Origin of the sequence: Niveibacterium sp. 24ML (genome assembly GCF_026586805.1) — a bacterium.
Lineage (GTDB): Bacteria > Pseudomonadota > Gammaproteobacteria > Burkholderiales > Rhodocyclaceae > Niveibacterium.
The window spans coordinates 1-57,153 of record NZ_JAPFHA010000015.1 but is presented as its reverse complement, the minus strand read 5'-3'; the positions used below and the strand labels follow the sequence as shown (position 1 = coordinate 57,153).

Genomic DNA, 57,153 nt, shown 5'->3' with positions numbered 1-57,153 from the left:
CCATTCGAAGCGGCGGGCGCCAGTTCGGCGCCCTGGCGGCCATCGGCGGCTTTGCCGTGGCGAGCGCGATTGCCGTGCCCCTGAGCCTGCTCACCCTGATTACGGCACTCGCTTTCGGCCCCGCCCTGGGCATTGCATACAGCCTTGCGGGGGCCACGCTGGGGGGCGCAATCAGCTTCCAGTGCGGGCGTTTGCTCGGTTACGACGTCATCCGGCGACTGGCCGGCCCCCGCGTGCAGCACGTGAGCAAGCGGCTCGGCGAACGCGGGCTGGTCAGTGCCATCGCACTGCGGATGGTGCCGGTGGCACCGTTTGCGGCGGTGAACATGGTGGCCGGCGCGAGCGCCATCCGCTTGCGGCACTTCCTGCTCGGCAGCGCAATCGGCATGCTGCCGCTGGTGTTCTTCAGTGCGCTGTTTGCCGAACAGATCGTCCGCGCGGCCACGCAGCCGAACTGGCTGACATGGGGCTTCATCGGCCTGACCCTGGCCCTGCTTGCGGTTGGATCAAGCGTCTTGCGGCGCTGGTGGAAAGAAGCGGAATGAGCGCACCGGGGGGGGGGGGGGGGGGGGCCGCAGCCCCCGCGCCGGGCACCGATCAGACGAGGGCCTCGAAGGCGCGCGCGGTAATCGCGTCGACGCTGCCCTGCCCAGAGATCATGCGGTACTTGGGAGCCTTGGCATCGCCCGTGCTCGCCCAGTCGCTGTAGTACTTGACCAGCGGAGCGGTTTGCGAGTGGTAGACCTCAAGACGCTTCTTGACGGTTTCCTCGCGGTCGTCGTCGCGCTGCACCAGCGGCTCGCCGGTGACATCGTCGACGCCCTCGACCTTGGGCGGGTTGAAGACCACGTGATACGTGCGGCCAGAGGCCAGGTGGGCACGACGGCCGCTCATGCGGGTGACGATGTCGGAATCCGGCACGTCGATCTGCAGCACGAAGTCGAGCGCCACGCCGGAGCTCTTGAGTGCGTCCGCCTGCGGCAGCGTGCGCGGGAAGCCGTCAAAGAGGTAGCCGTTGGCGCAGTCCGGCTGCGACAGACGCTCTTTCACCAAGCCGATGATGAGGTCGTCGGACACCAGTTGGCCGGCATCCATGACCTGCTTCGCGGCCAGCCCCAGTGGCGTGCCTTCCTTGATCGCCGCACGCAGCATGTCGCCGGTGGAAATCTGCGGAATGCCGAATTTCTCGGTGATGAACTTGGCTTGAGTACCCTTGCCCGCGCCCGGCGGACCCAACAGAATCAGACGCATCTCCCCTTCTCCTGATATGTGTGGCGGCAGCGCAAGGATCGCGCTGCGCCCTTACCCTGAACTTACCGCTCGTTACCGGCGGCTTCGAAATGGGCCCGCACCCGGGCCAGATCCTCTGGCGTATCCACGCCCGCTGGCGGTGCCGATTCAAGCGCAATCACCCGAATCCGGTAACCGTGCCAAAGCGCCCGCAATTGCTCCAGCATTTCGATGGACTCAAGCGGCGACGGCGACAACTCGGCATAGCGGCGCAGAAACGAAACACGGTAGGCGTAGAGCCCGACGTGGCGCAGCGCACCCAAGTCGGGCGGCAGTGCATCACGCCCGCTCGCAAACGCGTCGCGCGCCCACGGCATCGGCGCGCGCGAAAAATACATGGCATTGCCCGCCGCGTCGCAGACCACCTTGACGACCGCCGGATTGAAAAACTCGGCGGCATCCTGAATTGGATGCGCGGCGGTCGCGATTGCGGCTTGCGGGTCGTCCGCCAGCGCTTGCGCCACGGCCGCCACCACGGCGGGGTCGATCAGGGGCTCATCACCCTGCACGTTGACCACGATCGTTTCATCCGTCCAGCCGAGCGTTTCAACCACTTCGGCCAGTCGATCGGTGCCGCTCGGATGATCTGGCCGCGTCATGATGGCGCGGCCGCCACATGCGGTGACCGCGGCATGGACATCCTGATGATCGGTGGCAACCCAGACCGACTGCGCACCCGACGCCGCGGCCCGCTCCATCACCCGGACCACCATCGGCTTGCCAGCAATATCGGCGAGCGGCTTGCCCGGCAGGCGGGTGGACGCAAAGCGCGCCGGCACAACCGCGTGAAACGACGCCGCCATGCTCAGGCGCCCGCCTCGTCGTCGCGCAGCGCGCGCGCCTCGTCCTCAAGCATCACCGGGATGCCGTCGCGCACCGGAAACGCAAGCCGGCACGGCTTGCACACCAGTTCGCCGGCCGTCTTGCGGAAGTCCAAAGGCCCCTTGCACAGGGGGCAGACCAGAATCTCAAGCAGTTTTGGGTCCATGCAGATGCTCCAGTACGCGATCGAGCGCCCCCGCGCGGATTTCTGCATCCACCGGCAGGACCCAGGTTTCCGAGGGCGCGAAAGCCTTCAATTTTATCGCATCCTTCTCTGTCACCACGAGCGTGTCTGCGTCTCGCAGCGCCACGTCCTCGGCCGTGAAGGGGTGATGGTCGGGGTAAGCCTCTTCGGCGACCGGGCGCAAACCAAAATCATGCAAGGTCGCGAAGAAGCGCTCGGGTCGGCCGATTCCGGCTAGCGCGCGAAGGCGCCGGTCAGCAAATTCATGCGGCGATCGCCGCTGACGCGGGTTCGACAAACGATAGAACGCGGTTGGCCACAGCCGCATGGAGAACACCGGCGCCGGCGGGCACTTGGCGCGCACCGCTGGCGGCAGATCGCCGTGCGCGAGCACCAGCTGGCATTCGGCCAGGCGAGAGACAGGCTCACGCAAGGGCCCGGCGGGCAACATCAAACGATTGCCCATCTGATGGGCGTCGACAACCACCACTTCCACCGTGCGGCGCAGGCGATAGTGCTGCAGCCCGTCGTCGGTGACGATGACATCGACTTCCGGATGCACGGCACGCATGGCTTGCACGGCCGCCACCCGATCGCGCCCGATCCAGATCGGGCAAGCGCAGCGCTGCGCCAGCAGCACCGGCTCATCGCCACTCAAAGCGGGGTCCGTGTCGCGCTCAACAGCCAGGCTACCCTCTGCCCGGCCACCGTAGCCACGGCTGACAACACCCGGGTGGTAACCCGCTGCGCGAAGCGCCTCGACCAGCCAGATGACGACGGGCGTCTTGCCGCTCCCGCCCACCGCAATATTACCCACCACCACGACCGGCACGCCCACATCAAAACTGCGCAGCCAGCCCTGGCGAAACGCAACACGGCGCAGCGCAACCAGCCCACGAAACAGCAGCGAGAGCGGAAACAGAAACGCCGCGATCAGACCGCGGCGTTTCCAGAATCGAGGCGCGGATCGCACTATCAGTTCTGCGAAGCCTGCGTCGCGAAGGTGATTTGCGGCAAGCCAGCCGTCTGAGCCGCCTGCATCACGTCGATCACGGCCTGATGCGGCGTCTTGGCATCGGCGTTGATGATCACGACCGGCTCCTTGTCGCTTTCAGGACGCGCCCGGCGCAGTGCTTCGGCAATGCTTGCCGGGTCACGCGCGCCAACCGGCACACGGTTGACCGTCACATCGCCGTTGGCGCTGACGATCACGTCAATCTCGTTCGGCACGCTGGGTGTCGCCGGCGAGGCGGCAGTCGGCAGGTTGATCTCAAGCCCGGAGTACTTCGAGTAGGTGGTCGTGAGCATCAGGAAGATGATGATCACGAGCATCACGTCGATCAGCGGGATCAGGTTGATCTCGACTTCTTCGGTACGGCGACCGCGGCGGAAATTCATCAGGCGACTCCGGGCCGGTCAGCGACGTTCGCCGTGCAGCACTTCGACCAGCTTGATGGCCTGCTGCTCCATTTCGACGACAAAATCATCAACCTGGGCGCGGAAGTGGCGGTAGGCGATCAAGGACGGGATTGCGATCATCAAGCCAAAGCCGGTGTTGTAGAGCGCCACCGAGATACCGTGCGCGAGTTGCTGCGGATTCGTTCCGGTTGGCGATGTTGCGCCAAAGATCTCGATCATGCCGATCACGGTGCCGAACAGGCCAAGCAGCGGCGTCACGGTGGAGATTGTCCCCAAGGTCGTGAGGAAGCGGCCCATTTCATGCGCCACGGCGCCACCAGCCTCTTCGATCGACTCTTTCATCACGTCACGCGAGGACTTTGCGTTCTTGAGGCCAGCAGCAAGCACGCGCCCGAGCGGCGAGTGATTGGCGACGCGCAAGACGAGATCATCCGAAATGCCACCCTGCCGCAGCTCGCCGATGATCTTGTCCACCAGCCCTGCCGGGACGATTTTGCTGCGACGCAACGCAACGACACGCTCAATGATCAGCGCAAGGGCAATGACCGAAGCCACGATCAGAAAGTAGATCGGCCAACCGGCAGCCTGAATGATCGCCAACACTGTGCAACTCCTGTAGATGCGGGTAAATCGCGAAGCCTGAGACTTTAGCGCGGCGGCATGGTAAGCGGCAAGTTTGCTGACGGACGGCACAATCCACAAAATCTGTGGATAAGTCGGTGGATTGCTTCTTCAGCGGCGCGCTAAGTGGCCGTCCCGAAAGGGATTTTTTTGCTGCGATCAAAAATGAAGCTGTGATTAAAGACCATATTTTTCAGCAACTTACAAGCCCCAGACACAATTAATTCGAAAACTCGCCCAATCTCCCCTGGCGCGGTGGCGGGTGTGGATTCCGCTAGAATGAAGCCAATGTTTACGCGCCCTGAGACCGAGAATCGCCCTGCAGAGCAGGCCGTGGCTGTGTCGGAGTTTGTCCGACAAGCGCGCGCACTGCTTGAGCGCTCGTTTCCGCTCGGATGGGTCGCCGGCGAGGTCGCCAGCCTGACCCGGGCCGCGTCAGGACACTGCTACTTCACACTCCGCGACAGTGCCGCGCAAGTGCGCTGCGTCATGTACCGATCGCGCGCCCAATTGCTGCCATTCCAGTTGCGCGAGGGCCAGCAGGTCGAGGTGCGCGCACTCACCACGCTTTACGAGGCGCGCGGCGAGTTCCAGTTGCAGGTCGAAAACATCCGCCAGGCCGGCCAGGGCAACTTGTTCGAAGCCTTCTTGCGACTCAAGGAACGCCTCAATGCTGAAGGCTTGTTCGATGAGGCCCGCAAACGCCCGCTGCCGCCACTGCCGGGCAGAATCGGCATCGTGACATCAACGGCCGGCGCAGCGCTGCATGACGTTCTGGTTGCACTGCAACGGCGCGCGCCGCACCTCCCGCTCGTGATCTACCCCAGTCCGGTGCAGGGCGCTGACGCAGGGCGGCGACTTACCGAGGCGGTGAGTACGGCAGGCAGGCGTGCCAAGCTCGATGGTGTGGATCTGCTGCTCCTCTGCCGCGGCGGCGGGAGCCTGGAGGATCTTTGGGCATTCAACGATGAAGCGCTGGTCCGGGCGATCGCGGCCTGCCCGATTCCGGTGATAGCGGGCATCGGCCACGAGACCGACTTCACGCTGAGCGACTTTGTTGCCGATCTGCGTGCCGCAACCCCCACTGCGGCGGCCGAACTGGCAAGTGCAGGCACGCTCCGCGCAAGCCAGACGCTGGCCCAGCTGTCCGAATCGCTGCGGGACGCGATGCAGCACAGGCTGGACAGCGCGTTCGAGCGACTTGACCGAAGCAACCTGCGGCTACGTCATCCGCGTGAACGCCTGGCGCGGCAGCAAGTACAGATCGCGGATCTTGCGGCGCGCATGAAACGCGCGTCCGCCACACGGCTTGAAAGGCTGCAGATGCGGCAAGAGATGCTGAGCCGGCAACTCGGCTCAGCCTTGCCATCGATCACACACTTGCGACTTCGACTCGACCAGTCCGCACTGCGCCTTGGCGCCGCACAAAGGCATCGCCTGCAAGCGCTGCACCAAGGCCTTGACGCGCTTGCGGCCCAGCTCGGAAGCCTGAACCCGGAATCGGTCCTTGCACGAGGCTTTGCGATTGTGCGCGATGGCGACGGCCGCATCCTCCGCACAGCGAGCGGCCTTGGCCCTGGCGACCCGATCAGCGTGCAGATGCACGATGCAAGCCTGCTCGCCCGCATTGAAACCCTGCAAGCGAAAGGGTCGAACGCCGACCCCCTGCAAGGCTAGAATTGCACTTCCAACCCACAGGAGCCAACAAAAATGGAACATACGCTGCCCGCTCTCCCTTACGCGAAAGACGCGCTGGTCCCGCACATCTCGGTCGAGACCTTCGACTACCACTACGCCAAGCACCACCAGGCCTACGTGACCAACCTGAACAACCTGATCAAGGGCACCGAGTTCGAAGCCCTCGATCTGGAAGCCATCGTGAAGAAGGCACCGGCCGGCGGCGTCTATAACAACGCGGCCCAGGTCTGGAACCACACGTTCTTCTGGAATTCGATGAAGCCCAATGGCGGCGGCGCCCCGAGCGGCAAGCTGGCCGACGCCATCAACGCCAAGTTCGGTAGCTTCGATGCATTCAAGGAAGCCTTCACCAAGAGCGCAGTCGGCAACTTCGGATCCGGCTGGACCTGGCTGGTCAAGAAGGCGGACGGCTCCGTCGATATCGTGAACATGGGCCCGGCTGGCACCCCGCTGACCACGGGCGACACCGCGCTGCTGACGATCGACGTATGGGAGCACGCCTACTACATCGACTACCGCAACGCACGCCCGAAGTTCGTCGAAGTCTTCCTCAACCAGCTTGCAAACTGGGATTTCGCAGCGGCCAACTTCGGTAGCTGATATCCGTCGGGCCGCGCCTCGCGGCCCTTCATCGCCGCGGCGTCCAAGTGACGCCGCGGTAGTTTTGGGCGCACAATCCCGCGAAACACGGGCAGCGGCATGCAGATAGCGGGAATCAGACCCTTTGCTGCACGGCCCCTTCAGTTCCCGACAGTCTGGCCGTAAATAGACCCATCAAGTTGTTGTTTGCGCCTCATCAGCAACACGCCACGCGAAGTTAAAACGACGGGAGATCAGGGTGAGCGAGGCTCAGAATCATCCAGACGACGAGCTGGAATTCATTGACGATGAGCCCGAAGCGGAATCCGGTGGCGACGCTACGAATCGAAAGGTCTGGCGCGTACTGATCGTTGACGACGATCCGGACGTCCACCACACCACCTTGCTGGCGATGCGGAACCAGACGATCCTGCACCGCCAGATCCAGTTTCTGCACACCTATTCAGCCCTGCAAACCCGCGAGTTGCTGCTGCATGAGCGCGACATCGCGGTGATCCTGCTCGATGTGGTGATGGAGAACGAAGATGCCGGCCTGCGGCTGGTGAAGACCATTCGCGAAGATCTCTCGATGCCGGAGACCCGGATCATCCTGCGCACCGGCCAACCCGGTTACGCGCCGGAAATCGACGCGATCCGCGATTACGACATCAACGACTACAAGACCAAGTCTGAGCTGACCCGCAACAAGCTCTACACCACGCTGACTGCCGCAATTCGCAGCTACGAGCAAATCCGCACCATCAATGCCGGGCGACGCGGGCTCGACATGATCGTGCGGGCCAGCGCCGATCTCATGCAACGGCACGGTGTTCGCAATTTCGCGGCTGGCGTGATTACCCAGATCGCGGGGCTGCTGGGCCTCGCGCCCGAAGGGCTGGTTTGTGCGCACGACACCAGCGGTGGCATCAACCTAGGCAGCAACGACGTCACCGTGATCGCGGCCGCAGGTCGCTACGCCGACCTCATCAACCGCCCGGTGGATTCGATCAGTGATGCGCAGGTTCGCCAGGCGCTCGAGCGCTGCCTGCAAAGCCAGCGCAACCTCTACGATGGGCCGGGAACCACGCTCTTCTTCCATAATCGTCATGGCGACGTGGCTGCCTATCTGGACACCCGTGAGAGCCTTGACGACATCGACCGCCGCCTCCTCGAAGTGTTCTGCGTCAACATCGCCGTCGGGTTCGACAACGCAGCGCTGTTCTCGCGGCTGAATTCCTTCGCCTACTTTGACCAGCTCTCGCGCCTGCCCAACCGCGCTCACTTCATTCAGCACATCGATCGCCTGCTCGCGGCCCCCGATCACGGCAAGCAGATTCTGGCGCTGGTTGATCTAGACCACTTCGCTGAGACCAACGATGCCTTGGGTCACCGCTTCGGTGATCGACTGTTGCAAGAGGTCGCCAGCCGCTTGAAACAATCGGTCAGCCCGCGCGTGATTGTCGCGCGTATCTCGGGGGACACCTTTGGCCTGCTGGGCGCGAGCGATGACCTGTCGCCAACGCAGCTCATGGGCCTATTCAACACGCCATTCACCGTGGATGGGCAGGAGTTGATGGTGTCAATCACCTGTGGCGTGCTGAATCTGGCCGATGCGGGCAACAGCGGGGCCGAAGCGCTCAAGGACGCGAACATCGCGCTCAAGCGCGCCAAGCAGGGCAATCGCGGCGAGGTCAATTACTTCACCCGCGAGATGAGCATCGAAATCCAGGAGCGGGTGAAGCTGCTTCAAGCGCTGCGGCACGCTTTCGACAATGAGCGCCTGTTCATGGTGTACCAGCCGCAGGTCAATCTGGTCACCCGCAAGGCGATCGGACTGGAAGCACTGATCCGCTGGCGCGACGACGATGGAAAGATGGTGCCGCCCGATCGCTTCATCCCCCTGGCCGAGCACTCGGGGCTGATCGTGAATATCGGCGAATGGATTACCCGCGTGGCCTGCCACCAGCAGGCGCGGCTGGCGCGGGCAGGCTACGGGCACCTGCGCATGGCAATCAACGTATCGGTAAGCCAGTTCCGCCACCCGCGCTTCCCCTTCATGCTCAAGCGTGCAATTGAAGACAGCGGTTGCGACCCGGCCTGCATCGAGCTCGAAATCACCGAATCGATGGCGATGGTGGAAGCGGACTTCCTGCTGCACACGCTCGACAAGCTCAAGGAGTCGGGCATCACGGTTGCGGTTGATGATTTCGGCACCGGCTTTTCATCGCTGTCTTACCTGCAACGGCTCAATGTCGATCGGCTCAAGATCGACCGTGCATTCGTCAAGGAAATCACCGACTCAGGACGTGGCTCGCGCATCCCGGAGATGGTGATCCAGCTCAGCCACAAACTTGGGCTAGAGGTCATTGCCGAAGGGGTTGAAGACCTGGCGCAAGCCGACGCGCTGGAGAAACTCGGTTGCCACGAAGCACAAGGCTACTATTTTGGCCGCCCGATGGAGCCCGGCCCACTGATGGACTGGCTCTCCAATCAGGCGGTTTGACGACACATCAGTCGATGCGCTGCGCCCCGTCGCGGCGCCGGTGAACCCGCGGGCCCTTGCAGCAACCGCGGGCAAGAAAAAGCGCTCCCTCAGTCTTCGAGTTCTGCCTTCGCGGCCTCAACATCCAGCCGCTCCATCGCCTCGGCCGCTTCACATTCGGCGGCCTGAGCGTAGAGTTCCTCGGCCTTCTTCATGCGACTCTTGCCAAAAAGCAGCACGAGGCCATTGGCCATTTCCATGCGTGCGATGGCCGAAAACGGGATCAGCTCAAGGGCAGTCTCGAAGTGCTCAAGCGCACTGTCTTTCTTGGCGCCGTAAGTGAGCCCGCCGACGAGCGAACCAACCTTGTCGATCACCTCTGACTGGAAGGCCGCCAGCGCGATATGCGCCTCGGCATGGTCCGGCGCCAGTTCGAGCGTCTTCTCAAGGCTTGCGCGGATCTTGCCCCCCAAGCCCTTGGTCAGCGCTTCGCCCACTGAAATCTGCTGGCTGTATCGCCCCAGCGCGTAAGCATGAAAGTACCAGGCGTTTACGGCCTCGGGCATGTCCTTCTGCTGTGCTTCGGCGCGCGCGATGATCTGCTGGAAGATCTCGGTCTTCGCATCGTCGTCATCCACCATGTAGGTTGCCTGAATCATCGCGGCCTTGTTTGCCGCCGAGATGCCAGCGCCGCCGGCCTTGATGCCGGCCTCGAATGCGCCCGCAAAATCGCCGGCGTGATAGGCGCGCCAGGCATCCTGCACCGCGGCAGATTCGGGCCAGGGCTCGCAGTCGCCCTTGTGCAGACGGGCCCAGTTCTTCTTCAGGGCGTCGCCGGCATAATCGTATTGCTTTTCGGGATAGGGAAACTTCTTCCAGCCTTTGGTGCTCATGCGGGTCTCCTCCTCAGCGTTTCAGGTATTCGCGAGACAGTGCCTCGAAATGCTCGCGTGACTTGCCCTTCAGATACGGCGCCACCAGCGCCATGACCTGGTAGGCACCGCGAGTGAATCCCTCCCCTTCGATCTTCCCGCGCGGATCACGTGCGTACTCAAAACTGAGCCAGAAGGTGGATAGCACAACCATGTTCACCGCCAAGGTCTGGATCTGCGCGGTGCTCGCTTCCATCTCGCCATTGCTCACCAAGCCCTCGCACAGCGCCGCTGCGGTGCGCCCCTTGTGGGCGAGGATTGCGCGCAGATGGGTTTCCAGCAGCCGGTTGCGCGACAGCAGATCCGACAGATCACGGTAAAGGAATCGGTACTTCCAGATCAGCTCGAACAAGAGATGCAGAAACAGCCAGATGTCTTCGACATTGCTGCTTCGGCCAGCCGGGGCGGTCAACGTGAGGGTGATCTCACGTTCGAAGGCACCGAAGAGCTCTTCGAGCAGCTCATCCTTGCTGTGAAAGTGGTAGTAGAGATTGCCAGGCGAGATATCGAGTTCGTCAGCGATCGTGGTGGTGCTGACGTTGTGCTCGCCAAAATCATTGAAGAGCCGCAGGCTGGCTTCAAGAATCCGTTCGCGAGTCCGCCTCTTCGGCTTGTGCTCCATACCCCTCCTCCCCCAAGTCAGGCCCTCAAGCGTATCACCGCGTGCCGATCACCGGGATCAGCCAATAGCAAAAGGCCGCGCGTAAAGCGCGGCCTGCGTGGATGCGAGATCTTTACTTTGCGTGCGCACGCAACCAGCCTTCGAGCTCGTCTAGCGTATGGCGCAAAGACACCGATACCCTCGCGAGCCCCCGCGCCGGCTCAAGGCCCGGCAGGCTCTCATCGAGCAAGGTGCGGTGCGGGTCTCGCAACACATCAACCCGCAGCTTCACGCCGTGCCTTGCAAGAACCGGCTTGAGCATGTGACGGCGCCGCCAGAGATCGCGACGCGTCGTCTGATAGGCATGCTCACACAAGGTGTGGCGGTCGCGATAGCTGAACACATTGGCAAAGAACATCGCCGCATCATCGGCATGGGGCTCAAACAGAACGACATCCGCACCGGGGTACTGATGCTGGTAGCGATCCATACCGGTTCGCATCCGCGAGTGGATGATCGCGCGGAAGGTCTGTGACAACACAACCGGCAGACCGCCCTCAACCAGCTTGTGGCGCTCCTTGGCGCCCCGCTTTTCGGCCAGATTCGAATCGAATGGCACCAATGGATTGATACAGAAAACCAGGTTGGCGCCTTCCTTGAGCGCCACCGAGGCATGCAGCGTCTTGATCAAGGCGCCGTCAACAAAGTAGCGGCCGCGCACCTTCACCGGCGGAAAGAGCCCAGGCAGCGCCGAACTGGCCTGCACCGCGCGGGATATCGGCACATCATCCCAATCCTTGCCGCCGAAGGGCACCGATTCACCGGAATCAAGATCGGTAGCAACGATGAAGAGGCGATTGCTCAGCTTGCGAAAGTCATTGGTGCGGCCTGGCGCGCGGAACAGCCGTCCGAGGAACCGACCGATTCCGGCGTTGTTGAACACCCCCGTGGGCAAGGCTTGGCCAAGGCGGGCAAACGATTCGAACAAGCCGCGATCAAGCGGATCGAACACGAACTGCTTGAGCGACTTCCAGAACAATGGCGGCACACTGCTCGCACGCTGCCAGTACTCGCGAAACGCCGGCTTGAGCAGCACTTCCGGATCGAAAACCTCGTCCGATTTACCGTTGTCGATCAGCATGTGGGTCAAGCGCATCGGCGATATGCCGTTCGCCAGGGCGGCGGCAATGAAACTGCCCGAGCTCACACCCACGTAGATGTCCGCCTCGTTGAAATCGATCCCCTCGATTGCCTCGGCCAGCGCGGCAATCGCACCCACTTCATAGATGCCGCCCAAGGGGCCGCCACCCGCGAGCGCGACGCCGAACTTGCGGGGCGGCTTGCTATCTTCAGGGCTCATGATGTTTCCTCCGCTGCGCTATGCGCAAACTCGGCAAGCCAGTCGCACAAAATCCATGCGCACGGCTCGCCGGGCCCGAACGTGACGAGGCCGTGGCTCCGTCACGGCAGCCACGGCCTCGGCCAGAACCGCTTGCGACTCTGCCGCGAGCAGCCTCCGGCGGGAGCCGCGCCAGCTGCGGCTCCGAACCTGCTCCGGATTACTCGGCCTTGGCAGTTGCGCGACGACGCGCCGGCTTCTCTTCACCCGCCACTTCAACCGCAGCATCCGCCTCTTCAGTCAACTTCTGAACCAGCGCGGTCAGCTCGGCAACGCGCTTGGTGAGCTTGTCGATGTCTTTCTTGGTGGGAACGCCAAGGCTCGACAGGGCACGCGAAACGCGCTCTTCGAACACGTTCTCAAGCTTGTCCCATGCGCCAGCCATCTTGCCCGCAGCGTCAGCGATTTTCGCGTCGGCTTCTTTCTTGGTGCGCGACTGGATCACTTCGCCTTCCTTGACCAGCGCTTCAAAAACCTTGTTGCCTTCTTCCTGGGCCTTGGCGAACGCGCCGAGGCCGGCAAGCCAGATCTGGCTTGCGGAATCCTTGATGGTTTGCGCGAGTTGGTTGTCAGCGCCGGAGAGCGATTTGAGTTTCTTGACCATGGTGTACTCCTTCTGGATCGGTTTGCCTGTTACGCCGCTCCGTTGTTCCAAAGGTACGAGCTGAGCGGCTCGTTCTTGCTACGGTTCCCAGTCTATGCAGTTGCTCTAGAGGGCACACACTAATCCCCTAGGCGGTTGACCCTAGGCTTTGGCCTGGCAGGCCATTGCAAAGCACGCTCAGGCAACCAGAACAAAAGCCGCTGCCGTGACACCGATTACGAATCAACATGCGCCGACGCGCGTGCAAGCACACATCTCTCGGTTAGCATCATGGGATGCCGATCGTCGGGGGATTGTTCGGCAATCAAATCTAAAACAGCGGAGGAAACCATGAATTACTTCATCACCGGCGCGACGGGCTTCATCGGACGACGCCTGGTCCGCAAGCTGCTCGAACGCCCGGAAGGCACGATCTTCTTCCTGGCGCGCAAAGAAGAAATCGAGCTGGTCGAAACCCTCCGCGTTGAATACTGGGCCAAGGGGGCCGAACGCGTCGTTCCGGTTTTTGGCGACCTGCGTGAAGAAGGCCTGGGCGTCACGAAAACTGATCTGCGCAAACTCAAAAGCAAAGTCACCCACTTCTTCCACCTTGCGGCAATCTACGATCTCAAGGCCAGCGCAGAGATCCAGCAAAAGGTTAACGTCGAAGGCTCGCGCCGCGTCGTGCAGTTCGCCGAGGCCGTTGGCGCCAAGCACTTCCACATGTTCAGTTCGATCGCTTCGGCCGGCATGTTCGAAGGCCTGTTCCGCGAAGACATGTTTGAAGAAGCCGAAGGGCTGGATCACCCTTACTTCTCGACCAAGCACGAGTCCGAACGGATCGTGCGCGAGGAATGCAAGATCCCGTTCCGCATCTACCGCCCGGGCATCGTGGTGGGCGACTCGCGCACCGGCGAAATGGACAAGATCGACGGTCCTTACTACTTCTTCAAACTGATCCAGCGCCTGCGCAACATGCTGCCGCCGTGGATGCCGGCCGTCGGCCTTGAAGGCGGCCGGATCAACATCGTGCCGGTGAACTTCATCGTCGATGCGGTGGATCACATCTCCCACGCCAAGGGCGAAGACGGCAAGTGCTTCCACCTGGTCGACCCGACGCCCTACCGCGTCGGCGACATCCTCAACATCTTCGCGCGCGCGGGCCATGCGCCGCAGATGTCGATCCGCATCAACGCGGCGCTGTTCTATTTCATCCCGAAGGGCATCCGCAAGGCGATCCTGTCGCTCACGCCGGTCAAGCGCGTGATCAACGCGGTGATGAAGGATCTGGGCCTGCCCGACGAGGTGTTCACCTTCGTCAATTACCCGACCCGCTTCGACGCACGCGAAACCCAGCGCGTGCTGCGCGGCAGCGGCATCGAAGTGCCACGCCTGGAAGACTATGCGTGGCGCCTGTGGGATTACTGGGAACGCCACCTCGACCCGGATCTCTTCGTCGATCGCACCCTGCGCGGCAACGTGAAGAACAAGGTCGTGCTGGTTACCGGCGGTTCGTCGGGCATCGGCAAAGCCACGGCGTACAAGCTGGCCGAAGCGGGCGCCACCACCGCGATCTGTGGCCGCGATGTCGAAAAACTCGAAGAAACGCGCAAGGAGTTCGAAGCGGCGGGCCTGACCGTACACACCTTCCAGGCCGACGTGTCGGACGAAGCGTCCTGTGCCGAGTTCGTAGCGAAACTCAATGAACAGTTCGGCGGCGTCGACATCCTCGTCAACAACGCCGGCCGCTCGATCCGTCGCGCCATCGAGAACAGCTTCGATCGCTTCCACGATTTCGAACGCACGATGCAGACGAATTACTTCGGCGCACTGCGCATTACGATGGGGCTGCTGCCCAAGATGATCGAGAAGCGCCGCGGTCACGTGATCAACATTTCCTCGATCGGCGTGCTGACGAACGCGCCGCGCTTCTCGGCCTACGTGGCATCAAAGTCGGCACTTGATTCCTGGACCCGCTGCGCCGCGTCAGAGTTTGCCGATCGGGGCATCGAGTTCACCACCATCAACATGCCGCTGGTACGCACCCCGATGATTGCGCCGACCGAGATGTACAAGGACGTCCCGACCCTGGCGCCGGAAGATGCAGCGGATCTGATCGTGGAAGCGATCATCCACAAGCCGGTGCGCATCGCCACCCGCCTGGGTATCTTCGGGCAGGTTATCCACGCCCTGCTGCCGAAAGCCGCGCAAGCAATCATGAATACCACCTTCCGCATGTTCCCGGACTCGACCGCCGCACAGGGAGGCTCCGGCAGTGGCGAAAAGAAGGCCTTGTCCGGCCCATCGGCCGACCAAGTGGCGTTCAGTCAGTTGATGCGCGGCATCCACTTCTGAATTCGCCCACCGCAAAAGCAGAACGGCCACCCTCGGGTGGCCGTTTTTCTTGATCGCTCGCGCTCAGACGCCGGCAAGTTCCCGCAAAACATGGTTGGCAACCCGTTGCGACAAGACCATGTGGATATGGCCAACGCCGGCTATCGCAACGTTGCGCGCGCCGGATACGCGGCAAGGCCCTTGCGGCATGATGAAGTTGTCGTGGGCGCTGTAAATCGAAATCAGCGGAACCGGCGTCGAAAGCGGCAACTTGGCAAGAAAGGCGCTCCCCGGCTCCATGTCGCGCGCGCACTGGCCCAAACCCAGCCGGGCAATACGGGTGCCATGGTGCGGCGACCCCAACGAGATGATCGCGCGCACCGCCGTATCCCCGTAGCGGGCAACATACTGGCGTGCGACCAGCCCCCCCATCGAATGCCCGAGCAGAATCACCTGGTCGGCACCCGTCTCAAGCAAGACCTGATCGATACGCTTGGCGAGCTGTGCCGCGAACTGGTCGATGCTGCTGCCGGCGGGCTCCAGGTTCACCGTGGCGACCGGCCAACCGCGCCGCCGCAGCGCGCGCGCCATGCGGCCCCAGGTACCCCGGTTGCAGCCATAGCCATGCACCAGCAACACCGGCGTGCGCCCCGGCGCACCACGATCAAGCCGGTCCGATCGCATCCAGTAGCGTTCGAAGGGCTGCAGCACGCAGAACATCAAAAGGAAGGCAGACACTTCCTTGACCAGCAATCGCACACTCGCGAAGAACCCCAAGCGCAGATCAGCCGGCGGGGCCGCCCCCCAGGCGATCGAGAAGGCAAAGGTGCCTCCCACAATCAACACACGCAGCCCAAGCATGCCGCCGAGCACGATCGCCAGCATTGTGATCGGCGGCCAGTCCAGCAAGGTCACGCCGCACAGACCCAGCGCAAGCCAGATCAGCACCTCCAGCACCAAGCCAAGCTTGAGTTGGCGAGCAAGCATCAGACACACCTTTCCGTGACAACGCGAGGATGGTAACGCCGCACGGCCGGGGCAGTTAGGGCCGGGGCTCTACTCCCGGCAAAACCGGTTGCTATGATCCAAGGCATGGATGCAGAAAAACACGAGATCGCCGAGCGGCTCTCGAATCACATGCATGTGGCCAAAGCCTTCCGCCTGCGCGAACTCGATGACGAGGACTGGAAGCGCGACCGCCACGCGCTGCGTGCATGGCAGTCCGCGCGCCTGGCACGAACCCACGCCGATCTGCTCGAGAGCGAACGCTACCGCCCTGCCGCCGAGTTCTTCCTGAACGAACTCTACGGCCCGAAAGACTTCGCCGACCGCGATGCCGCGCTCGCGCGCGTTCAACCCATGCTGAGCCGTTTCTTGCCCCGTAGCGCGCTTGAAACGATCTGCCGGGCAATTGAACTCGACGCCCTGTCCGAAACCCTGGACGCTGCAATGGTCGACGCCCTCCGTGCGATGAGCGTCGAACAGGACATCGATGACGCGGCCTACGCCACGGCCTATCGCCGCGTCGGCCGCCGCAGCGACCGCAATCGCCAGATCCGTCTGATCCGTGAAGTCGGCGAACCCCTCGACGAACTGACCCACCACCCCATGATCCGGGGCATGCTGCGCCTGATGGGCGGCCCGGCAAGAGCTACCGGCCTCGGCGCACTCCACACCTTCCTTGTCAGTGGCTTCGAAGCCTTCGCCCACATGCACGGGGCCGAGGTTTTTCTGGACTGTATCGTCGAGCGCGAACAGTCACTGTCTGACCAACTCTTCAGTGGCGGCGACGGCCGTGGCAACTGACTTGGCCGAAGCTACTCTGCCTCATACGAATCGGCTGGCCGAGGCGGCATAGCTCGACTTCAGATAGTCAACGAGCAAGCGAACACGAAGTGACAGGTGACGCCGCTGCGGAAACAGGGCGTAAATGCCCATCGGCGCAGTCGCGTAGTCGGCAAGCACTTCAACCAGCGCCCCGCTTCGCACATCGTCACCCACTTCCCATAGCGACCGCCACGCAATGCCTGCGCCGGCGAGCGCCCACTCGCGCAGCACCGCACCATCGTTGCAGGAGAACGCGCCCCGTACCTTGACGGTTGTCGCCGTATCACTGCTGCCCGTTTTCAGGGCCCAGCCGCGTTGCTGCGAGAGCACAAGGCAGTTGTGTTCGGCAAGATCGTCAGGGGTTTGGGGCACGCCACAGCGCTCAAGGTACTGCGGGCTTGCCACCACCACGCGCCGCACCGCGCCCAGGCGAATCGAGACCAGCGAGGAGTCCGGCAAATCGCCAATGCGGACACCGAAATCGAAGCCTTCGTTCACCAGATCAACCACGCGGTCAGACAAGTCCAGCGACACCGACACGTCTTCATGGTCGTTGAGATACTCACGAATCAGCGGGGCTACATGCCGACGCCCGAAGCCGGCCGGCGCCGTCATGCGGATGTGCCCGCTCGCTTTCACGCCACCAAGGCTCACCGAGGCCTCGGCATTTGCCAGATCGCCCAGAACCCGCTGCGCATCTTCAAGGAATGCCATGCCCTCGAACGTCAACGTGACACGCCGCGTCGTACGCAGCAGCAACTTGACGCCCAGGCGCGCTTCCAGCGCGTCCAGCCGGCGGCTAACCACCGCGGCCGTTACGCCCTCTTGCGCGGCTGCGGCAGTCAGGCTGCCGCGCTGCGCCACGTTTACGAAGCAAACCAGCTCTTTGAATCGATCCATTTTTTACCAAAACACAAAGATCATTTGACTCCCTCACGCATTCTATTCCCGCCTGAGCAAGAATAGACTGCAGTCTGCAGCTTGCGCATTGACCTGCGCAGCGCCGCCTCTCGCCGGGGGGACGGGAGGCGGCGGCTGCTTTTTCGGGGGAAGCATGCGGTACTCAGCCGTTCTGTTCGACGCCTACGGCACCTTGTTCGACGTGCACTCGGTGGCGGCCATGGCGGAACAACTCGCGCCCGGTCGCGGATCTGAGTTGTCGGCCCTGTGGCGGCAAAAGCAGATCGAGTACACCCAGCTGCGAACACTGGGCGGGCGCTACAAGCCTTTCTGGGAAGTGACCCGCGATGCGCTCGACTACGCCAATGCCCGGCTCGGGCTCGGGCTGGACGAAGCCCAGCGTGATCGATTGATGAATCAGTACGCCTGCCTTGCCGCTTTTCCCGATGTGAAGCCCGCGCTCAAAGCCCTGCGGGCACGCGGGATGGCGCTGGGGATTCTGTCGAACGGCACGCCGCAGATGCTCGACATTGCGGTCAAGAGTGCCGGCCTCACCCCGTTGCTGGACCATGTGATCTCGATCGACGCTGTGCGCGCGTACAAGACTTCGCCCACGGCCTACGCGCTGGGGCCGAAAACCCTGGGTTGCCGCGCCGGCGAGATCCTGTTCGTTTCCGGCAACGGCTGGGACGTCGCGGGGGCCGGCTGGTTCGGCTTTGGCACCTTCTGGTGCAACCGTGGCGGACACCCGCGCGAGCAACTCGATATCGCGCCAAGCGCTGAAGGCAGCTCACTTGGCGAAGTCGCAGAATTTCTGGCAGGGCACATCCGTTAGCCCGCCGAGCAACGAAACTCAAACCGAGGAGTTTTCTCATGGCCATCAAGCTGCCCGCCGGCGTTCAGATCAACGCGCCGATCACGCCCGAATTCGAAGCGATCCTCACGCCCGAGGCACTCGCCTTCGTCGCAAAGCTGCACCGCGCATCCGAAGACCGCAGGCAAACCCTGCTGGCCGCGCGCGTCGCACGAACCCAGCGGCTGGATGCCGGCGAGCGCCCCGACTTTCTGCCCGAAACCAGGCACATCCGCGAAGGCGACTGGAAGATTGCGCCGCTGCCGACGGCGCTCGAATGCCGCCGGGTGGAAATTACCGGCCCGGTCGAACGCAAGATGATCATCAACGCATTGAATTCGGGCGCCGACAGTTACATGACGGACTTCGAAGACTCGAACTCGCCGGTCTGGGAAAACCAGATCCAGGGCCAGATCAATCTCTTCGACGCAATCCGCCGCCAGATCGACTTCGATTCAAACGGCAAGCGCTATGCGCTCAAGGAGAAGGTCGCAACACTGGTGGTGCGGCCACGGGGCTGGCATCTGGATGAGAAGCACGTGCTGGTGGATGGACAACGCATGTCCGGCGGCGTGTTCGACTTTGGCCTGTTCTTCTTCCACAACGCCAGGGAGCAACTTGCTCGCGGGGCCGGCCCCTACTTCTACTTGCCGAAGATGGAATCGCACCTGGAAGCGCGGCTGTGGAACGACATCTTCTGCCTTGCGCAGGATGAACTGGGCATTCCGCGCGGGACGATCAAGGCCACCGTGCTGATCGAGACGATTCTCGCCTCGTTCGAAATGGACGAGATCCTCTACGAGTTGCGCGAACACTCCGCGGGGCTCAATGCCGGCCGCTGGGATTACATCTTTTCCTGCATCAAGAAGTTCAAGGTCGACAGCAGCTTCTGCCTTGCCGAACGCAGCAAGATCACGATGACCACGCCGTTCATGCGTGCCTACGCCCTGCTCTTGCTGAAAACCTGCCACAAGCGCAACGCGCCAGCGATCGGCGGCATGTCAGCCCTGATCCCGATCAAGAACGACCCCGAGAAGAATGCCATCGCAATGCAAGGCATCATCGGCGACAAGCGGCGTGACGCCACGGATGGTTACGACGGCGGCTGGGTCGCGCACCCGGGCCTGGTTGAGACCGCGATGGCCGAGTTCAAGGCAGTGCTCGGCGACAAGCCCAATCAAATCAGCAAACAACGCGACGACGTCAGCGTGAGCGGGGCCGATCTGATGAACTTCCAGCCCGAAGCGCCCATCACCGAAGCAGGCCTGCGCAACAACATCAACGTTGGCATCCACTACCTCGGCAGCTGGCTGGCTGGCAATGGTTGCGTACCGATCCACAACCTGATGGAAGACGCCGCCACCGCCGAGATCTCGCGCTCGCAAGTCTGGCAATGGATTCGTTCGCCGAAGGGTGTGCTCGAGGATGGCCGCAAAGTTACGGCTGAACTCGTGCGCAGCCTCACCAGCGACGAACTCGGGAAAGTGTGCAAGGCCGTCAGCGCGCTTGGCGAAAACACCGCCACCTACGAGCGCGCCGCGCAGATCTTCGAAGACATGAGCACCCGCGCAGACTTCACCGAGTTCCTGACCTTGCCGCTTTACGAAGAGATGGATTGATTTCGTGAAGTCGCCTAGATCGAGCGCCAATTCGTTCGCGCATTGACGCTGCACGCTGCCCTGGCCTCGGCCGGGGCAGAGAAGAGTCGCCTTGAACTTCTTGCGGGCGCCGCGCAGCTAGTCACATCGAGAGCAAATTCGAGAAGCCCGCGCAAAAAACCACGTGTCATGATGCCAACTCCTAAGCACCCCCCGGAGTTTTGCATGTCATTCACCAAGCGCGCTCTTGCCATCGCCGTCGCCGCCTGCTGCTCTTCCGTTGCCCACGCGGCAACGTCTTCCGGTACTGACCTTTGGCTCCAAGAGATCAACGGGCACCAGTTCTACCATGCCAGCTACGCAGTCTGGGCTACCGATGGCGGCACTTTCGACCTCGATAGCGCAACCGTCACAACGCCTTGGCCATGGACCGGCTCTGCGCCGCAACCCGGCGACGAAAACTACGACCTCTACGCTCATCAGTACTTCTACGTCACAGCATGGGCAAAAGGCAGCGCAGCCAACGAGTACGATCTCCGCAAGGAATACGTAATCAACTGGGATGCCGCTACGCCCTTCAACTTCAACATCAAGAACGTGGATCTGGTGACGTTCTACCCTAACGCCTTCAGTGACGGCGCAGGCATGTCCGTCACCAACCTGGCGGGCGCAGGCATCACCCCGGCCGTACCCGAACCGGAAACTTACGCAATGATGCTCGCTGGCTTGGGCATTACTGCGATGGCCGCGCGTCGTCGCCGTGCAAAGGTCTGACCCGCAGCCACGAACAAAAAAGGCGCCAATCGGCGCCTTTTTCTTTGGTGATCAACCCCTCGCCTCAGAAGCGCGCCGAGAAGGCCACTGCCACCGTCGGCGCTGTCTTGACATCGTCTTCGGCGATGTCGTTCTCGCCCTGGCTATCCATGACCTTCAAGGATCCGCTGGTCATGGCACCGCCATAGAGATCAAAGCGCCATCCCGTCTGGCCACGATAAGTCGCTTGGGCAAAGACCGGGATGTAACTTGCTTCACCGACACCGTTCTTGGCAATCGGGTTGTCTTCCGCCAGGCGGAAGCGATAAGTTCGATATGCTGCACCGGCGCCGATTTCCCACTGCGGGGCAATCTGGTACGAGAGCATCAATCCAGCGGGCCCCGACGGACCGACCTGCAAGGGGTTGGAGACTCGCCAGTCTTCGGCGATCTTCCAGTCAATGATCAGGAAAGGGAAAGCCGTCGTCTTTTCGATGTTGCTGAAGACGCCGACCCCCACGCCGAGCAGCTTGTCGCGCGCAAAGGCCTTGATCGCGAGCGCGGTGAGGCCATAGCCGAGGGACTCGGAGGCGTCTGCGCCCTCTTCGCCCGTCAGCTCAACGCTTGGGCTCAAGGACATGTTCCAGCCATCGCCGAGCGAAAATCCGACTGGCACGGCAAGCGAAAAGCGGTTGGTGCCCTGCCAGGGTGTCTGCCCACCAAACGCTGCCGGTTTGTCGAACTTCCAGTTGTCGATATCCACCCGCGCTTGTATGCCGAGCGTGGTGGTCTGGGACACCGGCCAGTTCCCCCCACCGGTCAATGTGACGGCCGACAGGCCAACGGTGCCGCCACTTTCCATGTCGGTATCAAACACGTTGGTGACGGCAGCGGAAACACTCGCCGGTGGCGGGCGTTGAGCGACAGCGGGCGCAGACAAGACCGCCGTTGCAAGGCTACAAATGGCAAGTGCGGAACGCATAGGATGAAAACTCCGGAGTCGTTGAGAATGCTTGCAGCGAGGCAGGATATCACCCTGCTCCGCATGCCTGCAGCAGCAGCTATTGACCACAAGCGAGTCTGCAGGTTCCATGAGCGCGTCAGAATCTCGGCGGCGCGTTGCCGGGCTGCCACGCGTGCGCGCGCTCGGCTATGCTCTGTGAAGATCAGACTTGCCTGAATCCAAGTTCATGAGCCTAAGCGACCACCTCGGGACGCTCGCCGCCGCAACACACATCGTCATTACTGCTGCCTTCGCCACGCGGGCGCTGATGCAACGTCACCCGCCGTCCACGACGCTGGCCTGGCTGCTTCTGATCGTGGGCGTACCGTATTTCGGTGCCGTGCTCTATCTGTTCATTGGCGAGCGCCAACTGGGCAGGCGGCGGGGGCGACACGCAAGCAGGCTGCTCCCGCTGCTGGTGGATTGGGTGCGATCATTGCCAGCGGAAATCCTCAGCACACCGAACAGCGAAGCGCGCTGGTTCACGATCCGCCGCACCGCACAGGGCGCCGCGGGCTTGCCGTCGACGATCGGCAATCACCTGTCGCTGCGAAGCGATTCTGGCCGCATCCTCGCCGACATTGCCGCCGACATCGACGCCGCACGGCACACCATCCTGATCGAGTTCTACATCTGGCATCCAGGCGGCCAGGCTGACGACGTTGCTGCGGCCTTGATCCGGGCCGCGCAGCGCGGGGTAGTTTGCCGCGTTCTGCTGGATGCTGCCGGCAGCCGCGACTTCTTCCGCAGCGACTGGCCTGCCCGCCTTCGCGAAGGCGGCGTGTCGGTCGTCGAAGCCCTGCCAGTCGGCCTGCTGCGGGCGGCCTTCGTACGGTTCGACCTTCGCCTGCACCGCAAGATCATCGTGGTGGACGGCCTCGTGGCCTGGACAGGTAGTCTGAATCTGGTGGACCCGCTGCACTTCAAGCAGGACGCCGGCGTCGGCGAGTGGGTGGACGCGATGGCCCGCATCGAAGGCCCGGTTGTCGAAATGCTTGCAGGCGTGGTGCTCTGGGACTGGTGCATCGAAACCGGCGAAGCGCTTGGGCAAGTCGCGCCGGGCTTGGCCGATGCGCTGGCGGCACCGGTTGCCGGAGGCGCCGAAGTGCAGGTCTTACCCTCGGGCCCGGGATTTGAAGGCGAGAGCGCGCACCGGCTGCTGCTTGCAACACTTTACGCAGCACGCGCCGAAATCGTCCTCACGACGCCCTACTTCGTGCCCGACGAACCCTTGTTCCTTGCGCTCGAGGCCGCCGCCCTGCGCGGGGTATCGGTCACGGTGATCGTACCGGCCCGCGTTGATTCGATCCTGGTGCGCCATGCCAGCCGCTGGTCGTTCGAACCCCTGCTCGAAGCCGGCGTGCGCATCCTCCAGTTCAACGACGGCCTGCTGCACACCAAGAGCGTTACGGTTGATCGCAGCTTGGCACTGTTTGGCACCACCAATCTGGACATCCGCAGCTTCCGTCTCAACTTCGAAGTGACACTGGTGATTTACGACCAGGCGTTCACCGCCGAAATCCGCGCGCTGCAGGATCGCTATGCCCAGACCGCCATTCCCTTGGATGCGGCCGCCTGGGCACGGCGTTCAACCGGCGCACGCCTCGCAGAGAGCGGCGCGCATCTGGTCAGCCCGCTGCTTTAGGGCGACCAAGATGCCAGACCCGAACTGTCTGGCTGCCGACAAACCGCAGCATCGCCCCTTCACACGCAGCGCAAAATCCCTGATCGCACTGCCGGCATGAGGCTCCAGATGAACACAGTGATCGTGAGTTTCGGTGAGGGACTCGACTACATCTTCGAAGTGAGCGAGGCCGAACTCGCCGCGCTTGCCCCCCGTGCCGCCCGCCAATGGTTCGACCGCGAATTCGTTGAACTTGAATGCACGCCCAGCAACCCTATGGGCAAGCTATTGATCGTCGATCAGATCCTGAACGTCGCCAAGTACGGCGGCGAACAGCAATTCGCGAGCGCCAGCAACTGGGCCAGGAACTTCGCAGTTCACGCATGCAGCGCCGTTGGTCGCCCGCATGTGCGAGTGGATACCGCCGGCTGGGCGATATCCTACTGAGCAGGGCTAGTGCGCTCGCGGCTCCGCCGGGAGCCCAAGACAAAGCAAGAGCGCACGCCTCCACACAGCTATGCCGCATTGCGCTCGCGTTTCCCACCCTGCGACTCTGCCAAAGTCTCCGACCACAGAGTCGGCTGTTGGATGCGCTACAGCCTCCCACAAGTCATCGAACCAACTGGCGTCTCAAGCTTGCCGGCGGTTCCAGCGCTGCGGACTCAACGGCTGCATGACGCACGGTTGGGCCAGGCGACATGCTCAACGAGGCCGAGCCGAATCTGACGAGACACTTCAGCGTGAAGTTGGGTCGTCATCAGCAGCACAAAAGCAGTTCCCTCGCGAGCACCACCAGCGCAGGATTCCCGGCACGCACTTCCACATGATCGGGCAGTGCATGCGCCCGCCAGCGGACGGCGTATTCAATTTGCGAGGCGGGCACCAACGGTGCGCAGGGGCCATAGTTTTCTACGCCGCGCGCGAAATGGCTGGGATCTATGAGCGCCCGAATCGCAACGCCGACGCAGCGCGGATGCGCGGCCATTCCGCCAAGATCCTGAAAACGGTGGAGCGCGTCACCTGGGATGACGCCTGGTACCCCCGCACCGCCGCGGCGGATGGTTCGCACACCAATACCGAGGGCAAGATCTACACCCACTCGCAAAGCTGGACGGTGATCGCCGGCTTTGCCGAAAGCGAACGCGCGCAGACCGCGCTCGATTCGGTGCACTCGCATCTGGCCACCGCCAACGGGCTCAAACTCTCGGCCCCGGCTTCAACGGTTACGACCCGGAACTGGGCGGCGTGTCGCACTACCCGACGGGCGCCAAGGAATACGGCGGCATCTTCCTGCACATCAACCTGTAGGTGACGATCGCCGAGACCCTGCTCGGCGACGAACTTCCGTAGTTCGGCCTCGGCCGCAACAGCTGGCTATCCGCTACCTACTCGTAGGCTTACCACGCGGCGACGCAGTACATGCTGGGCATCCGCCCAGCGCTCGGCGGCCTCGTCTTCGACCCCTGCATCCCCAAGGGCTGGCCGGGCTTCACCACCCCCCGCAAGTTCCGCTGCGCCGCGTACGTGATCACGGAGCGGAATACCGGCGGAACGGGGCATAGCGTCAGCACCTTGCGGGTCGACTGCGAACGCATCGACGGAACGCTGATGCTGGCCTTCGAGAGCGGCGAACACACGGTCGACGTGAAGATCAGATAAAGCATCGCGCCCAATATCACTGGCACACAGGGGCGTGCACGGGGGCGAATCAAAGCCCCCGAGGCTTCGGCAATCAGCCACTGACCCGGACTGGGGTATGGCGCCCGACGCGGAAACGCCGCCCCAGCCCGGCAAGGCCGGCAAACAACAAAGCAATTGATACCGGCTCCGGGCACTCCGCACAGGCACCTGGGCCTATCCATAAGTTAGAGGCGGAGTCGTGATAGGTCGCATACCATTGCGCCGAGTTGTCGTTTACGGCAAGGAACTTGAAATCTGCGGACTCTCCCTCTGAAATGCCGTCGCCTGACTTGAGGTAGAAGCGAACGCCTATGCCGCTGAGCATCGCACCGTTGTGATCCTGCGTGATGAACTGGTGGCCCCAGTCGCCAATTCCCGTATCCCCAGATACTTCAGGCAGAAAGCCGGTATCGGCATTCACCTCGTCCGAGTAGAAATAGGCCTCATCGACCGGATCGATCAACCCCCACAACAGTTTGATGTGGAAGACTTTCAGATCGCCGTACTCGATGATGCAGACTGCTAACGCAGTCGACGGCACCAACATTGCGGCGCACGCCGCAAGCGTCGCACAGAACAGACGGGCCTTTGTTTTCATAGCTGCCTCCTGCCATTTCATAGAAGCCCTCTTGGCTTTGCACTACGAGCATGCGACCGGAGGGCGGAATGGGCGCACACCGAATCGCGCCAACACACGATTGCTCGCAAGGCGATGCCCTGAACGCCAGCGCAAGCAGCACAGCGCGAACACCCCGGCTGCAAACAATGCAAGACTGCTTGGCTCCGGCACGCGATGGAGGTCGTTAAGCCTCAGCTGAGCACCAGGGCTCAGATTGACCCGACCTTCAAGGGTGGGGCCAAACGATGGGCGGAACGCAATATCGACATAGCTGCTGGGATCGATCAGGAACTCCAGCGCGAAGGCCTCGGCGATCGCGCCAGACCGCGTGTTGCAGCCGCCTTGGCATTGGCGGTTCAGTTGCGAAGCGCCGACGGTAAACCCGAGTGAGAAACTACCGGAATAGCTCTTCCGAAACGTCCTGGAGTAGCTGCTTGATCCGGCGAACAGGCCAACAATATCGTCAAAGGCAACATCATCCTCCAGCAGTGCAATGTTGAAGTTGCGCGCGCCAAGTGACAGCGTGTCAGTCGGATCGAAGAGCGCGCCATCGTAGCTAGCGGTATAGCCGACGGTGGCTGAAAAACTCTTCGTTCCGCGAAACCCCGGGCAACTGAACACGCCGCATGGAATAGACAGACTTTGGGGGCTGACGCTGACCGAATCGATCTTGAATCCGAGCGCTGGGGACGGAAGCGGTGGCGGAATGATCGCCGCCATCGCGGACGCAGACGGCAAAGCGCTGAAGACTATTGCGATAGACACGATAGCCCACACGGTGAACTTTGTCGTCATGATTGCCTCCCTGGTTTCGTGCGTCTGGGGTAGCGGCCCCGGATGCGGACCGACGATGGGATCGGACTAGGCGATGCCGGCCAGCGACGGTGAGGCACGCTTCACCCGCAGCAAGCCGATTGCCCCCATGCCTAGTAACAGAATCGTGGAGGGTTCGGGGATCGACTCTGCGACGGCAGCCGTCACCCATACGTTCTTGTTGCCGTATTTGGCATTGAGCCAATCCCCGCCAGGGGCCACGGGAGAAGTCCCGAGCGACATCGACATCGTGACGACCTCTTGATGCGGATCCGACAAGAACCAGTCCATCGCATCGCCAAGGTCGAACTCCAGATTGTCATTGACGTCGTTCCAGACGTAGTAGTCGAGCGTCAGGATGTTCGCCGAATCCGGCTCCTCGTCGAATGCGCCTTTTGCCGGATTCGTCCAGTGCGCCCCGCCGTCCCAACGGATGACAACTTCAACATCCTGCCCCTTGTCCATCTGGGTCCTTATCCACTTCCAGGTCGGGGCATCCGCCCCCCACTTCTTCGCCACCGGATCCCAATCGGCGTTCTTCGACTCCACTTGCCATGAACCGGGGTTTGCGTGCTTCTCGAAGAATGTTTTCTTGCCGCTGATGAAATCGTTAACCCAAGTCCCCTTGTTCTTGTCCGTCTTCATGTAGCCAGCCAGTTCATTGACGCCGTCTTTCCAGTTGGCCGGCTTCTTGTCCTTGAAGTACTTCGGATAGGTGTCGTACATCCACTCGATGCTGTTCCAGGCAGCCACCGGCCCGCAGTAGTAACCACTCGCTGGCGCAGGCAATTCAGATTGATCGTGCGTGGGCATGCCACGCGGTTTACTGGCGATGATTCCCGCCTCAGCCGATATCGAAACGAGGGCCGCAAGCAACACAAGCGCCTTCAGAGTGTGGTTTGGATGACACTTCAGAGCCTTCATTTCACTCTCCCTTTAGCCTTGCCACCCACGGCTCTGCCCAATCGGCGCGAGGCCATTGTTCTAAGACGCCCTCGCACCCAGACTACCCCTGAAGAGGCGGACGCAAGTCAGCACTGGCGTGCCGGAATGCCCGAACAAAACGGATTGAGGTCGCCGAAATCGAACTTACCGATTGGCATTAGCGCCGCCAATACACGAGAGCGAGTAGTTAGGGCGGCCGCTAGTAGTTCGCAGGTATTGAACGGCGCGCCGATCGAAGTCGGCGACGGATCAGTGCCGACCAGGATCACACAGCCGAACTTGAGCGTTTGAGCGACCGCACGGTCGCCGGGTGATTGGCCGGGCGCTGCCTGAAAACTGGCCGCCCGTTGCCTCTCCGAAATGTGCCTGACTACTGGGCCTGCGCAACAACGCCCACTGGCCGCTTTGCATTCTCCGTGACCCGCGCAATCGGAGGCGTTTGCGCCGAGCGAGCCACCCGCGTTTTCGCAACCTCAGCTGAAACCATCACTTCACCACGACCGAGAGATTTGCCGTCACCAATGCCTAGCGCGGTGGCAATCGCGGTATAGGCAATCACAACGACGAGGATGGCTTTCATCTGGTCATCAAAGCAATCGATTTTCATGGCAGTCTCCTCTGGTTCTTCTGGGGGGCGGTCATCTGAGCGATCACCGTGACGCCACTTTGCCCCTCGCCCATCGGCAAAACGATGACGCAGTGCGCCTCGAAAAGGTGACGCATTCACACACCAAGTGCGCGCAGCCGCGCTTATGCCGGCGCCTGGCCTGCGGCGGTGTATCGTGCAGGCTCGCTTCGCGGCCACCCGGCCAGCCCTGCACTGACGAGACCCTTCGGCCATGACTACCGAACAGCCCAACAACCCGCTCCACGGCCTCACGCTCGAAGCGATCCTCACGCAACTCGTTGAACGCCACGGTTGGGATGCGCTGGCAGAGCAGATCCCGGTGCGCTGTTTCATGTTCGAACCCAGCATCAAGTCCAGCCTCAAGTTCCTCCGCCGCACCCCGTGGGCGCGCGAAAAACTTGAGGGGCTGTACCTCACCCAGCGCTGAACCTTCCGGCCCGCAGCGCCTGGCCCGCGCCACCTGGCGGCACCACGCGTTTCCTGAACACCCCATGAAGCACGCTCGCTGAGCGCGCCGGCGACGGCCCGCGCAGGTACGCGGCCGCACCTGCTTCGCTATTGCGAATCGTTCGCATTTGAATTACAGTCGACACCGACACGAACCACCGCTCACAAAATCAAATGCCCACGAAACCGTTCGCCTCCCCCGCCAAACGCCTGCGCCCGATGGTGCTTGCGCTGATTGGCGCGTTTGCCGCGCCCGCCTTTGCCACCGAAACCCAGCTTGCCGATGTGGTGGTCAGCGCCAGCCGGCGCGACAGCAACGCCGCCGACGCCTCGCTGACGATTACCCAGCGCAGTGCCGCCGACATCGAAACCCAGCAGCCGGTGGATCCCACCGCACTGGTTGCCGACGAGCCGGACCTTGCAGTCAGCCGCGACCGCCGCCGCTTCGGCGCCACCAACTTCAATATCCGCGGCATCGAAGACAACCGCGTGCTGATGCTGGTTGATGGCGTGCGCCTGCCCGACTACTACTCGCGCGGCGGCCCCTCGAACATCTCCACCGCCACGCGCGACATACCGGAACAGGACTTCCTAAAGCGCGTCGAGATCGTGCGCGGGCCAGCTTCCAGCCTGTATGGCTCGGATGCGATCGGCGGCGTCGTCAGCTTCGTCACCAAGGATGCGAGCGACTTCATCGCCCAGGGCAAAACGGTCGGCGGCGAAATTGCGCTGCACGCTGCAAGTGCAGACCAGAGCTGGGGCAGCACCGGCAGCATCGCCGCCAAGGTCGAAACCGTCGAAGCCCTGCTGATGGTGAGCCGCCGCGAAGGCCATGAACTGGGCAACCAGGGCGACGTGGATACGGTATCGGTCAGCCGCACCGCGCCAAACCCGCAAGACAACACCGCCACCGCGACGCTTGCCAAACTGGGCTGGACGCCAAGCACCGAACACCGTTTCACGCTCGCGCACGAAACACGCAAATCCGAATCCGAGACTGAACTCAAGCGCCTTTCATCGTCGCTACCGCGCGTCACCGCCGCCAGCGGCAGCGAAGACAACGAACGCCAGCGCGCCACGCTTGGCTATACCTGGACGCCCGCCAGCGGCGTGCTCGATCGCCTGGTCACCAGCGCCTCGTGGCAGAAGAGCGACATCGCAACCGATACCCTGCAGCGCCGCAGCAACACCAGCGCCACCTGCTCCGCCACGCTCGCGGGCAAGAACGATTGCGACGTTCAGCTCGGCTTTGAATTCGCACAGGAGCAATGGGCGGCGTCCGTCCAGGGCGAGCGCACCGTCAGCTGGGGCAGCAGCACCCACTTGCTGATCGGCGGCCTCGACTGGCTCGACACCCACAGCGAAGAGCTGCGAACCGCCACCCGCAGCAACCTCACCACCGGCACCGTATCGAACGCGCTGGCGGGCGAGACCTTCCCGCTACGTGACTTCCCGCCCGGCAGCACGCAGCAGATCGGCGTGTTCCTGCAAGACGAAATCCGCCTCGCCAACGACCGCATCATCATCACCCCCGGCCTGCGCTGGGACAGCTACGAGCTCGCCCCCGAAGCCGATCCGCTCTACGACACCCACACCAGCAAGCCCGCGGTGTCCAAATCCGATTCCGCGGTGTCGCCCCGCCTCTCCGCCCTGTGGCGGCCGAGCGATCCGCTCGCGCTTTACGCGCAGTGGGTGTTCGGCTTCCGCGCGCCGAACTACGAGGAGGTGAACGGCAGCTTCATGAACCTCGCGCAAGGCTACGGATCGAGCCCCAACCCCGATCTGGAGGCCGAGCGCAGCGAAGGCATCGAAATCGGCACGCGCTGGACCACGCAAAGCCTCGCGCTGAGCTGGGCGGCCTACCACAACCGTTACGAGGACTTCATCGAACAGGTCGTACTCAACTGCCCGGCCGACCCGGCCTGCATCGCCGGGCTCAAAACCACCTACCAGTACCGCAACCAGACCAAGGTCACGATCTACGGCACCGAGCTGCGCGGCGCGTGGCAGTTCGCACCGCAGTGGAAGCTCGACGGCGCCACCGCCTGGGCGCACGGCACCAACAACACCACCGATCAGCCGCTCAACACGGTTGAGCCGCTGCGCGCCACGCTCGGGCTCACCTGGCAGCGCGATGCCCAGGCCACGCTGGGCAGCAGCCTGCGGATGCGCGCCGCCGCCGGTGTCGACCGAGTCGATGAAAGCAGCGGCGAGCTCTACAAGCCGGGCGGCTGGACCACCTTCGACGTGTACGCGTGGTGGAAACCGCTCGCCAACACCCGCCTGAACCTCGCGCTGACCAACCTCGCCGACCGCAAGTACTGGCTCTGGAGCGATGTGCGGCAAGTGAGCCTCGCGGCCAATGACCCCGGCGTCGATTTCTACACCGCCACCGGCCGCGCCGTGTCCGCCAGCCTTGCGGTGAGCTTCTGATGCGGCCACTCTCCGGCGGCGCCTTCGCGGTGCCGCGCCTGATCGTCAGCGTCTGCATGCTGGCCCTGCTGCTGTGGTGGACGATTGCGCCCGCCGCCGCGGCACCCAGCGTGCGCATCCTCACCGCCAACCCGGTGCCCGCAGCCAAGTTCGCGCTGCTCGCCGAGGCCGGCCGCAAGGCCGGTGTCGCGGTCGAGCACCGCTACGCCGAACAGCTCTCGCCGGACGAGGCGGCCGGCTGGCTGGCCGGCGCCAGCTTTGTGATCGTCGATGCGCCGCGCGCCCACATCGTCGACTTCGTCATGAGCAAGCTCGGCGCGGCCTGGGCCGAGGCGCGCACCCCGCGCGTACTGCTGATGACCAAGGGCGCGCGCGCCTTCGGTGCCGACGCGGCTTTCGCCAGCACGCTCAACAGCTACTACCAGAACGGTGGCGTCGCAAATTTTGACGCCGCGATGCGCCTGATTGCCGCCCGCCAGCTCAAGCTGCGCGAAGACGCCGCGATTCCCGCGCCTATCGTGTTCCCCAAGGCCGCCTGGTATCACCCGAAGCTGCCGCAGGGCGTGAGCGCGCGGATGAGCGACCTGCCCGGCCGCAGTGACGTGCCGCAGATCGCGATCGTGCTGCACCAGGCCTACGTCAGCAGCGGCGAAACCGCCTTCATCGACGCGCTGATCCGCGACATCGAGGCCGCCGGCGGCCGCGCGCTGCCCTTCTACACGCCGATGATGGAGCCGGACGCCTTCACCCGCCTGCTCGCGCCGGCCGGCAAACCGGTCGCGCAAGTGCTGATCAACACCCAGATCGTGCTCGACGCGCAGGCGCGCAAGGCGGAATTCGAAAAGCTCGGCATCCCGGTGCTGCAGGCCATGGCCTACCGCAAGGGCGACGCCGCCGAGTGGGCGCGCGACCGCGAAGGCGTGAGCCTGATGGATGTGCCCTTCTACCTCGCGCAGCCGGAAATCGCCGGCGCGATCGACCCGATGGTCGCTGCCGCCGTCGCCAAGCCCAGCGGCCGCACCGAGCCGATGGCCGCGCAAGTGCGCAGCGTGGTCGGCAAGGCGATCAATCTGGCGCGCCTGCAAACCACGCCGGCGGCCGACAAGCGCGTCGCGATCCTGTTCTACAACTACCCGCCGGGCGAGCGGAACCTCTCGGCCAGCTTCATGAACCTGCCGGCGAGCCTGCACACCACGCTGGCCGCCATGAAGGCACACGGTTACCGCACCGAAGCGCCCGACGAGAAAGCACTGATCGACCAGCTCGGCCGCCTGCTCGCGCCCTTCTACCGCGACGGCCAGCGCGAAGCCCTGCTCGACGCCGGGCTCGCCGCCTGGCTGCCGATGCGCGACTACCGCCGCTGGTTCGATGCGCAGTCGCCCGAGCTGCGCGCGGAAGTCGCCGCCCGCTGGGGCAAGCCCGAAGCCAGCGCGATGGCCACCAACCGCAAGGGCGAAGCCGGTTTCGTGATCCCGCGTCTGGCGCTGGGCAATGTGGTGCTGATGCCGGTGCCGCCGCGCGGCGAACGCGACGAAGCGAAAGAAAAGGCGATCTACCACAACACCAAAGAGCCGCTGAACCACTTCTACCTCGCCGCCTATCTGTGGGCGCGCGAAGGGCGCGACGCGCTGGTGCACTACGGTACCCACGGCACGCAGGAATGGACGCCGGGCAAGGAGCGCGGCCTCGCCGTCAGCGACCAGCCCTACGTCGTGTTGGGCGACGTGCCGGTGGTGTATCCCTACATCGTCGACGACGTTGGCGAGGCGATCCAGGCCAAGCGCCGTGGCCGCGCCACCATCGTCAGCCACCAGACGCCCGCCTTCCGCCCCGCAGGCCTGCACACCGAGCTGAACGACTTGCACGACCTGCTGCACCAAGTGGTGGCGCAGGAAGCCGGCAGCGTGCGCGAGCGGCTGGTGGCGCAACTGCTCGATCAGTCGGAAAAGCTGCATCTCTTCGCTGATCAGGGCACCACCCGCGCCGCCGCACAGGCTGATCTGCCGACCTGGCTGAGCAAGCTGCACGATCACCTGCACGCACTCGCGAGCCAGTTGCAGCCGATCGGCCTGCATACCTTCGGCCGCGCGCAGCGCGACGAGGTGCGACTGTTCAGCAGCATGGCGATGCTGGGCAAGGATTTCCTCGCCCGCGTCTTCCCCGAAGAACCCGAGGAGCTGTTCGCGCAGGATTTTTCCCGCATCACCGAATCGAAGCCCTTCGTATTCCTCAAGCCCTACCTGCTCGAAGGGCGCCCGACGAGCGAAATCCGCGATCCGAAGCTGCGCGAGGATGCCGAACGCGCCCAGCGCTACTTCGCCGCGCTCGACCCGGCGCCGGAACTCACCGGCCTGCTCGCCGCACTCGACGGCAAGCACCTCGCCAGCAGCACCGGCGGCGACCCGATCCGCAACCCGGATTCGCTCACCACCGGCCGCAACCTCTACGGCTTCGATCCCTCGAAGATCCCGAGCAAGGCGGCCTGGGAGGCCGGGCTTGCCGCCACCGAAACCCTGCTCAAGGATCACCGCGCCCGCAAGGGCAGCTACCCGAGCAAGCTCGCCTTCAATCTTTGGAGCGTCGAGACGATGCGCCACGCCGGCATCCTCGAAGCGCAAGCGATGGCCGCGCTCGGCGTGCGTCCGAAGTGGGACGAGGGCGGCCGACTCGTCGGCGTCGAGCTGATCCCGGCCAAGGAACTGGGCCGCCCGCGCGTCGACGTGGTGCTCTCGGCCACCGGGCTGTACCGCGACCACTTCCCCAACGTGATGAAGTGGCTCGCCCAGGCGGTGAAGCTTGCCGCTGCCGCAGACGAACCGGACAACGCGGTCGCCGCCAGCACCCGCGCGATCCGCACCGCGCTCGCCGCCAAGGGCCTGCCGGCGGCGAAGCTCGAAAACCTCGCGCTCACCCGCATCTTTTCGAGCGAATCGGGCGCCTACGGCACCGGGCTGGACGAAGCCACGCTGGCCACCGACACCTGGGGCAACGACGCGGGTGAGGCGCGCGGCGACCGGCGTGCCGGCGAAGCCAAGATGGCGCAGCTCTACCTCGCCAAGATGCAGTTCGGCTACGGCCCGGACGAAGCCGAATGGGGCAGCAAGCTCGAAGGCGGCAACCTCTACGCCGAAAACCTCAAGGGCGTGCAGGCCGCGCTGCTGGCGCGCTCCAGCAACCTCTACGGCATGCTCACCACCGACGACCCCTTCCAGTACCTCGGCGGCCTCGGGCTCGCGGTGCGCCACCTCACCGGCAAGTCGCCCGAGCTGCTGATCTCCAACCTGCGCGACCCGCGCGACGCCCGCACCGAAACCGCCGCCAGCTTCCTCGCCACCGAACTGCGCACCCGCCAGTTCCACCCCGGCTGGATCCAGGCGATGCAGGCAGAGGGTTATAGCGGCGCGCTCAACGTGCTCGACGCGGTGAACAACTTCTGGGGCTGGACGGCAGTGGCGCCGGAGATCGTGCGCGACGACCAGTGGCAGGAATTCGCCGAAGTCTATGTGCGCGACAAGTACAAGCTGGGCGTGAACGAATGGTTCGAGCGCGAGGCCCCGCAAGCCCAGGCGCAGATCATCGAACGCATGCTCGAAGCCGCGCGCAAGGGCTACTGGAAGACCGACGAAAAGACGGTGCGCGAACTCGCGCAGCGCTGGCAGCAGCTTGCCGCCCAGCACGACCTGCGCAGCGACAACGCGAAGTTCAGCGCCTACGTTGCCGAGCAGGTTACCGGCGCCACGCCGGCCGGCTACGGCGTCGCACGCCCGGCCAGCCCGCCGGCCGCTGCGGCGCCAGCGCCTGCGCAGACCGTACAGCCGCCGATGGAAGCGGTGAAGCCCAAGGTGCAGGGCATGGTGCTGGAACAGAAGAAGCCCCGTGTTGAGGCGGCGCCGGTAGCGCTGAACTGGTTGATCGGTGGCGCGCTGATGCTGCTGGCGGTGCTGGGCGGGGCCGTTCGCCAGTTCGCGCGGCCTGCGCCGCGATTGGTCGATTTGCCTGCCCACGAGTATGCGGGCGCGGTCAGGAAGGTGGCTTGAGTGATGGCATTGCCTTTAGAACCGCTGCGCGCGTTTAGCGGTCGTCGCCCCCAAGCCGGGTCCCGCCCCGGCGGGCGGGTTTCTTTCTTTGTGCGAACAAAGAAAGAAACCAAAGAAAGTCGCCCCGCTTCAACGCCCCGCCTGCGGCGGGGTTCCCTGTGCTGCTCGCGGCGCCGGGGGCCTGCGGAACTTGCCCTCGCTGCGCTCGGTGCTCAAACAGTCCTCGGCCCCGCCGTGCTGCGCACGTCGGAACCCGGCGCCCCTGCGCTGCTCTGCATTTCAGAGGGGAATGGAACAGCGTCGACGCTCGACCGTTTGGGTGCTTCCGTTGCCCAGATGCAGGCCACAGGCAGGACTCTGGGCAGTGCGCTTGCCTCGGACGCCCCCGCCGCCCCGGTCTCCGATTCCCTCCATCCAGGCCACGAATGCGCGACGTCCCGCAGCACTGCGATGGTTTTGACTTTGGGTCCCGTCGAGAGCGCCGAGCAGCGCAGCGGGGTCGGGGGATCGGCGCGCAGCGCCGACGGCGAGGACTGTCTGAGGCCCGCAGGGCCGAGTTCCGCAGCCGCCCGACTTCGCGAGCAGCGCAGGGAAGTCAGGTGCGCAGCGCCTGACCGCGAACGCCGGGCGGCACTCTTTGCTTACTTTCTGGTGCTGTTGCCAGAAAGTAAGACGCCCGCCGGGGCGGGACCCGGCTTCAGCGGCACGGCCGTGCCACGCGAACAACGCCAACCGCAAGCCGCACACGCAGGCCGGGGGCGTCGCAACCCCCCGCCCAGCCGCTGACCCCACAACCCACCCATCACCCTAAGGCCTGAGACCCAAGACCATGCAATCCACCGCCCTCGAAACCCTGATGTACGACATCGCGCAGCTCTTCATGCTGCCCGTCCTGATCCTCGTCGCTGCCGCCTTCCTCTACGCCTTCTGGGCGCTCGGCAGCTTCACCGTGCAGGCGGTGCAGCGCACCCGCAATCGCCCCGGCGAAGGCGCGGGCTATCCGCTGATCGCGCAGGTGCATGCGCGTCACCTGCACCAGCGCGACGACCAGGAGCTGGCCGCCCACAAGCTGATGGAGACCGACCGCATCGTCACCCGCGTCTGCCCAATGCTCGGGCTGGTCGCGACCATGATTCCGATGGGCCCGGCGCTCAAGTCGCTCTCGGACGGGCAGCTCGCCGCAGTGAGCCAGAACCTGATGATCGCGTTCTCGGCGGTGATCCTTGCGCTGATCGCGGCGAGCATCACCTTCTGGATCGTCAACGTGCGCAAGCGCTGGCTGGCCGAGGAGCTGCAATGGCTCGCGGCGCATCCGCATGCAGCGATCCATGTGGTTGCGCCCGCGTCGGCGGCCGTTGGAGCGGCGGCATGAAGTTCCTCGCCGACCACGACAGCGACGACCCGATCCTCTCGGTCGTGAACCTGATCGACGTGTTCCTCGTGATCATCGCCGCGCTGCTGATCACGGTGGCACAGCACCCGCTCAACCCCTTCACGCTGCAGGACGTCACCGTGATCAAGAACCCCGGCAAGCCGGACATGGAGATCGTGATGAAACAGGGCGAAAAGCTCACCCGCTACGAAGCGAGCGGCAAGATCGGCGGCGGCGACGGCGAGAAGGCCGGCGTTGCCTACAAGATGAAAGACGGTTCGATGGTCTACGTACCGGAGGGCGAAAAACCATGATGGACACGACGGAAACCGGCGAGATCGAGCGCGCCCGCGCTGAGCTCTCGCTTGCGGCGGCACTGCACCTGCTCTCCTCGTCGGTGGCGCGCGGCATCACCGCCGCAAAGACACAGGCGCTGGTGCAGCACCTGCAGCGCCTGGCGAACGACGACTCGCTCGACGCCACGCTGCGCCAGGCCTGCAGGGAACTGCGCGCGCAGTGGGCCGGCTCGCTGACCACGCACTGCGCCGGCTGCGCACAACACGCGACCTATCATTGAGCATGAGACACACTCTGCTGACCCTGCTTGCTGCGGCCAGCCTGATCGCGCCGGCCCAGGCGGCAGCGCCCGATCCGGCAACGCTGGCGCACGCGATTGCACCCTACCCGCTGGTGCTGCTGGGCGAGGTGCACGACAACCCGCAAGTCCACCAACTGCGACTCGATGCACTGCGGCTGCGGGTAGCAGCGGGCTGGCGCCCGGCGCTGGTGATGGAGCACTTCGACCGCGAACGCCAGGCCGACATCGAGCGCGCCCGCCGCGAGCACCCGCGCGACGCCGACCGCCTGATCGCGCAAGCCGGTGGCCCGCGCTGGCCGTGGGCCTTGCTCAAACCGGTGATTGCGCTGGCGCTCGAAAACGACTTGCCAATCATCGCCGCCAACGTCTCGCGCGCCGACGCCGGCCGCGCGATGCGCGAAGGCCTGGGCGCGGTGCTGCCCGCCGATGTGCTTTCCAATGCGGGCCTGCCGCAAGGCGCACGGCCACCGCTCGCGGAAGCGCTCGTCGCTGGCCAGAAGGCCGCCATCGACGCTGGCCACTGCGGCCACACGCCGCCCGAGATGCTGCCCGGCCTGGTGCAGGCGCAAGTGGCGCGCGATCTGTTCATGGCCGCCCAGTTGCGCGCCCACGCCAGCCGCGGCGCGGTGCTGCTGGCCGGCAACGGCCATGTGCGGCGCGACATCGGCGTGCCGCTCTGGCTCGCCGACCTGCCCGGCGTGTTCGCCGTGAGCCTTGGCGAAGACGATTCGGACGCCACCGCCTTCGACCTCAATTTCACGCTGCCCGCCGTCGACCGCGACGACCCTTGCGCCGCACTCGTCAAGCCCGCGGGCCGCTGATCTTTCACCCTGCTACGGAGTATTCATGTCCCGTTTTACCGGCCCTCGCCTCAAAGCCATGCGCGCACTCGGCGTCGAACTGCCCGGCCTGTCGCGCAAATCGATCGCCGATCGCCCGCATCCGCCCGGCCAGCATGGCAACCGCCTGCGCAAGAAGTCCGGCTTCGGCCTGCAGTTGCAGGAAAAACAGAAGCTGCGCCTGAACTACGGCCTCTCTGAACGCCAGATGCGCCGCGTGATGACTGACGCCAAACGCGCGCAAGGCTCGGCCGGCGACAAGCTCGCCGAACTGCTAGAACGCCGGCTCGACAACGCGGTGTTCCGCGCCGGCTTCGCGCCGACGATTCCGGCTGCGCGCCAACTGGTGAATCACTCGCATTGTCTGGTCAACGGCCGTGCGGTGAACATCCCCTCGTACCGGCTGCGGATCGGCGACGTGATCGCGCTGCGCAAGAAAAGCCGCAAGCACCCGGTCGTGCAGGAGAACTTCGCCGAACCTGCATTGACCCGGCCGGAATGGCTCAGCTGCGACGAAGCCGCACGCACCGCAACCGTCGCGCATCTGCCAGCGCTAAGCGACATCCCCTTCCCGATCGAAATGCAGCTGGTCGTCGAGTACTACGCCCAGCGCCTGTAGCCCAAGCAGCGGCCCGCGGGCACGGCAAGCCCAAAACGGATCCGAACGCTTCCCAAGCTCCTGCGGATCCGGCCCGCGGGTCTTCCCCGCGCGGCCATCGGCCCTTATCCCTCTCAAGGAACGATGGCCGCGCGATCTTTTTCGAACGCGCCCATCCTTGCCGCGCCGCCTTTGCAGACCAATGCGGCACTGCCGCAGGCTATAATTCGCGTTTTTTGTCAGACGCTTATGCTGGTCTTCCGCGGCCTTCCCGATCGCGCCGAACACGGTTCGGTGCTCACGATCGGCAACTTCGACGGCGTGCACCGCGGCCATCAGGCCCTGCTGCAATTGCTCGTGCGCGAGGCGCGCGAGCGCGCGCTGCCGGCCACGGTGCTGACCTTCGAGCCGCATCCGCGCGAATTCTTCGCGCCTGAATCCGCCCCGCCGCGCCTGTCGCGCCTGCGCGAAAAGCTCGAATTGATGGCCGAATGCGGCGTCGATCGCGTCTACGTGCTGCGCTTCAACAAGGCGCTCGCCTCGCTCGATGCCGAGGCCTTCGTCGAAAACGTGCTGGTGCGCGGCCTTGGCGTGCGGCATCTGCTGATTGGCGACGACTTCCGCTTCGGCCGCGGCCGTGGCGGCGATTTCGCGATGCTGCAACGCGCCGGAGCATTGCAGGGCTTCCAGGTCGAATCGATGCCGACGCTCGATTTCGAAGGCGAACGGGTTTCGAGTTCCGCGGTGCGCGATGCGCTGGTGTCCGGCGACATCGAACGCGCCGAGCGCCTGATCGGCCGCCCCTACACAATGAGCGGCCGCGTGATGCACGGCGACAAGATCGGCCGCACGATCGGCTTCCCGACCGCGAACATCCAGATCAAGCGTAACCGCGCAGCGCTGCATGGCATCTACACCGTCACGGTGGATGGCATCGGCGACGGTCCGTGGCCTGGTGTTGCAAGCCTCGGAAATCGCCCGACCATCACCAAGAACGGCGCGGCACGGCTGGAAGTCTTCCTGTTCGGCTTCGACGGCAACCTGTACGGCAAACACCTGCAGGTGCACTTCCTGCACAAGCAGCGCGATGAAGAGAAATACGGCTCGCTCACCGAACTGACCGCCGCGATCAAGCGCGACTGCGAGATCGGCCGCGACGTGCTGGCAGCGCATGGTGTCGCAATACCTGCGGGGGCATTCACCGCAGAGGCGCAGAGGCGCGAAGGGCCGCAGAGGTGACTTGGACCAGCCCCCTGTCGGCGCTCAGCGAACGGGTCATCGGTGCTGCAATCGAAGTGCATCGGCACCTCGGGCCCGGCTTGCTGGAATCGGTATACGCCGACTGCCTGTGCGAAGAACTGCGTCTGGCTGGACTGCTTGCAGAACGCGAAGTCGCACTACCGTTGGAATACAAGGGCGTCAGGCTCGCACGAACGCTGCGGCTTGATCTACTGGTTGAAAATCAGCTGATTATCGAAACCAAGGCGGTCAGCACACTCGAACCGGTGCATACCGCCCAACTACTGACATACCTGCGGTTGGCGAATCAGCCGCTCGGACTTCTACTCAACTTTAACGTTCCAGCATTGCGCCAGGGCATCAAACGTGTGGTCAATCAGCTCCCGGAATGACCTCTGCGGCCCTCTGCGCCTCTGCGCCTCTGCGGTGAAAAAACATGGCTGACTATAGAAAAACGATGAACCTCCCCGACACCGCCTTCCCGATGCGCGGTGACCTGCCCAAGCGCGAGCCGGGCTGGGTGGCGGGCTGGCAGAAGGGCCAGCTGTACCAGAAGATCCGCAAGGCCAGTGCCGGCCGCCCGAAGTTCGTGCTGCACGACGGCCCGCCCTACGCGAACGGCAACCTGCACCTGGGCCACGCGCTGAACAAGATCCTCAAGGACATCATCGTCCGCTCGAAAACGCTCGCTGGCTTCGACGCCCCCTACGTGCCGGGCTGGGACTGCCACGGCCTGCCGATCGAGCACAAGATCGAAGTCACGCACGGCAAGAACCTGCCCGCCGACAAGGTGCGCGAACTATGCCGCGCCTATGCCGCCGAGCAGGTCGAGATCCAGAAGAAGGAATTCATCCGCCTCGGCGTGCTGGGCGACTGGGACAACCCCTACCTGACGATGGCCTTCGCCAATGAGGCAGGCGAGATCCGCGCGCTGGCCGAGATGGTCAAGCAGGGCTATGTCTTCAAGGGCTTGAAGCCGGTGAACTGGTGCTTCGACTGCGGCTCGGCGCTGGCCGAGGCCGAGGTCGAATACGCCGACAAGAAGTCGCCCACCATCGACGTGGCCTTCGCGGTGTCGGATGCCGACGCCGGCAAGCTCGCCGCCGCCTTCGGCCTTGCTGCGCTGCCGAAGACCGCCTACGCGGTGATCTGGACCACCACGCCCTGGACGATCCCCGCGAACCAGGCGCTGAACATGCACCCGGAGTTCGACTACGCACTGGTCGACACCGGCGAGAAGCTGCTGGTGCTGGCCAAGGACCTAGTCGAGGATTCGCTCAAGCGCTACGGCCTCGAAGGCACGGTGCTCGCGACGACCAAGGGCCAGGCGCTCGACCGCATCGAATTCCGCCACCCCTTCTTCGACCGCGTGTCGCCGGTGTATCTGGCCGACTACGTCGGGCTGGATGCCGGTACCGGCGTGGTGCACTCGGCGCCGGCGCACGGCGTGGACGACTTCAATTCCTGGCTTGCCTACGGCCGCCGCAACGACGAGATCATCTCCATCGTCAAGGGCAACGGCGTCTACGTTGAAGACCTGCCCTTCTTCGGCGGCCAGATGATCTGGAAGGCCAACCCGGTCATCGTCGAGAAGCTCACCGAAGTCGGCGCCCTGCTCTCGCACGGCACCGTGAGCCACAGCTACATGCACTGCTGGCGCCACAAGACGCCGGTGATCTACCGCGCCACCGCGCAGTGGTTCGTCGGCATGGACAAACTGCCGAAGGATGGCAAGAGCCTGCGCGACAAGGCGCTCGGCGCCGTCGAGGCGACCGCCTTCTACCCCGCCTGGGGCAAGCCGCGCCTGCACGCGATGATCGCCAACCGCCCGGACTGGTGCATCTCGCGCCAGCGCACCTGGGGCGTGCCGATCCCCTTCTTCCTGCACAAGGAAACCGGTGAGCTGCATCCGCGCACCGTCGAGCTGATGGAAGAAGTTGCCAAGCGCGTTGAAGTCTCTGGCATCGAAGCCTGGTCCAAGCTCGACGCCGCCGAACTGCTGGGCGCCGAGGCCGAGCAGTACACCAAGATCAGCGACACGCTGGATGTGTGGTTCGACTCTGGCACCACGCACTGGCATGTGCTGCGCGGCTCGCACAACGACGGCCACACCAGCGGCCCGCGCGCCGACCTGTACCTGGAAGGTTCGGACCAGCACCGCGGCTGGTTCCACTCCTCGCTGCTGACCGGCGCCGCGATCGACGGCCACGCCCCCTACAAGGCGCTGCTGACGCACGGCTTCACCGTGGACCAGCAGGGCCGCAAGATGAGCAAGTCGCTCGGCAACGTGATCCTGCCGCAGGAAATCAGCGACAAGATGGGCGCGGAGATCCTGCGCCTGTGGGTCGCCGCGACCGACTACTCGGGCGAACTCGCGGTGTCGAAGGAGATCCTCGACCGCGTCGTCGAGACCTACCGCCGCATCCGTAACACGCTGCGCTTCCTGCTCGCCAACACCGCCGATTTCGACATCACGAAGAACGCCGTGCCGGTCGAACAGTGGCTGGATATCGACCGCTACGCGCTGGCCTTCACCCGCAAGCTCGCGACGCAGGCCGAGGCCGATTACGCCAAGTTCGAGTTCCACCGCGTGGTGCAGGCGCTGCAGATCTTCTGCTCGGAAGACCTCGGCGCCTTCTACCTCGACATCCTCAAAGACCGCCTCTACACCACCGCGCCGGATTCCGTCGCCCGCCGTGCCGCGCAAACCGCGCTGTGGCACATCGTGCAGACGGTGGTGAAGCTGATGGCGCCGATCCTTTCCTTCACCGCGGAGGAAATCTGGGCGGTGCTCAACGGCAACAACCCGGACGAATCGGTGATGCTGCACACCTTCCACGCCCTGCCGGCGCAGGAAGGTGAAGCCGGCCTGATCGCGCGCTGGGAGACGATCCGCGCAGTGCGTGGCGAAGTCTCCAAGGCGGTCGAAGCGGTGCGCACCGAAGGCAAGATCGGCGCCTCGCTGCAGGCCGAAGTTGAGATCCGCGCCGGCAGCGACAAGTTCGACGCACTGGCCTCGCTCGGCGACGACCTGAAGTTCGTTCTGATCACGTCTGCCGCGACGCTGGTGAAGGTGGCGACCGAGGCCGACGAAGCCATCGTCGTCACGCCGACCGCGCAGCAGAAGTGCGAACGCTGCTGGCACTGGCGCGCGGACGTTGGCGTGAATACCGAACACCCCACGCTGTGCGGCCGTTGCGACAGCAACCTGCATGGCGACGGCGAGGTGCGCACGCATGCCTAAGCGCTTCCTGGCTTGGTTGGGGCTCTCGGGCCTGGTGATCGTGCTCGACCAGATCACCAAGCTCGCGGTGCTGCGCACCCTGAAGTTCGGCGAGTCAATCCCCTACACCGACTTCTTCCAACTGGTGCTGGTGTACAACCCCGGCGCGGCCTTCAGCTTCCTCGCCGATCAGCCGGGCTGGCAGAAATGGTTCTTCATCGTGCTGGCGCTGGTGATTTCGGGCTGGCTGATGGTGATGCTCAAGCACCATGCCAACGAACGCCTGCAGCCCCTGTCGTTCGCGCTGATCATCGGCGGCGCGCTCGGCAACGTGATCGACCGCTTCGCCTATGGCGCGGTAGTCGACTTCCTCTATTTCCACATCGGTCGCTACGGCTGGCCGGCTTTCAACGTGGCCGATTCGGCCATCACCGTCGGTGCGGTGCTGATGGTTGTCGCGCAGTTTGTCGCAGGCCGTCAGCCGGCCGAGGAATCCAAATCATGAATCTGATCGGCCCGCAAAGTCTGGTCACCCTGAACTTCCGCTTCACGCTGACCGACGGCACCGTTGTCTTGTCGACCTTCGAGTCGACCCCCGCCACGCTACAGATCGGCAAAGGCGAACTCGGCACGCGGATCGAGGAATGCCTGATCGGCCTGGCCGTCGGCACCCAGCGCAGCTTCGACCTTGCCGAAGGTGAAGCCTTCGGCCAGTTCCACGAGGCGCTGGTCGAGTGGATTCCGCGCCACGAACTCCCGGCCGATGTCGAAGTCGAACCCCGCGCGGTGCTCACCTTCACCGCACCCGACGGCAACGCCTTCTCGGGCCAGATCCTCGATGTCTCGGACGACGCGGTGCAGATCGACTTCAACCATCCGCTCGCCGGCCGCGCGGTGCGGTTTGATGTTGAAATCGTCGGCGTGAACTGAGACGTGGCGGGCCGATGGCAAGCCGGCCATTGCCCGCGCAAGCAACCAGTCCTAGAGAGAAGAACATGGAAATCCTCCTCGCCAACCCCCGCGGCTTCTGTGCCGGCGTCGAACGCGCCATCACCATCGTCGAGCGCGCGCTTGAGCTGTACGGCGCGCCGATCTACGTGCGGCACGAAGTGGTGCACAACAAGTTCGTCGTGAATGAACTGCGCGAAAAAGGCGCGGTGTTCATTGAGGACCTCGCCGATGTGCCGCCCGGCAACACGCTGATTTTCTCGGCCCACGGCGTACCGCAATCGGTGCGGGCCGACGCCGAGCAGCGCGGGCTGAAGGTCTTCGACGCGACCTGCCCGCTGGTCACCAAGGTGCACGTCGAAGTGCAGAAGATGCGCGCGCAGGGCCGCGAGATCATCATGATCGGCCACAAGGGCCACCCGGAAGTCGAAGGCACGATGGGCCAGAGCGAAGGCGGCATGTACCTCGTCGAAACGGTTGAGGATGTCGCCGCGCTGCAGGTCAAGGACGAGTCGCTGCTGGCCTACGTGACGCAGACCACGCTCTCGGTGGACGATGCGCAAACCGTGGTGGATGCACTGAGCGCGCGCTTCCCGGCGATCGTCGGCCCGAAGCGGGACGACATCTGCTACGCCACGCAGAACCGTCAGGACGCGGTGAAGTTCATGACCCCGCAGGTGGATGTGGTGTTCGTGGTCGGATCAAAGAACAGCTCAAACTCGAACCGCCTGCGCGAAGTGGCCGAGGTTCGCGGCGTACCCGCCTACCTGATCGACAACGCCGAGGGCATCGACCCGGCTGCGCTCGACGGCAAGCGGCGCATCGGCGTCACGGCCGGCGCGTCGGCGCCCGAGGTGCTGGTGAATGAAGTCATCGCGCGGCTCAAGGCGCTGGGTGCCGCAAGCGTGCGCACGCTCGATGGCGCGGCGGAGAATGTGAACTTCCCGATTCCTGTTGAACTGCGGCCGAACGTTTAACTGCCGCGCCCTGCGTTTTGAAACGCCCGGCCCAGCCGGGCGTTTTTCATTGTCGGCAGCGCGACATTGCTTGCGTCAGCGCAAGCCTCGCCAGCGGCCAAACGCCTAATCTTGCGGCGTTTTTCGCTCCGCCCCCCCCACATTGCCGGAGCGCGAGGAAGCCTCATGTTCGTCATCCTTGCCCTGCTCACGCTGGCCGCCGCCTACCCCACCTGGAAGGCCCTTCAAGACCCCGAGGCGGCCGAACGCCGGATGCGCACCAGCCAGCGCGCCAAGCTCTACCTCTAGTCAGCCGCATATCTGAATCGGGGCGCAGGCTGCGCCGGGCATCAGCCCGGCTGGTTGCGCATCCAGTCCGCCGTTTTGAAGAAGGCGGCGTCCAGATGCTGGCGTAAGGGCGCCGGCAGGCTGGCGTCGTCCATCGCGCGGTGCATGCAGGCCAGCCACTGATCGCGCTCCTTCACGCCGATCGGGAAGGGCAGGTGCCGCGCACGCAGCATCGGGTGCCCCTTGCGTTCAACAAACATATCCGGCCCGCCCAGCCAGCCGGAGAGAAACCAGTAGAGCTTGTCGCGCGATTCGTCCAGCATTGGCGGGTGCAGCGCACGCAGGTGCGCGAACTCTGGCTCCAAGTCCATCAGATCGTAGAAGCGATCAACTAGGGCGCGCACAGCGGCATCGCCGCCAAGCAATTCATAAGGCGTGTTTTCAGGGCTGGGATGCATGGTCTGGTCCGACAATCGAGCGCGCGATGATGCCACGGCACCCGCCCCGACGGGCTCCCGTCGCGCAGTCACCTCCGCGAAAACAAGACCCACCCGCCACGTCCGCAGGCCGATACACCGCGCCGTCGCGATGGCTCAGAAAAGTGAGCGTGGCAGCGTAGTGCGGGTTAGCCAAAGGCGTAACCCGCAATTAAAGGAGTCACCATTCGGCAAGCGTTCGTTCTACCCGGCCAGGGAAACTGCAGTGACTCCGGCGCCGACAAGTTGCCCCCCGAATTCGTGAGCAACAGTGAATATCCCAGCGTTCACTTTCCTCTTTTGTACCGCTCGTAGATTTCAATTGCGACTAAGCTTGCCGCCAAAGAAAGATACATTTTCGCCCTGCCGTTCTCTCCAAAAATCGCCGAACCAAGTGAAATCGTCCACTTCCAGCGATCAACTGAGACGGGCTCGGGCCCCATCAGATCGCTCGCGGCTATTCCGGCAAGCATCGTAGCAATGGCCAACAAGTACGGAGGTTTCCTCTGCATATTCACACCCCCCAATCTATCCAAGAAGCATCGTAGTAATCGTCGTGCGGGTTAGCCAAAGGCGTAACCCGCAACCCAAGGGCGCCCTACGCGCGTGCGCTTCTTTCGCACGGCCACGCCTGCAACCGCCCCGCCCTACTGCCGCCCGCGCCTGGGTTTGGCCGCTTTGCGCGGCGCCCGCAGGGCGGCCTCAAGCCCCTTGCGCGCCCAGCGCAGGAAGGCCTGATCGTCGTCGATCGCCTCATCGGGCACCGGGTAGTAGCGCATTGACTGCAGCCGCCCATCCTTCATCGGGTAGGTGAAGGGGGCAACGCCGGCCTGTTCGAACTCGGCAACGCTCAGTGCGTCGGCCTTCAGGTAGAGCACCTCGTCGGCGACGATGGCGAAGAACAGATCGCCGGCGTAAAGCCCGAAGCCGCCGAACATGGCCTTTGCGCGAATCGGCCCGAGCGGTGCAAGGCGCTCGCACAGCCACTCCAGATATTCGTTGCGCCGCATCATTGCCCCCGTCACGCTCAAGTTTTCACCGTCCGGGCCGAAAGCCAAGATAGCCGCCCCGGAAGGCGTATCAGGTGACAAAACTTTACTAGGCTTCATCAAGGCCGGGAGATAACATGCCTTATGTTCGCCGCAGTGACGATGGTTCGATCATTGCGATCCTGCGCGACAAGGAAGATGGCGCGCTTGAAGAAATCGCCAGTGATCACCCCGATCTGCTTGCATTTCTCGGGCGCGACCCGGGCGAGAGCTTCGCCCATCTGGACGCCGACTTCATCCGCGTTCTCGAAGATCTGATCGATACCCTGATCGAAAAAGGCATCCTGCGCGTTACCGATCTGCCGCATGGCGCCCAACGCAAGCTCAATGCGCGCAAAGGTCTGCGCCGCCGCCTCAGCGGTGCGCTGGATCTGCTGGGCGACAACGGCGTGATCTGATCGACAGGATGCCACCCGAACACCTGACTGGAAATTGCGAATGAGCGACGCTCAGCCGACCCCGCGCGCCTGGCATGTGAGCGAGCACGGTTCCCATGACGACCCCTTGCTCGACAGCCTCGCGGCACTCACCCGCATCCACGGCATGCCGTGGACGCACGAAGCCCTGGCAGCCGGCCTGCCACTGGTCAACAACCTGCTGACCCCCTCTCTGCTGCCGCGGGCAGCCGCACGCGCCGGACTTTCCGCGCGGCTGGTGCGGCAGGCCTTGTCGGCGATCCGCGCGCCGCTGCTGCCGGTGATCCTGCTTTTGCAGGACGGGCGCGCCTGCCTTTTGCTGGAGCGCACCGACGACGGGCAGGCACGCGTGCGCTTCCCCGAGGCGGGCGAGTCGGCCGTCACGCTGCCGATGGACGACCTTGCCGCGCTGTACTCGGGCGTGGTGTGTTACGTGCGGCCGCGCTTTCGCTTCGAGGCGCGCGTGCCCGAGGTGGGCAAGGTGCGCGCGCGCCACTGGTTCTGGGGGGCGGTTTTCGCCAACTGGCGGCTCTACCGCGATGCCGTGCTCGCCTCGATCCTGGTGAACGTGTTCGCGCTGGCGATGCCGCTGTACTCGATGAGCGTTTACGACCGCGTGGTGCCCAACCGCGCCGAGGAAACGCTCTGGGTGCTGGCGATTGGCGCCTTGCTGGTGCTGGGCTTTGACTTCGTGCTGCGCACCTTGCGCGGCTACATCATCGACACCGCCGCCAAGCGCATCGATGTGAGCCTCTCGTCGAAGATCCTGGAGCGGGTGATGGGCATCCGGATGGAGGCGCGGCCCGAATCGGTGGGCTCGTTCGCGGCCAACCTACGGGCCTTCGAGAGCGTGCGCGACTTCATCGCGTCGGCCACCGTCACGGCGCTGGTCGATCTGCCCTTCGTGTTCATCTTCGCCTTGGTGATTGCCTGGCTGTCACCCTGGCTCCTGCTGCCGGCCCTGATCGGCGCGGTGATCGTGCTCTTCCTGGCCTTTGTGGTGCAGGACAAGATGCACCAGCTGACCGAGACGAGCTACCGCGCCAGCGCGCAGCGCAATGCCACGCTGGTCGAAAGCCTGGTGGGGCTGGAGTCGATCAAGACCGCGGGCGCGGAAGGCTGGATCCAGCGGCGCTGGGAGCGCAGCACGCAGTTCCTCGCGCAGGTGGGCACGCAGACGAAGCTGCTCTCGTCGCTGATCGTGAACATATCGCTGACCGTGCAGCAGGCGGTTTCGGTAGTTGTCGTCATCGTCGGCGTCTATCTGCTGATCGACGCCAAGCTGTCGATGGGCGGCATCATCGCGGCCAGCATGCTGAGCGGCCGGATGCTGGCGCCGCTGGGCCAGGTGGTTGGCTTGCTCCTGCAGTACCACAACGCACGCACGGCGCTGGGCGGCATTGAACAACAGATGAAGCTGCCGATTGAACGCCCCGAAGAATCGAGCTTCCTGCACCGTGCCCAGTTCCGCGGTGAAATTGAATTTCGCGACGTCAGCTTCAAATATCCGGGGCGCGAGCAGTACGCGCTGCGGCGCGCATCGTTCCGCCTCAAGGCGGGCGAAAAAGTCGGCGTGATCGGGCGGATTGGTTCGGGCAAGACCACGCTCGAAAAGCTGATCCTCGGGCTCTATCAGCCAAGCGATGGCGCGGTGCTGATCGACGGCATCGACTCTCGCCAGATCGACCCGGCCGAACTGCGCCGCGCAATCGGCTTCGTGCCGCAAGACGCCACGCTGTTCTACGGCAGCCTGCGGCAGAACATCGCGCTCGGGGCACCGTTTGCCGAAGACGCCACCGTGCTGGCGGCGGCAGACATCGCCGGGGTGACCGAATTTGCCAACGCGCACCCGCGCGGTTTCGACATGCCGATCGGCGAGCGCGGTGAGTCGCTTTCCGGCGGCCAGCGGCAGGCGGTGGCGATTGCCCGCGCGCTGCTCAACGACCCGCCGATGCTGCTGCTCGACGAACCCTCCAGCAACATGGATCACCAGAGCGAAGAGCGGCTCAAGAAGAAGCTGCGCGAGTTCGCGGCCCAGAAAACCCTGATCCTGGTGACCCACCGCACCGCCCTGCTCGACCTGGTCGAGCGCCTGATCGTGATCGACAACGGCCAGATCGTGGCCGACGGCCCCAAGGCGCAGGTGGTCGAAGCCCTGCAACAAGGCCGCGTGGGGAGGGCGCAATGATGAAATTCAAGTTCCCCGCTTTCATCGAACGCGCAGGCCGCTGGTCTTTCCAGAAGACAACCCGGATTCTCGACCGCCTGCTGCTGCGAGTCAGCACGCGTGACCTGCATGACGACGCTGACTTCCTTGCCGATGCCGACTGGGCGATTGCCGAGCAAACCCCGCGTGGCGCGCGGCTGGCGGTCTGGATATCGCTTGCCGCGGTGGTGGTTCTGCTGATCTGGGCGGCGTTTGCGCAGGTTAACGAAGTGACGCGGGGCGACGGCAAGGTGATCCCGTTCTCCGAAAACCAGCTGGTGCAAAGCCTTGATGGCGGCGTGGTGCAGCAGATCCTGGTGCGCGAGGGCCAGACGGTTGAAAAGGATCAGGTCCTGTTGAAGATCGACCCGACCCGCTTCGTCTCGTCGCTGCGCGAAAACCGCTCGCAGTACCTCGCCCTGCTCTCGCGCGCGGCCCGCCTTCAGGCGATTGCCGAGGGCAAGGACTTCGTGCCGCCGCCCGAGGCGCAGAAGGAAGTGCCCGAGGTGGTTGAGCAGGAGCGCGCCGCCTACGAATCGAAACAGCTGGAACTCGATGCCACGGTCGGCATTGCGCGTCAGCAACTGAACCAGCGCACGCAGGAGCTCAACGAGATCCGCGCACGCCGTGAGCAGGCCTCGCAAAGCTATGACCTGACCGCGCGCGAGCTGGAGGTGACGCGCCCGCTGGTCAAGACCGGCGCGGTGTCCGACGTAGAGCTGCTGCGCCTGGAGCGTGACGTGGCCCGCTACCGCGGCGAGCGCGACGCGGCCAACGCACAGATCCCGCGCGTGCAGGCGGCCATCAGCGAGGCGCAACGCAAGATCCAGGAAGTTGAACTGCAGATGAAGAACCAGGCGCGCTCGGAGCTTTCCGAGGTGAACGCCAAGCTCAATGCCTTGTCGGAAGGCAGTGTGGCGCTGGTTGATCGCGTCAAGCAGTCAGAGGTGCGTGCGCCGATGCGCGGCACGGTCAAGCAGTTGTTCGTGCACACCGTGGGCGGCGTCGTGCAACCGGGCAAGGAAGTCGTTGCCATCGTGCCAAGCGACGATGCGCTCTTGCTTGAAGCGCGCGTGCAACCCAAGGACATCGCCTTCCTGCGCCCCGGCCAGCGAGCGCTGGTCAAGTTCACCGCATACGATTTTTCGATCTACGGTGGCCTTGAAGGCAAGCTCGAACAGATTGGCGCCGACACGGTGATCGACGACAAGGGCAACGCCTTCTACGAAGTGCGGGTGCGCACCAACAGCAGCACCATCGGCCCCAAGCAGTTGCCGATCATCCCCGGCATGGTGGCCGAGGTAGACATCCAGACCGGCAAGAAATCGGTGCTCTCCTATCTGCTCAAGCCCGTCATCCGCGCCAAGGCCACCGCACTGACCGAACGATGAAAAAGCAAACGCTCGTACTCGCCACGCACGACGATCAACTTGCCCGCCGCTGGCACGCGCTGGGCGAAGGCTGGACGCTGGTGCGCGCCAACCGTTTTGATGCCCTGCCAGCCGGCGCCACGCTGGCACTGATCGACGCAGCCCTGCCGGATCTACCCGCATTCACGCATCCGGCGTGGGCAAAGCTCTCGCCCACGCTGCGCATGGTCTTTGCCAGCAGCCAGCCCAACGACCCCGAAGGGCTTGCCGCAATCAACGCCGGGTGCAGCGGCTACTGCCACGCCTTCGCATCGGCAGAGCATCTCAGCCAAGTGCTGAACGTGGTGGCCGCGGGCGAGTTATGGGTCGGCCGATCCATTCTCGCGCGCCTTTTGCGCGCTGTCGAAAGCCGCACGGCACCGCCTGCCGCGCCCGCTTGGGCCGGGCCGCTCACCGAACGCGAGCGTGAAGTCGCCCAACGTGCGGCACTGGGCGAAGCGAACGCCGACATTGCAGCAGCCCTGGCGATCACCGAACGGACCGTCAAGTCTCACCTCACATCGGTGTTCGAAAAACTCGGCGTCAACGACCGCCTGCAGCTCGCGCTGCGGGTGCACGGCATCAAGTAGGGCGCGGCTGTAACACTGATTCACAAACTCCGCCCCGGATACTGTCCTTGAGTACGATGCGCCGCCCCCTTGGGCGGCGTAATTTCGTGCCCATTCTGAATCAGTCTGTCCGGGAGAGAGTTCATGGCCACCACCACCATTCGCGCCGAAGGTCTTGTTGCCCACCTTGAAGGCAAGGCTTGGGTCCGCAACGCCGACGGCAGCCTGCGCGAAGTGCGCCTGGGCGACCGTATCGCCGAAGGCCAGGTCATCGTCACCGAGGGCGGCGCCCGTCTCGAACTGCGCGGCGCCAATGGCGACGCGATCACCGTAGGCGGCGGCCGTGAAGTACTTGCCGACGCGGCGATGCTGACGCAGGAAGCGCCCGCGGCGCAGGATGCCGCACTCGCCCCGCCGCAAGACGCCGATATCGATCGCGTGATCGCCTCGCTCAATGCCGGCGCCGATCCGCTGGCCGAACTCGATGCCACCGCAGCAGGCCTGGGCGGCGGTTCAGGCGGCGACGGCAACAGCTTCGTGCGCTTGCTGCGGATCACCGAAGGCATCGACCCGCTGGGGCTTGAGATCCCCACCACGACGCAGCAGATCGACTTGCTGCCCACCGGCGCCGCTGATGCAGACCCGAACGTCGCACCCGAAACGACACCGCTGGCGCTCGACCTGCCAGAAGATTCCAGCATCGGCTTCACGATCGACAACCTGGTGAATGACCCGAATGGCGATCCGGTCAGCGTCATCGGCACCCCGACCGCCAGCATCGGCGTCATCACGGTCAACACCGACGGCACCTACCTCTACACCCCCCCGGCCAACTACAACGGCCCGGCCACCATCACCTACACCGTGAGTGATAGCCGCGGCGGCGAGACCACCGGCACGATTTCGGTCAACGTCACCCCGGTGAACGACGCACCTGAGGCAGACAACCTGAGCGTCACCACGCTTGAGGACACGCCGGTCGCAGGCCGGGTGCCGGCACGCGATGTCGACGGCGACACCCTGAGCTTTGCCAAGGGCAGCGACCCGGCCAACGGCAGCGTCGTCGTCAACGCCGACGGTACCTGGACCTACACCCCGACCAAGGACTACAACGGCCCCGACTCATTCACTGTCACCGTATCCGATGGCAAAGGCGGCACCACCACTGCCACCGTGAACATCGGCGTCACGCCGGTGAACGATGCGCCGAGCACGACCAACATCAGTGTTCTGACACCGGAAGACACCCCGGTCAGCGGCACCGTCACCGCCACCGACCTTGATGGCGACACCCTGAGCTTCGCCAAGGGCAGCGACCCGGTCAACGGCAGCGTCGTCATCAACACCGACGGTACCTGGACCTACACCCCGGCCACGGACTACAACGGCCCCGACAGCTTCACCGTCACCGTATCCGATGGCAAAGGCGGCACCACTACCGCCACCATCAACGTCGGCGTTACGCCGGTGAACGATGCGCCGATTGCAATCCCCTCGGCTAGCACCGGCACCGAAGACAACCCGATCAACGTGTCGCTGGCCGGCAGCGATGTCGATGGCAGCGTCACCGGCGTCACCGTCACCCGCCTGCCCGCCAGCGGCACCTTGTATCTGGCCGATGGCAGCACCCCCGTCAGTGTCGGCGCCGTGCTCAGCCCGGCCGATGCCGCAACACTGGTATTCCGCCCGGCGCCCGACTTCAACGGCACGGTTGATCTGCAATTCACCGTGACCGATAACCAGGGCGCCGTCTCAAGCCCCGCCACCGCAACGATCGAAGTCACCCCGGTGGTCGATCCGCTGATCACCATCAACGACGTCAGCGTCAACGAAGCCGCGGGCACGATCAGCTTTACCGTCACGCTGTCCGAGGCGACCACCGCGCCGGTTTCGGTCAACTGGAACACCGCGCCCGGCACCGCCAGCGCCGGCAGCGATTTCGTCGCAGGCAGCGGCACCCTGAACTTCGCGCCCGGTGTAACCACCCAGACGGTCACGATCAGCATTCCGAACGACGGCACTTACGAAGGGCCGGAATCCTTCAGCGTGCAACTCTCGGGCGCCACCAACGGCGTCATCGCAGACGGCAGCGGAATCGGCACGATTGTCGATGACGGCAGCGGCCCGACGATCCCGGGCATCCCGGCCGACGACGACCGCCCGCTCATCGCGGTGTCGGACGCAGCCGCCGTCGAAGGCGACTTTGCGGTATTCACCGTAAGCCTCTCGAACCCGAGCACGACGGCTGTCACGTTTGCCCCTTCAATCAGCTCGGGCACCGCTTCGGTCGGCACCGATACGGCCAGCGCGATGGAATACTTCAACGGCGCAAGCTGGGTCGCTGTTGGCGCAGCCGGCGTCACCCTCGCTGCGGGCGAAACCAGCGTGCAGATACGCGTAGCGACCACCGACGACGCACTCGTTGAGGTGGACGAGAACTTCAACCTCAACGCCACGGTCACCGGCGGCGTCACCAAGAACGCATCCGCCAGCGGTACCGGCACGATCTCCGACGATGCCGGCCCCGGCAACCCGAGCGGCATCCCCGGCCCGGAAGACACGGTGCTGGTATCCATCGCCGGCCCGGCTTCGGTCGTCGAAGGCAGCAACACCACCGATTACACCGTATCGCTGAGCCAAGCAGCAGTCAGCCCGGTCATCGTGCAGCTCAGCTACAGCGGCACCGCCAGCGATGGTTCGGATTACACCAAAGTGGTGTCGATCACCGTGCCGGCCGGCGCCACCAGCGCCACCTTCAATCTCGCCACGCTAGACGACGCACTGGTCGATTCGGGCGAAACGATCACCGTATCACTCAGCACAATCAGCGGCGGTGGCTTCGAGGCGATTGCCGCTAGCCCGGTCGCAAACACCGTCACCACCACGATCACCGACGACGCCGGCCCCGGCAACCCAAGCGGCGTACCCGGCCCCGAAGACACCGTGCAGGTGTCGATCGCCGGCCCCGCCAGCGTCGTCGAGGGCAACGTCGCCAACGGCTACACCGTCACCCTGTCGCAAGCCGCAGTGAGCGACGTGACTGTGCAGTTGAGCTACACCGGCACGGCCGCCGACGGTTCGGATTTCACCGGCGTAGTTTCGGTCGTCGTACCGGCGGGCGTCAGCAGCGCCACCTTCAACCTTGCCACGCTTGATGATGCAATCGCCGACTCGGGCGAAACCATCGTCGTCGGCATCGGCGCCATCAGCGGCGGTGGTTTCGAAGCCATTGCCGCCAACCCGCTCGCCAGCAGCGTCACCACAACTATCAGCGACGAGAGTCTTGCAGGCCCCGAAGACACGGTGTCGCTCAGCCTCACGGCCAGCCCGGCCGTTGCCGAGGGCGGCAGCATCACCTACACCGCAACACTGAGCCAAGCCGCCGCAGCGCCGCTGACGGTGACGCTCTCGAACGAGGCGCAGATCATTATCGCGGCCGGTGCCACGTCAGGCACCGTGTCAGTCGCGGCACCCAGCGACGATGTATACATCGACGCCGGCAATGTCTCGGCCACCATCGCCAACACCCTTGGCGGGGGCTTTGAACAACTGGTCGTCAACGCCGCGGCGGCCGTCACCGCAATCAGCGACACGCTCGATACCACAACGGTCACGCTCAGCGGCGACGCGCAGGTCGCCGAAGGCAGCAGCGCCAACTACACGCTTGCGCTGACCGCGCCGGCGCAATCAGACGTTCAGGTCACGCTCAGCTACACCGGCACAGCAGCCAACGGTATCGACTTCTCCGGCACCACGACGGTGACGATCCCGGCGGGCTCAAGCAACGCGAATTTCTCGATCTCCACACTCGACGACGTGCTCGCCGAAGGAAGCGAGTCCTTTACCGTCACCCTTGCGGGCGCGACAGGCGGAGCGTTCGAAAACCTGGCGCTAAGCGGCAGTTCAAACAGCGTCACCACCGTGATCGTCGATAACGACACCCCGACCCTCTCGATCAGCGATGCCGCCGTGATCGAAGGTGATTTCGCCGTCTTCACCGTCACGCTCTCGAATGCCGGCACCGGCGATGTCACCTTCTCGCCCAGCCTGATCGCCGGAACGGCCACGCCGGGAACCGACACCTCGCCCGCGATCGAGTACTTCAACGGCAGCGCATGGCTGCCGGTACCACCCGCTGGTATCACGATTGCGGCCGGCGATACCTCCGTGCAAGTACGCGTCGCGACCACCGACGACGCGCTCGCCGAAGTTGACGAATATTTCAGCCTGCGCGCAGATGTCACAGGGGGCCTTGTCGCCAATGCATCGGCCACCGGCACCGCCACGATCAGCGATGAAGCCACACCGGATACGGTGCTGGTCTCGCTCGCCGGCCCGAGTTCGGTAGTCGAGGGGGCTAGCACGAGCACCTACACTGTGACGCTCTCGCAAGCGGCGGTGACGCCGGTGACCGTGAACCTCACGTACTCGGGGACCGCCACCGACGGTACTGATTACACGAAGGTGGTATCGGTCACGATTCCGGCGGGTTCCAGCAGTGCAACCTTCAGCTTGCCGACCACGAATGACACGCTCGACGAGCCAAACGAGACCATCATCGTCACGATCGGTGGCGTGAGCGGCGGCGGCTTTGAGGCGATTGCCACCAACCCGGCCGCGAACAGCGTCACCACAACGATCACCGATAACGATGCCGCCCCGAGCATCGCGAGCATCAGCAGCCCGACGGCGACCGAGGGCAGCGATCTGGTCTACACGATTGCGCTCACCAATGGCTCGAGCGTGGCGACCACCTATCCGTTCACCCTGGGTGGCGGCTCGGCCGCAGCGACCGACTACGGCACGCCGACCTTCTCCAACGGCGTCACCCTGGCCGGCGGTATGCTCAGCGTGCCGGCCGGTGTCACCAGCTTCACGATGACGCTGCCGACCACCCAGGATGCGCTGGACGAGACCAACGAGACGGTGCCCGTCACCGTGGGCGGCGTCACCGGTACCGGCACGATCACCGATGACGATGCCACGCCGTCGCTGAGCGTCAATGACGTCACCGTCGATGAGGCGGCCGGCACGATGAGCTTTACCGTCACCCTCTCGGCCGCCAGCGGCCAGAGCGTGTCGGTGAACTTTGCCACCAGCAACGGTTCGGCCACCGCCGGCAGTGACTACACCGCCACCACCGGCACCCTGACCTTCACGCCGGGCACGACGACCCAGACCATCACGGTGCCGATTGCCAACGACACCCTCGATGAGCCGGCCGAAACGCTCAACGTGAGCTTGTCCGGTGCGGTCAATGCCACCATCGCCGATGGCAGTGGCGTCGGCACGATCACCGACAACGATGCCGCTCCGAGCATCGCGAGCATCAGCAGCCCGACGGCGACCGAGGGCAGCGATCTGGTCTACACGATTGCGCTCACCAATGGTTCGAGCGTGGCGACCACCTATCCGTTCGCCCTGGGCGGCGGCTCGGCCGCAGCGACCGACTACGGCACGCCGACCTTCTCCAACGGCGTCACCCTGGCCGGCGGGGTGCTCAGCGTGCCGGCTGGTGTCACCAGCTTCACGATGACGCTGCCGACCACCCAGGATGCGCTGGACGAAATCAATGAAGCGGTGCCCCTGACCGTGGGCGGTGTCACTGGTACAGGCACCATCACCGATGACGACGCCACGCCGTCGCTGAGCGTCAATGACGTCACCGTCGATGAGGCGGCCGGCACGATGAGCTTTACCGTCACCCTCTCGGCCGCCAGCGGCCAGAGCGTGTCGGTGAACTTTGCCACCAGCAACGGTTCGGCCACCGCCGGCAGTGACTACACCGCCACCACCGGTACCCTGACCTTCACGCCGGGCACCACGACCCAGACCATCACGGTGCCGATTGCCAACGACACCC

The 57,153-nt window shown here is 64.2% G+C and carries 53 protein-coding genes (1 of these 53 only partly in view); 33 read left to right on the top strand and 20 right to left on the bottom strand.

The window, feature by feature from the left end:
* Positions 1-545 carry the 3' portion of a TVP38/TMEM64 family protein gene (locus OPU71_RS13550; RefSeq protein WP_267728542.1) on the top strand. Its footprint begins 154 nt before the window's first position, so only the last 545 of its 699 coding nucleotides appear in the window; the start codon falls outside the window, past its left edge; the stop codon is at positions 543-545.
* Positions 546-597: 52 nt separating this feature from the next.
* On the opposite strand, the gene adk is transcribed toward OPU71_RS13550, so the two are convergent.
* The 6 genes from adk to OPU71_RS13520 form a co-directional block, all read right to left on the bottom strand.
* Positions 598-1,251, bottom strand: coding sequence for an adenylate kinase (gene adk, locus OPU71_RS13545; RefSeq protein ID WP_267728541.1), 654 nt, complete (start codon positions 1,249-1,251; stop codon positions 598-600).
* Positions 1,252-1,313: 62 nt separating this feature from the next.
* On the bottom strand, positions 1,314-2,093 hold the full coding sequence (kdsB, locus tag OPU71_RS13540; protein WP_267728540.1) for a 3-deoxy-manno-octulosonate cytidylyltransferase: 780 nt from the start codon (positions 2,091-2,093) through the stop codon (positions 1,314-1,316).
* Between the two features lie 2 nt (positions 2,094-2,095).
* A complete protein-coding gene (locus OPU71_RS13535) occupies positions 2,096-2,278 on the bottom strand; it encodes a Trm112 family protein (RefSeq protein WP_267728539.1) in 183 nt (60 codons plus the stop codon).
* A complete protein-coding gene (gene lpxK / locus OPU71_RS13530) occupies positions 2,259-3,269 on the bottom strand; it encodes a tetraacyldisaccharide 4'-kinase (protein WP_324256066.1) in 1,011 nt (336 codons plus the stop codon). The genes OPU71_RS13535 and lpxK overlap by 20 nt, the downstream gene beginning before the upstream one ends.
* A 2-nt stretch (positions 3,270-3,271) precedes the next feature.
* Positions 3,272-3,694, bottom strand: coding sequence for an ExbD/TolR family protein (locus tag OPU71_RS13525; RefSeq protein ID WP_267728538.1), 423 nt, complete (start codon positions 3,692-3,694; stop codon positions 3,272-3,274).
* An 18-nt stretch (positions 3,695-3,712) separates the two neighbouring features.
* Positions 3,713-4,318, bottom strand: coding sequence for a MotA/TolQ/ExbB proton channel family protein (locus OPU71_RS13520; RefSeq protein WP_267728537.1), 606 nt, complete (start codon positions 4,316-4,318; stop codon positions 3,713-3,715).
* 297 nt (positions 4,319-4,615) lie between these two features.
* Between OPU71_RS13520 and xseA the strand changes: the two genes are divergently transcribed.
* From xseA to OPU71_RS13505, 3 genes are all read left to right on the top strand, one after another.
* Entirely contained in the window at positions 4,616-6,013 is a 1,398-nt protein-coding gene (gene xseA, locus OPU71_RS13515) for an exodeoxyribonuclease VII large subunit (protein WP_267728536.1), read from the top strand.
* Between the two features lie 33 nt (positions 6,014-6,046).
* Entirely contained in the window at positions 6,047-6,634 is a 588-nt protein-coding gene (locus tag OPU71_RS13510) for a superoxide dismutase (RefSeq protein WP_267728535.1), read from the top strand.
* Positions 6,635-6,872: 238 nt separating this feature from the next.
* A complete protein-coding gene (locus tag OPU71_RS13505) occupies positions 6,873-9,116 on the top strand; it encodes a putative bifunctional diguanylate cyclase/phosphodiesterase (protein ID WP_267728534.1) in 2,244 nt (747 codons plus the stop codon).
* Positions 9,117-9,205: 89 nt separating this feature from the next.
* Here OPU71_RS13505 and OPU71_RS13500 read toward each other — a convergent pair whose 3' ends face one another.
* From OPU71_RS13500 to OPU71_RS13485, 4 genes are all read right to left on the bottom strand, one after another.
* Positions 9,206-9,988 carry a hypothetical protein gene (locus OPU71_RS13500; protein ID WP_267728533.1) on the bottom strand — a complete coding sequence of 261 codons (783 nt, stop codon included), beginning with the start codon at positions 9,986-9,988 and terminating at the stop codon, positions 9,206-9,208.
* A 13-nt stretch (positions 9,989-10,001) separates the two neighbouring features.
* Entirely contained in the window at positions 10,002-10,649 is a 648-nt protein-coding gene (locus tag OPU71_RS13495) for a TetR/AcrR family transcriptional regulator (RefSeq protein WP_267728532.1), read from the bottom strand.
* A gap of 112 nt (positions 10,650-10,761) precedes the next feature.
* Positions 10,762-11,988: a patatin-like phospholipase family protein gene (locus tag OPU71_RS13490; protein WP_267728531.1), complete on the bottom strand. Its 1,227-nt coding sequence runs from the start codon at positions 11,986-11,988 to the stop codon at positions 10,762-10,764.
* A 199-nt stretch (positions 11,989-12,187) separates the two neighbouring features.
* The gene (locus OPU71_RS13485) at positions 12,188-12,631 is read right to left on the bottom strand and encodes a phasin family protein (protein WP_267728530.1); all 444 of its coding nucleotides are present in this window, start codon (positions 12,629-12,631) and stop codon (positions 12,188-12,190) included.
* A 330-nt stretch (positions 12,632-12,961) separates the two neighbouring features.
* Between OPU71_RS13485 and OPU71_RS13480 the strand changes: the two genes are divergently transcribed.
* On the top strand, positions 12,962-14,965 hold the full coding sequence (locus OPU71_RS13480) for an SDR family oxidoreductase (RefSeq protein WP_267728529.1): 2,004 nt from the start codon (positions 12,962-12,964) through the stop codon (positions 14,963-14,965).
* A 63-nt stretch (positions 14,966-15,028) separates the two neighbouring features.
* Here the strand turns inward: OPU71_RS13480 and OPU71_RS13475 are convergent, their stop codons facing one another.
* A complete protein-coding gene (locus tag OPU71_RS13475; RefSeq protein WP_267728528.1) occupies positions 15,029-15,931 on the bottom strand; it encodes an esterase/lipase family protein in 903 nt (300 codons plus the stop codon).
* Between the two features lie 105 nt (positions 15,932-16,036).
* On the opposite strand from OPU71_RS13475, the gene OPU71_RS13470 reads away from it, so the two are divergent.
* Positions 16,037-16,750 carry an FFLEELY motif protein gene (locus tag OPU71_RS13470; RefSeq protein WP_267728527.1) on the top strand — a complete coding sequence of 238 codons (714 nt, stop codon included), beginning with the start codon at positions 16,037-16,039 and terminating at the stop codon, positions 16,748-16,750.
* A gap of 21 nt (positions 16,751-16,771) precedes the next feature.
* Here the strand turns inward: OPU71_RS13470 and OPU71_RS13465 are convergent, their stop codons facing one another.
* Positions 16,772-17,671 (bottom strand): LysR family transcriptional regulator, encoded by a 900-nt coding sequence (locus OPU71_RS13465; protein ID WP_267728526.1) that lies wholly within the window; start codon positions 17,669-17,671, stop codon positions 16,772-16,774.
* 154 nt (positions 17,672-17,825) lie between these two features.
* On the opposite strand from OPU71_RS13465, the gene OPU71_RS13460 reads away from it, so the two are divergent.
* From OPU71_RS13460 to OPU71_RS13450, 3 genes are all read left to right on the top strand, one after another.
* Positions 17,826-18,506, top strand: a complete 681-nt coding sequence (locus OPU71_RS13460) for a haloacid dehalogenase type II (RefSeq protein WP_267728525.1) — start codon at positions 17,826-17,828, stop codon at positions 18,504-18,506.
* Between the two features lie 38 nt (positions 18,507-18,544).
* Positions 18,545-20,143 (top strand): malate synthase A, encoded by a 1,599-nt coding sequence (aceB, locus tag OPU71_RS13455; RefSeq protein WP_267728524.1) that lies wholly within the window; start codon positions 18,545-18,547, stop codon positions 20,141-20,143.
* A 204-nt stretch (positions 20,144-20,347) separates the two neighbouring features.
* Positions 20,348-20,896 carry a PEP-CTERM sorting domain-containing protein gene (locus OPU71_RS13450; protein ID WP_267728523.1) on the top strand — a complete coding sequence of 183 codons (549 nt, stop codon included), beginning with the start codon at positions 20,348-20,350 and terminating at the stop codon, positions 20,894-20,896.
* A gap of 64 nt (positions 20,897-20,960) precedes the next feature.
* Here OPU71_RS13450 and OPU71_RS13445 read toward each other — a convergent pair whose 3' ends face one another.
* Positions 20,961-21,815 carry a hypothetical protein gene (locus OPU71_RS13445; RefSeq protein ID WP_267728522.1) on the bottom strand — a complete coding sequence of 285 codons (855 nt, stop codon included), beginning with the start codon at positions 21,813-21,815 and terminating at the stop codon, positions 20,961-20,963.
* 250 nt (positions 21,816-22,065) lie between these two features.
* Here OPU71_RS13445 and cls point away from each other — a divergent pair, with 250 nt between their 5' ends.
* The 4 genes from cls to OPU71_RS13425 all read left to right on the top strand — a co-directional run bounded on the left by cls (position 22,066) and on the right by OPU71_RS13425 (position 25,161).
* A complete protein-coding gene (cls, locus tag OPU71_RS13440) occupies positions 22,066-23,523 on the top strand; it encodes a cardiolipin synthase (protein WP_267728521.1) in 1,458 nt (485 codons plus the stop codon).
* Positions 23,524-23,631: 108 nt separating this feature from the next.
* Positions 23,632-23,949, top strand: coding sequence for a hypothetical protein (locus OPU71_RS13435; protein ID WP_267728520.1), 318 nt, complete (start codon positions 23,632-23,634; stop codon positions 23,947-23,949).
* Between the two features lie 70 nt (positions 23,950-24,019).
* Entirely contained in the window at positions 24,020-24,814 is a 795-nt protein-coding gene (locus OPU71_RS21250) for a GH36-type glycosyl hydrolase domain-containing protein (RefSeq protein ID WP_324256065.1), read from the top strand.
* Positions 24,815-24,921: 107 nt separating this feature from the next.
* A complete protein-coding gene (locus OPU71_RS13425; protein WP_267728518.1) occupies positions 24,922-25,161 on the top strand; it encodes a hypothetical protein in 240 nt (79 codons plus the stop codon).
* A gap of 73 nt (positions 25,162-25,234) precedes the next feature.
* Here the strand turns inward: OPU71_RS13425 and OPU71_RS13420 are convergent, their stop codons facing one another.
* From OPU71_RS13420 to OPU71_RS13405, 4 genes are all read right to left on the bottom strand, one after another.
* A complete protein-coding gene (locus OPU71_RS13420; protein ID WP_267728517.1) occupies positions 25,235-25,780 on the bottom strand; it encodes a hypothetical protein in 546 nt (181 codons plus the stop codon).
* A gap of 42 nt (positions 25,781-25,822) precedes the next feature.
* On the bottom strand, positions 25,823-26,596 hold the full coding sequence (locus OPU71_RS13415; protein ID WP_267728516.1) for a PEP-CTERM sorting domain-containing protein: 774 nt from the start codon (positions 26,594-26,596) through the stop codon (positions 25,823-25,825).
* Positions 26,597-26,662: 66 nt separating this feature from the next.
* Complete coding sequence (locus OPU71_RS13410; RefSeq protein WP_267728515.1) at positions 26,663-27,538, bottom strand: PEP-CTERM sorting domain-containing protein; 876 nt, start codon at positions 27,536-27,538, stop codon at positions 26,663-26,665.
* Between the two features lie 391 nt (positions 27,539-27,929).
* A complete protein-coding gene (locus OPU71_RS13405) occupies positions 27,930-28,166 on the bottom strand; it encodes a hypothetical protein (RefSeq protein ID WP_267728514.1) in 237 nt (78 codons plus the stop codon).
* Positions 28,167-28,398: 232 nt separating this feature from the next.
* Here OPU71_RS13405 and OPU71_RS13400 point away from each other — a divergent pair, with 232 nt between their 5' ends.
* The 15 genes from OPU71_RS13400 to OPU71_RS13330 all read left to right on the top strand — a co-directional run bounded on the left by OPU71_RS13400 (position 28,399) and on the right by OPU71_RS13330 (position 45,186).
* Positions 28,399-28,614, top strand: coding sequence for a VF530 family protein (locus OPU71_RS13400; RefSeq protein WP_267728513.1), 216 nt, complete (start codon positions 28,399-28,401; stop codon positions 28,612-28,614).
* Positions 28,615-28,808: 194 nt separating this feature from the next.
* A complete protein-coding gene (locus tag OPU71_RS13395) occupies positions 28,809-31,067 on the top strand; it encodes a TonB-dependent hemoglobin/transferrin/lactoferrin family receptor (protein ID WP_267728512.1) in 2,259 nt (752 codons plus the stop codon).
* Positions 31,067-35,104 carry a cobaltochelatase subunit CobN gene (gene cobN / locus OPU71_RS13390; protein WP_267728511.1) on the top strand — a complete coding sequence of 1,346 codons (4,038 nt, stop codon included), beginning with the start codon at positions 31,067-31,069 and terminating at the stop codon, positions 35,102-35,104. Before OPU71_RS13395 ends, cobN begins: the two co-directional genes overlap by 1 nt.
* 829 nt (positions 35,105-35,933) lie before the next feature.
* Positions 35,934-36,476, top strand: a complete 543-nt coding sequence (locus OPU71_RS13385; protein WP_267728510.1) for a MotA/TolQ/ExbB proton channel family protein — start codon at positions 35,934-35,936, stop codon at positions 36,474-36,476.
* Complete coding sequence (locus OPU71_RS13380; protein WP_183638386.1) at positions 36,473-36,790, top strand: DUF2149 domain-containing protein; 318 nt, start codon at positions 36,473-36,475, stop codon at positions 36,788-36,790. Before OPU71_RS13385 ends, OPU71_RS13380 begins: the two co-directional genes overlap by 4 nt.
* Positions 36,787-37,053: a hypothetical protein gene (locus tag OPU71_RS13375; RefSeq protein ID WP_267728509.1), complete on the top strand. Its 267-nt coding sequence runs from the start codon at positions 36,787-36,789 to the stop codon at positions 37,051-37,053. The genes OPU71_RS13380 and OPU71_RS13375 overlap by 4 nt, the downstream gene beginning before the upstream one ends.
* 2 nt (positions 37,054-37,055) lie before the next feature.
* Complete coding sequence (locus tag OPU71_RS13370; protein WP_267728508.1) at positions 37,056-37,895, top strand: ChaN family lipoprotein; 840 nt, start codon at positions 37,056-37,058, stop codon at positions 37,893-37,895.
* 25 nt (positions 37,896-37,920) lie between these two features.
* Complete coding sequence (rpsD, locus tag OPU71_RS13365; RefSeq protein ID WP_267728507.1) at positions 37,921-38,532, top strand: 30S ribosomal protein S4; 612 nt, start codon at positions 37,921-37,923, stop codon at positions 38,530-38,532.
* Positions 38,533-38,760: 228 nt separating this feature from the next.
* A complete protein-coding gene (locus OPU71_RS13360; RefSeq protein WP_267728506.1) occupies positions 38,761-39,750 on the top strand; it encodes a bifunctional riboflavin kinase/FAD synthetase in 990 nt (329 codons plus the stop codon).
* Entirely contained in the window at positions 39,747-40,142 is a 396-nt protein-coding gene (locus OPU71_RS13355) for a GxxExxY protein (protein WP_267728505.1), read from the top strand. The genes OPU71_RS13360 and OPU71_RS13355 overlap by 4 nt, the downstream gene beginning before the upstream one ends.
* Before the next feature lie 44 nt (positions 40,143-40,186).
* On the top strand, positions 40,187-42,994 hold the full coding sequence (gene ileS, locus OPU71_RS13350; RefSeq protein ID WP_267728504.1) for an isoleucine--tRNA ligase: 2,808 nt from the start codon (positions 40,187-40,189) through the stop codon (positions 42,992-42,994).
* The gene (gene lspA / locus OPU71_RS13345; protein ID WP_267728503.1) at positions 42,987-43,478 is read left to right on the top strand and encodes a signal peptidase II; all 492 of its coding nucleotides are present in this window, start codon (positions 42,987-42,989) and stop codon (positions 43,476-43,478) included. The genes ileS and lspA overlap by 8 nt, the downstream gene beginning before the upstream one ends.
* A complete protein-coding gene (locus OPU71_RS13340; protein ID WP_267728502.1) occupies positions 43,475-43,903 on the top strand; it encodes an FKBP-type peptidyl-prolyl cis-trans isomerase in 429 nt (142 codons plus the stop codon). Before lspA ends, OPU71_RS13340 begins: the two co-directional genes overlap by 4 nt.
* A 65-nt stretch (positions 43,904-43,968) precedes the next feature.
* Positions 43,969-44,898 carry a 4-hydroxy-3-methylbut-2-enyl diphosphate reductase gene (gene ispH, locus OPU71_RS13335; protein ID WP_267728501.1) on the top strand — a complete coding sequence of 310 codons (930 nt, stop codon included), beginning with the start codon at positions 43,969-43,971 and terminating at the stop codon, positions 44,896-44,898.
* A gap of 165 nt (positions 44,899-45,063) precedes the next feature.
* Positions 45,064-45,186: a hypothetical protein gene (locus OPU71_RS13330; protein WP_267728500.1), complete on the top strand. Its 123-nt coding sequence runs from the start codon at positions 45,064-45,066 to the stop codon at positions 45,184-45,186.
* A gap of 41 nt (positions 45,187-45,227) precedes the next feature.
* On the opposite strand, the gene OPU71_RS13325 is transcribed toward OPU71_RS13330, so the two are convergent.
* The 3 genes from OPU71_RS13325 to OPU71_RS13315 form a co-directional block, all read right to left on the bottom strand.
* Complete coding sequence (locus OPU71_RS13325) at positions 45,228-45,623, bottom strand: group II truncated hemoglobin (RefSeq protein WP_267728499.1); 396 nt, start codon at positions 45,621-45,623, stop codon at positions 45,228-45,230.
* Positions 45,624-45,928: 305 nt separating this feature from the next.
* Positions 45,929-46,132, bottom strand: a complete 204-nt coding sequence (locus OPU71_RS13320; RefSeq protein WP_267728498.1) for a hypothetical protein — start codon at positions 46,130-46,132, stop codon at positions 45,929-45,931.
* Between the two features lie 156 nt (positions 46,133-46,288).
* Entirely contained in the window at positions 46,289-46,651 is a 363-nt protein-coding gene (locus tag OPU71_RS13315) for a TfoX/Sxy family protein (RefSeq protein ID WP_267728497.1), read from the bottom strand.
* 116 nt (positions 46,652-46,767) lie between these two features.
* On the opposite strand from OPU71_RS13315, the gene OPU71_RS13310 reads away from it, so the two are divergent.
* From OPU71_RS13310 to OPU71_RS13290, 5 genes are all read left to right on the top strand, one after another.
* Complete coding sequence (locus OPU71_RS13310) at positions 46,768-47,088, top strand: hypothetical protein (RefSeq protein ID WP_267728496.1); 321 nt, start codon at positions 46,768-46,770, stop codon at positions 47,086-47,088.
* Positions 47,089-47,128: 40 nt separating this feature from the next.
* Positions 47,129-49,294, top strand: a complete 2,166-nt coding sequence (locus OPU71_RS13305; protein ID WP_267728495.1) for a type I secretion system permease/ATPase — start codon at positions 47,129-47,131, stop codon at positions 49,292-49,294.
* Positions 49,294-50,703, top strand: a complete 1,410-nt coding sequence (locus OPU71_RS13300) for an HlyD family type I secretion periplasmic adaptor subunit (protein ID WP_267728587.1) — start codon at positions 49,294-49,296, stop codon at positions 50,701-50,703. The genes OPU71_RS13305 and OPU71_RS13300 overlap by 1 nt, the downstream gene beginning before the upstream one ends.
* A complete protein-coding gene (locus tag OPU71_RS13295) occupies positions 50,700-51,311 on the top strand; it encodes a response regulator transcription factor (RefSeq protein ID WP_267728494.1) in 612 nt (203 codons plus the stop codon). The genes OPU71_RS13300 and OPU71_RS13295 overlap by 4 nt, the downstream gene beginning before the upstream one ends.
* Positions 51,312-51,434: 123 nt before the next feature.
* On the top strand, positions 51,435-57,153 hold a 5,719-nt coding region (locus OPU71_RS13290; RefSeq protein ID WP_267728493.1), incomplete at its 3' end, for a retention module-containing protein.

Excerpts from the sequence above, each read along its gene's own strand:
- adk (WP_267728541.1), bottom strand. The coding sequence starts at position 1,251 with ATGCGTCTGATTCTGTTGGGTCCGCCGGGCGCGGGCAAGGGTACTCAA.
- kdsB (WP_267728540.1), bottom strand. The coding sequence starts at position 2,093 with ATGGCGGCGTCGTTTCACGCGGTTGTGCCGGCGCGCTTTGCGTCCACC.
- OPU71_RS13535 (WP_267728539.1), bottom strand. The coding sequence starts at position 2,278 with ATGGACCCAAAACTGCTTGAGATTCTGGTCTGCCCCCTGTGCAAGGGG.
- OPU71_RS13525 (WP_267728538.1), bottom strand. The coding sequence starts at position 3,694 with ATGAATTTCCGCCGCGGTCGCCGTACCGAAGAAGTCGAGATCAACCTG.
- xseA (WP_267728536.1), top strand. The coding sequence starts at position 4,616 with ATGAAGCCAATGTTTACGCGCCCTGAGACCGAGAATCGCCCTGCAGAG.
- OPU71_RS13510 (WP_267728535.1), top strand. The coding sequence starts at position 6,047 with ATGGAACATACGCTGCCCGCTCTCCCTTACGCGAAAGACGCGCTGGTC.
- OPU71_RS13500 (WP_267728533.1), bottom strand. The coding sequence starts at position 9,988 with ATGAGCACCAAAGGCTGGAAGAAGTTTCCCTATCCCGAAAAGCAATAC.
- OPU71_RS13495 (WP_267728532.1), bottom strand. The coding sequence starts at position 10,649 with ATGGAGCACAAGCCGAAGAGGCGGACTCGCGAACGGATTCTTGAAGCC.
- OPU71_RS13490 (WP_267728531.1), bottom strand. The coding sequence starts at position 11,988 with ATGAGCCCTGAAGATAGCAAGCCGCCCCGCAAGTTCGGCGTCGCGCTC.
- OPU71_RS13485 (WP_267728530.1), bottom strand. The coding sequence starts at position 12,631 with ATGGTCAAGAAACTCAAATCGCTCTCCGGCGCTGACAACCAACTCGCG.
- OPU71_RS13480 (WP_267728529.1), top strand. The coding sequence starts at position 12,962 with ATGAATTACTTCATCACCGGCGCGACGGGCTTCATCGGACGACGCCTG.
- OPU71_RS13475 (WP_267728528.1), bottom strand. The coding sequence starts at position 15,931 with ATGCTTGCTCGCCAACTCAAGCTTGGCTTGGTGCTGGAGGTGCTGATC.
- OPU71_RS13470 (WP_267728527.1), top strand. The coding sequence starts at position 16,037 with ATGGATGCAGAAAAACACGAGATCGCCGAGCGGCTCTCGAATCACATG.
- OPU71_RS13465 (WP_267728526.1), bottom strand. The coding sequence starts at position 17,671 with ATGGATCGATTCAAAGAGCTGGTTTGCTTCGTAAACGTGGCGCAGCGC.
- OPU71_RS13460 (WP_267728525.1), top strand. The coding sequence starts at position 17,826 with ATGCGGTACTCAGCCGTTCTGTTCGACGCCTACGGCACCTTGTTCGAC.
- aceB (WP_267728524.1), top strand. The coding sequence starts at position 18,545 with ATGGCCATCAAGCTGCCCGCCGGCGTTCAGATCAACGCGCCGATCACG.
- OPU71_RS13450 (WP_267728523.1), top strand. The coding sequence starts at position 20,348 with ATGTCATTCACCAAGCGCGCTCTTGCCATCGCCGTCGCCGCCTGCTGC.
- cls (WP_267728521.1), top strand. The coding sequence starts at position 22,066 with ATGAGCCTAAGCGACCACCTCGGGACGCTCGCCGCCGCAACACACATC.
- OPU71_RS13435 (WP_267728520.1), top strand. The coding sequence starts at position 23,632 with ATGAACACAGTGATCGTGAGTTTCGGTGAGGGACTCGACTACATCTTC.
- OPU71_RS21250 (WP_324256065.1), top strand. The coding sequence starts at position 24,020 with ATGCCGCATTGCGCTCGCGTTTCCCACCCTGCGACTCTGCCAAAGTCT.
- OPU71_RS13425 (WP_267728518.1), top strand. The coding sequence starts at position 24,922 with ATGCTGGGCATCCGCCCAGCGCTCGGCGGCCTCGTCTTCGACCCCTGC.
- OPU71_RS13420 (WP_267728517.1), bottom strand. The coding sequence starts at position 25,780 with ATGAAAACAAAGGCCCGTCTGTTCTGTGCGACGCTTGCGGCGTGCGCC.
- OPU71_RS13415 (WP_267728516.1), bottom strand. The coding sequence starts at position 26,596 with ATGACGACAAAGTTCACCGTGTGGGCTATCGTGTCTATCGCAATAGTC.
- OPU71_RS13410 (WP_267728515.1), bottom strand. The coding sequence starts at position 27,538 with ATGAAGGCTCTGAAGTGTCATCCAAACCACACTCTGAAGGCGCTTGTG.
- OPU71_RS13405 (WP_267728514.1), bottom strand. The coding sequence starts at position 28,166 with ATGAAAATCGATTGCTTTGATGACCAGATGAAAGCCATCCTCGTCGTT.
- OPU71_RS13400 (WP_267728513.1), top strand. The coding sequence starts at position 28,399 with ATGACTACCGAACAGCCCAACAACCCGCTCCACGGCCTCACGCTCGAA.
- OPU71_RS13395 (WP_267728512.1), top strand. The coding sequence starts at position 28,809 with ATGCCCACGAAACCGTTCGCCTCCCCCGCCAAACGCCTGCGCCCGATG.
- cobN (WP_267728511.1), top strand. The coding sequence starts at position 31,067 with ATGCGGCCACTCTCCGGCGGCGCCTTCGCGGTGCCGCGCCTGATCGTC.
- OPU71_RS13385 (WP_267728510.1), top strand. The coding sequence starts at position 35,934 with ATGCAATCCACCGCCCTCGAAACCCTGATGTACGACATCGCGCAGCTC.
- OPU71_RS13380 (WP_183638386.1), top strand. The coding sequence starts at position 36,473 with ATGAAGTTCCTCGCCGACCACGACAGCGACGACCCGATCCTCTCGGTC.
- OPU71_RS13375 (WP_267728509.1), top strand. The coding sequence starts at position 36,787 with ATGATGGACACGACGGAAACCGGCGAGATCGAGCGCGCCCGCGCTGAG.
- OPU71_RS13370 (WP_267728508.1), top strand. The coding sequence starts at position 37,056 with ATGAGACACACTCTGCTGACCCTGCTTGCTGCGGCCAGCCTGATCGCG.
- rpsD (WP_267728507.1), top strand. The coding sequence starts at position 37,921 with ATGTCCCGTTTTACCGGCCCTCGCCTCAAAGCCATGCGCGCACTCGGC.
- OPU71_RS13360 (WP_267728506.1), top strand. The coding sequence starts at position 38,761 with ATGCTGGTCTTCCGCGGCCTTCCCGATCGCGCCGAACACGGTTCGGTG.
- ileS (WP_267728504.1), top strand. The coding sequence starts at position 40,187 with ATGGCTGACTATAGAAAAACGATGAACCTCCCCGACACCGCCTTCCCG.
- lspA (WP_267728503.1), top strand. The coding sequence starts at position 42,987 with ATGCCTAAGCGCTTCCTGGCTTGGTTGGGGCTCTCGGGCCTGGTGATC.
- OPU71_RS13340 (WP_267728502.1), top strand. The coding sequence starts at position 43,475 with ATGAATCTGATCGGCCCGCAAAGTCTGGTCACCCTGAACTTCCGCTTC.
- ispH (WP_267728501.1), top strand. The coding sequence starts at position 43,969 with ATGGAAATCCTCCTCGCCAACCCCCGCGGCTTCTGTGCCGGCGTCGAA.
- OPU71_RS13330 (WP_267728500.1), top strand. The coding sequence starts at position 45,064 with ATGTTCGTCATCCTTGCCCTGCTCACGCTGGCCGCCGCCTACCCCACC.
- OPU71_RS13325 (WP_267728499.1), bottom strand. The coding sequence starts at position 45,623 with ATGCATCCCAGCCCTGAAAACACGCCTTATGAATTGCTTGGCGGCGAT.
- OPU71_RS13315 (WP_267728497.1), bottom strand. The coding sequence starts at position 46,651 with ATGCGGCGCAACGAATATCTGGAGTGGCTGTGCGAGCGCCTTGCACCG.
- OPU71_RS13310 (WP_267728496.1), top strand. The coding sequence starts at position 46,768 with ATGCCTTATGTTCGCCGCAGTGACGATGGTTCGATCATTGCGATCCTG.
- OPU71_RS13305 (WP_267728495.1), top strand. The coding sequence starts at position 47,129 with ATGAGCGACGCTCAGCCGACCCCGCGCGCCTGGCATGTGAGCGAGCAC.
- OPU71_RS13300 (WP_267728587.1), top strand. The coding sequence starts at position 49,294 with ATGAAATTCAAGTTCCCCGCTTTCATCGAACGCGCAGGCCGCTGGTCT.
- OPU71_RS13295 (WP_267728494.1), top strand. The coding sequence starts at position 50,700 with ATGAAAAAGCAAACGCTCGTACTCGCCACGCACGACGATCAACTTGCC.